Origin of the sequence: Paenibacillus sp. F4, from assembly GCF_002894905.1 — a bacterium.
GTDB lineage: Bacteria > Bacillota > Bacilli > Paenibacillales > Paenibacillaceae > Paenibacillus > Paenibacillus polymyxa_B.
In genome coordinates this window covers 1-57,671 of sequence record NZ_POVS01000018.1, presented here as the reverse complement: position 1 = coordinate 57,671, position 57,671 = coordinate 1, and the positions used below count along the sequence as shown (strand labels likewise).

Here is a 57,671-nt window from a genome sequence, read left to right as displayed (position 1 = left end):
TCTCAATCTTTTTCTCCTGTCCCATGCTTTCGGTTTTGACATAGTTCGTTTCTGAAGTGAGTACAGAATCACTGCCTGGAAGGCGGTAAATCAAAAAATAAGTCTGTACCAGGCTGGAAGCAACCAGCAAAATAAGCGTCCAGGACTTCAAACGTTCCTTCACTGTGCTTCCCTCCCTTCACTCGACATGGGTAGCGTAAAGGTCGTACAGGTTCCCTGACCGTATTCCGACTCCAGAAAAATCTGGCCCCCATGCGCCTTTACAATTTCCCGGGCAATCGAAAGTCCCAGTCCCGTGCCGCCCATATTGCGTGATCTCGCCTTGTCTACACGATAAAACCGTTCAAAAATCCGGTCCAGATCTTTTTTGGGAATACCAATTCCGGTGTCTTGTACCGAAATGGACAGCATTCCCTCACTGTTGCGGCGAGCTTCAATCCGAATACTCCCGCCCTCCGGCGTATATTTCAACGCATTGGACATCAGGTTGTCCAACACCTGCTCAATTTGGTCCCGGTCGATCACGACTTTACCGATTCCCTGCTCTACGAACATCCCTGAGCGAATGTGCTTTTGCTTCATTTGAAAAGAAAACCGATCTGCGACTTCGTCCAGCATCTCCATCACATCCGCAGGCTGCATCCGCAAAGGCGCCTCATTGGAATCAAGCCGTGACAGATGCAGCAAATCCGTAACCAACCGGATCATACGCTCTGTCTCGTTGCGGATCACGCCCACGAAACGCTCTGCGAGTTGCGGTTCAGCCATCGCGCCGTCATCCAGCGCTTCAGCATAGCTGCGGATGGTCGTCAACGGAGTACGCAGCTCATGTGATACATTCGCTACGAATTCCCGGCGTGTCGTCTCCATCTCCTCCTGCTCCGTCACGTCCTGGAGCACGGCAATCGTTCCCGTAATGCCAAATTCCCGCCGATGAATCGGCGTGAATGTCACACGGATAACGATGGGTTCATCCTGACCGGCTGGCTCCAGCTGCAAGAGCGTGGAGGCCGAAGATCCGCTATACAGGGCCTCGGTTTCCTCCGGGTCGATCCCTAGTAGTACCGCGATATGCCTGCCGGTCATTTCGTTTTCGTTCACGCCCAGCATGGCGCTGGCCCGGCGGTTGACCAGAATGACCCGGCCATTGTCATCAGTAGCGACCACACCGTCGCTCATATTGGTCAAGATGGAGGAGAGCTTCTCCTTCTCCTCTTCATTTTGGGACAGCGCCTCACGCAGACGGCCTGTCATATAGTTAAAGGCCACGCTAAGCCTGCCGATCTCATCATCACCAAATACAGGCATCTGCTGATCGAATTTGCCTTCGGCAACCTCTGTTGCATGACGTGTCATCACCTTGATCGGGTGCGTAATCGTGTGGGCCAATACCACGCCCAGCACAGCCGTCAACGCGAGCGCAATGAGCATACTTGAGAGAAACACATTGTTAATGCGTTTCATCGTATCGTAGAGCTCGGTCATCGAAGCGGCGATGTACACCGCGCCGACAATCTTGCCTTGGCTGATGACGGGCTTGGCGACGACCTTCTTGCGGACGTTATCCTCGTCCACCATGTATTCCTCGTTATCACGGATACCTTGAAGTGCGCGGCTGACCACTGTCTGCGTATTTTTGCGTCCGACATAATCGGCGTGTGAACCTTGGGAAGTAATTAACACTTTGCCACTGGCATCCAGCACCTGAATTTCCGCGCCGCTGAAATCAAACAAATTATTCACGCGTGCACGCAGGCTTTCCACGCTGTCTTCTTCCATTTTGCCGTCACTGCCACTCAGATCCTGCTCCGCCAGCACGGACAGCATCTCCGCCCGTGCTTGCAAATCCTGCGTAAAATTACTCGTGAGAGAGTTCTTCATCGAGCTGACAAAATAGACCCCAATCAGCTGCATAGCCACCAAGATAAGCAGCACATAGATAATAATCAGCTTTGCATGAATGGTACGAAAGAAAGACAGCCATCTCATGCCCGCAGGCCACCTTTGCCCCCGCTCACGATATATCCAAGGCCACGGCGCGTCAGGATGGTCTCCGGCTTGCTCGGGTTCTCCTCAATCTTCTCGCGCAACCTCCGAATGGTCACATCTACTGTCCGCACATCCCCGTAGTATTCGAAGCCCCATACCGCCTGAAGCAAATGCTCCCGCGTCATGACTTTTCCGGCATTCTTCGCCATATAGTGCAATAGCTCATATTCGCGGTGCGTCAGGTCAAGCGGTGTTCCGTTTTTGTAAGCTGTATACATATCCGTATCAAAAAAGAGGTCGCCCACGCGCAGCCCCTGCTTATCCTCCTGCGGTCGGCTTTCCGACGTGCCTGCCCCGCCGCGTTGCTGTCTGCGCATCTGTGCCTTCACCCGTGCCAGCAACTCCCGTGTGCTGAACGGCTTTGTCACATAATCGTCCGCGCCCAGCTCCAGCCCCAGCACTTTGTCGATTTCGCCGTCCTTGGCGGTCAGCATAATAATCGGCGTCTGGAGCTGATGCCCACGTACCTCGCGGCATACATCCATGCCGTCCATGCCCGGCAGCATCAGGTCCAGCAGGATCAGGTCTGGCTGCTGCTTAACCGCGATATCCACCGCGCTGATTCCATCGAAGGCGCAAATCACCTGGTAGCCCTCTTTTTCCAAGTTAAATTTTAAAATATCAGCGATTGGCTGTTCATCATCCACTACCAGAATCGTTCCCTGCATATAGCGTTCACCTCTCTTCACGGATCATAATCTATAATTAACTTTCGTTTGTCAGTACCTATAAGATGTTTATTCTATTCTATCATACCCGTGCGCCATTCCATTACTTCTCCAGACCCTTTTCTTTACGCAGAAAAAAACCATGCCTGCACCTACTGTTAAGCATGCAGAAAAACATGGCCTTTCCCCTTGATCCTCATAAATCATGTAACTCTCGATATAAACATCCAACCTATCTTAAATACGTCATTGGATTGCGTGGCGTATTATCTTTACGAATTTCAAAATGCAGATGCGTTCCAGTCGAGCGTCCCGTGTTCCCCATGACCCCGATCGATTCGCCCTGCTGAACCACCTGTCCTACATGAACGCCAATGCTGCTCAAATGCCCGTACACGGTTTGGTAGCCGTTGCGATGATCGATCATAATGACATTACCGTATCCATTCTGCTGACCTGCAAATGTTACCACGCCTTCATCTGATGCGCGAATGTCAGCACTACCGACCAAATCGACACCCTCATGCATACGTCCCCAGCGTGCGCCAAAGCTACTTGACATCGATGCACCGGACACCGGCCAAGCGAACTGTCCTGAGCCTTCTCCCACGACCTTCGTTCCTCTAAGAACCACCTCAGTAACAGACGGCTGCAGCACCTTTTGACCGAGCCATTCCTCTTGCACGACCTCACCGTTCTCCTTGGTCAAACGATAGTCCATCTCTTTAAGACCTACTTGTCCTGGTCTGACTACTTTGGTAACCCCTGCCTTCAGTTCATCGCTCTGGCGAATCTCAACCTCAGGCTCGATGGCAATCTGTTCGACGACCTTCTCTACTGTTCGCACCGTAACCGGAGCCTTCGGAGCAGTAAGCTTCAATTCATCTCCAATTTGCAAATACAGCTCACGCGAGCCGGGATTGTTCTGCTTAATCTCCCAAGCGGTCATATTAAATTTAGTTGCAATCGACGACAAAGAATCGCCTTCTTGCACTGTATACGTGATAGGAGCCTCACGCCCCTCAGTCAACACTTTGACTGCTTCTGCCTCCGTCAGCACCTTGTTCGGGTCTGCTTTCACAGGCTCGTATGCGATTTTCTCACGGATACTGGCAGACTCCAGCCATGCTTTAGGGGTTTTAGTACTAGCACTCGCATGGCTGCTGCCCACGGATGTTTTGCGAACCAGCCCCTTGATGCCTATAGATGTACCCTCACCCACAGGTGTGTACTTCTTCTGTACTTGCTTTAAAGCTGCCTGTGCAGTCGCTTTATCCTTTACAATGCCAACCGTCTGACCGTTGACCTTCACTTCTACCCCTTTGGCATACGCTGTCAACATACCATCCAGCTTCTTCAGCGTGGCTGCGCTGTCGATATCCGCTTTATATGCCTTCTCAATGTCTGTCGTTACCGCGCTCGTATTGAGCACCATATCCACGCCGGGATACTTATCCTTATACTGTTTGCTCTTCGTTGCGTACAGCTGTTTAAGTTGTTGCTCATTCAAGATATTTCCGACCTCAACGCCTTTTACATACACTTTATAATAAGGAACTGTATTAGCCCCGACATACTGATTACTCGCAAAAATAAGACTGCCTGCAATCACCACACCGCCTGCCGTCCAGCTCAACCATTTTCTCCGACCGCTCCACCACTTTGCTATTTTCCCCGCTTCCACAGCAGGCTTGTCTGCAACGTTGGAGTCTGCATTCCTACTGTCTGGTAAATCCTGCTCCTTCAAAACCTTCATGACTCTCTCCTTTTCAGCATATCTTATCTCTATATAAATGCGTTCATTATTGGTCTTTCACACTATGAATCTAGCCTGTATTCACAAGTATCTATGATATTAGTCGCTATCTACCATTGCATAGTTGCGTAAAAGGTTTCAAAAATTTAACCTTTTCACAACACTGTTTACTTTAACATAGCCTTTACAAAGAATTCAACTACACCCCAATTACTTCCTGACACGCAAAAAAATCCGCGCATGGCGCGGATTCTACAGTCCTATTTTGAGCATACACATTGCCCCTGAATTCATCGTTATTTATTCAGGATTTTGCAAAATACTCATTTAAGCAAATCCATCAGCTTGTTATATTCCTCTTTGGTCAAATACTTCGCTAGCACCTGCTGAATATCCTGAAGCTCCTGCTCGGTGAGACCGCCTTCCATCGCAGCTGATATCTTCTGCATCTCCTCCGGCGGCAGCTTATTCATCAGAATCGCAAAAATCTCCTGCTTCTGTGCCGCCGGTAAATTGTTCTTCTTTTCCGTCAAATGGTCGGGCGTAATAACCAAATCATGGCCTTCAATACTTGTTTCAGGTGTAGCTGTACCTTCTGCCTGCTTCCGTGAATCGTTGCCTGATGTTCCGGCCGACGTGGCCCCCTCCTGAGATACCTTGCCATTGGCTGCGCCACCAGCCTCACTTCCGCTTTCTTCTAAGCCCTGTCCCATGACAGGCAACGCATCATCAGGCGGTGTTACACTTCCCGAGCCACTTCCTGTCGTCTTGTTCTTCCCCGTGTCTGTGCCTTGGTCCGTACCCGCACTGCCTTTTAGCCAACCTAATCCCCATATGGGCTGATGATCAAGCTGAATGTTAAACTGCCGCAGCAGCGATTGAACATAAGCATTAACGACTACACCTGTCACTGCCAGCGTTAGTGCGCTAACCAACACGACCGTCATTCCTTTTTTGAGCAGCCATCCAAGCCACCTCATATCCCGTTACCTCCTTATACGCATCCTGCCATGTGTGTATCATCATGAAGTGCATATAGATCAGTATTGACGAGATATGACGATTTTTAACCCATGGAATATGTAAAACTAGCACGATTCAATAGGAGATGCCACATTCTGATTGAATCAGCGCGTACGACGCACCCAGAAACGGAAAATGTCACTGCGGACATAATCCAGAGAATACAGCACTTGCCTGTTCATTTCATCATAGTGAAGCTGCTTCAATAGTAATACCGTAGCCTGCGGATGCTTCAGCAGACGTGTCATATGTGCGTCGTCATAGTTTGGAACAATAAGCTCGGAATACGCTCCGACGATTCGCACCCCGGCCTTGAACTCAAGACTCTGAAAAAGCGAGCCTGAAAAAGAGTCATCTTCCAAAATGGGACCAGCTAATTTCTCTGGCATCCAGTTTATAGAGTGGGCTACAGCCTCTCCGTTGGCTGTGCGTGTACGCTCTAGAGCAATCATGGGCTCATTCTCGGAAAATCTCATCTGTTCGGCGATATCAGGAGGACAAACCGATATTCTCTGAATGGATTCCAGCTGCTCGTCTTCCCGTAATCCTGCCGAACGAATCATGTCCCCGATGCTGTACAGGCGGTCCAGCGAGCTTGGAATACTCGGCAGCGGGCAAGTCGCAAATGTGCCGCTCCCGTGTTTTACTAGTAGCTTGCCTTCCGATTCCAGTTGACGAATAGCTCCCCGTAGCGTCGTACGCGAGACACGAAACGATTGGGAAAGTGCAGTTTCCGACGGCAGCCGATCTCCCGGACCTATTTGATTAACCTTCATATATTCTTCTATACGCTGCTTTATGTTCTCTTGTTTTGTTGACACCGTCCGAAGCCCAGCCTTTCTATTGTGTTAAGCCATATAAATCGGATTCGTAAAAGCAATCATCATCACGCAGTCTTCCATGCAGCCGTAAAGCTCTGCTCGTATCCAGCCCTTACCTAGCGGATCTTGCAATGACAGCGTATATTCTCCTGTGTGAGCAGGGATCTGAATCTCGGAGCATATTCCGTGACTACTTGTCAGCAGAAGACGAAGATTCTGAGGCTTTAGGTTATAATGGGATGCTCTTGCTTCCACATCCAATTGAACCGTCACCGATAGTGAATCCTTTACAGTCAGCTCCATACATTCGCCGATGTGATAACGATGTTCTCTGTCCTTAATCTGTGCCCACATCGTCAGTAACGGTCCCATCGTAACTGACACTGAACCGTGGCGAATCGCCTCAACTGCCCGGTCTGCTAAACCTTCTCGCTCTTCTGCTTCATCATGAACCCCCAGATACGTAACAGCCGGAAGTGCATCATCCGGTTTAGACACATGCCAGTCCCGACCGCTTACCGCAGTGATGCGATACCCTTGATTCAACAAATCGGTCCACATGGCAAACGCCCGCTGGCTATCCCGCTTAATAGATGGCATAAGCGTTGACCAGACCTCTATATAATCCACCTCATGCCAATCCTGAATCGTGTATTCCCAAAAGCACCCCGTACAGATCGGACTTCCGATCCTGAACGGATGGGCAATCCCTGCAATGCCTCCCTGCTCATGCACCTGCCGAATCCCCTCATGGATGTCATCTGGTCCCAGCACACGCCAGTCGATAAAGCGGTCAACCCCAAGCGTCAGCATATGCCCGTAAAAGGTCGTCCACTCCATCCCTGGAATGATCGGGAGACCGAACTGCCGCTGAACCCGTTCCTGATCCGCAAGTGCCGATTGCGTGTTGTGATCTGTCATAGCGATGCATTCAAGCCCCAGATTCACTGCGCTTTGAACAAGCTCCTCCAACGTTTGCTTTCCGTCGCTGTGAAGCGTATGGGTGTGAAGCTCAGCTGGAATCCATTTAAGCATATGTCGCTTCCTCCCCCAATACATGAATTTGGTAGGCAAGCGTCTCGGTCACAACGGCATGCAGACTGACCGTAATCCGCCACATGCCCGCCGGATTATCTTCTGCGAGGAATCCCGGCGAGGCCGCAGACGAACCGAGCCAATGCTCCTGCTGCATCTCGGGACGGTGTGCATTTCCCCGGTGACGGAGAGGATCATCGACAGACAGCGTTAATAAATTTTGCAGCGGTACATACTTCTTCCATAGATCGGATGAATGCCCCGGCTCGTCGTATCCGTACTTGCTCATGCTTTCCTCAATGATTTCTCGTGCTTGCTCTTGATCTTTCAATAACTTGGGCGTGTAAGAGAAGTGAATACGGATCGTTTCAGTCGGCTGTGGAATATGGAAAGAGTACGTAATATGGCTCTGGGTGCAGGTTCTGTCGACCGTTCCCTCCACATACAGCAGCCTGCTCATGACTGCTCATCCTGGCTGGACGGTTCATCCACAACTTGCTTCACCATATCATTCAAAGGATGTTCTTCATCACCCGACACGTCCTTGTCGGCTGTCCATAAAACACCCACGGGTTGAAGCCGCGTCAGCTCAATTACCCGGTCTGTACGAATACCCGGAAACTGCGGCAGATTATCCTCGTTTAACGTAAAAGCACACAGTCCGGCCACTTCCATGCTGTCCGCACCGCCTTCCAGCAATACGGCTCTGATTTCAGCTATATCCTCAAGCACTGCCTCTCCAGATAGCTTGATCGTGGTAGAAAAATGTGACTCTGCCCCCTCATAAGCGGCTCTAAAATCCCCCAGTCTCAGATCATGATGGCATGATGAATACCACTGCTCCGAGCCATGAAGACGAAGCTGGACATCGACACAGGCATCTTCCTCACGCCGATTGAAGCCCGGCTTGGACGCTGGAGCCGATTCTCTGCCCGAATCCCGCAAGGGGCGTTTGGAAGTCTGGATAAACACATAGCTACGCTGGTGTGCAAGTGCAATGGAAGACGCTTGTGACGGCATTTCCAGCTCCTGCTGACGTTCCATCTCCCACCCAGTGACCTGATAGGCAAAAGGAAAACGGCTCATGACCGCCTCACGTGGCTCTTCCTCTGGTTTCCAATGGAAAGCAGGCGGTAGCATAAAACGATAGTCCGATGAAATGTCATCCTTAAAGTTTCCGTTGGTTGTTGCGGCTTGGAGAACAGGATGCCCGCCCAGATCATAATTGCCATTAAACGCAGTCGTAATATGATGTGCCCCCTGGAAAACAGCTTCCAGAACATTACCCCTTGCATCCAGCTCGACGCGGTACATCCATTCGATATCGGTGGTTCTTCCCCATTTGCTCATAAGCAGCGGCGCAGGCGTTCCTTCATCTTCATGGCTGAACATCATCTGGTATTCAATGACTGTCTTCTCCTCATTCCCTTCCACGGAATAGAACAAAACAAGTGGTGTATCCGTAAAGCGATTCTCATAAGGATGTGACAGATTACGGCCATATAAAAGCGGGGTATGGCGATAAATCAGCGATCTTGGAGAGGAATCAGCCACGCAGCGTAGTTCAACACCGTCGATCCATGCTCGAGATACAAGCGGAGCCGATTCCAGTTCGCGAAATTCGGCATAGACCTCATAATCGCCTTCTTTTAAATATCCTAACAAACGGGTATACACTCCCTGACTGCTGCCATAGTACAAAATGACATCTTGATTATAGGCTTCATTCAGGTAGAGGCGTACGAAAGCAGATTCTCGATCTGTCGCAGCCCAGTCACTGTCTGATCTGGCGAACAGATCAAGCTCCGCGTATCCGTCTTCTGGCATGGAGAACCTAAACCGGAACCCGTTTCCCGGGCTGAGCTCAACCTCCGCCTTGTGTAAGGCAATCCGATAACCGCAATCCAGCAGATCCTTTTCCCATACTCGCCCACTAAACCCGGTAATTTGCACCTCTGCTTGGCTGTTCATCCCTGTAACCTCCTTAGTGTATAACGGCGGTCTAGCTGGCATCCGCATCCTTCACCATTGTCCGAATATAAAAGTAGCCCATAAAAGAACACAGTAAAAACATAAACACTGCCATTGCACTGGCCGTATGCGTCTCCTGATAGCTGGAAAACACCTGCTGCATCGCAACACCCAGCACCTGCGGCGAGTTGGCACCGATCAGGAAAGGAGCCGTAAAGCTGCCCATGATTCCCATGAAAATGAAGGTCACCGCAACCCACATCGTTTTGTAGGAAAGGGGTAAAATAAAGCGCCCAAACAGCTGCATCGTGCTGGCTCCGGCATCTCTGGCGCTTTCGACGACAGCGTTTGGAATGCTGGCAAGTGCCGAGCTGAGCAACATGGTTGCGAACGGAATGTTGAACCACAAATTAGCCAGCACCAGCCCTTTGTAGTCATAAATAATCCTCGGAATCGTCTCAATGCCGAGCGGCAGCAAAAGACGTGCAGCCCAACCGTGATTGCCATACATCGTAATGATCGCATACGTTGCAATTACACCGGGAACAAACATCGGAATAAAATACAACCGACCTATCCACTTCACGATAACCCCTTTGCCGAATCTCAGATAAATCGCCAAAGCATAGCTGATGACCAGAGTAAGGGCCGTTGAGACTAACGTGACATTAATCGTATACATGATATTTCTACGCATGGCAGGTTCCGTGAACAGCCGAATATAGTTGGCCAGTCCGTAGCCCGTTCCATATTGATCAATCAAGCTTTCCTTCACGGCATAGAGAATCGGAATAATAACGACGACCAGCAAAATGAGAAAAGACGGGATGACCAGGGCAAGCCCCAGCATCCCCCTTTTAGACAATGAACTCATGCTCAACCGCCCGCTACTTCACTTTGCCAGCGTTTGTAGATTTCCTGCTGAAGCTCTCCGCTGTTAAAGCTGCGATATCCAGAAGATACACTGTTGAATTTCTCTTGCAGCTCCGTTGGCATCAGATTCCACTTAATCCCTGGATAGCCATACATTTTATTAATAACCACCGTTTGCGCTTCGGGCGTCAGTATATAATTCAAGAATTCCTGGGTTGCTTCTTTTTTGGAGGAAAGTGAAGGAACCATCAGATAAGAAGGTCCTCCTGTAAAGGCAGGGTCAATTTGTGTCAGCTTCACCGTGTCTGGAAGCAGCCCTTTAGCCAGTTGTTCGAGCGCCATATCAGACCAGGCTGGGACCATGTCTACCTCTCCACTTGCTAAAATATCAAGCGTACCTTGATTCTTCTTAGGGTAGACTCCTTTTTGGTACATTGAAGGGCCCAGTTCCTTGAGCAGCGAGAAGCCTTGATCCCATTTTTTCATATTTGCCGGATCATCACTGTTCATCGCCTCTGGAGGAAGGAAATTATAGATAACCGTATTCACAAACGAGCTACCTGATCCACCTGTAGACGGATCATTATAGGCAAACTTGCCCGGATGCTGGCGAATCCATGTATACAGCTCGTCGGCTGTTTTCGGAGGTGTCGCTACTTTTGCACTGTTATAGGCAAGAACAACCGAAGAGGCACGGTATGGAATGGCCTGATTGTTCACCTGCTTGAGATACGTTTCATCCACATTCTTCAAATTTGGAACCTTGGTAGCGTCCACCGTTTCCCACAGTTTCTCGCCTACCCCCTTGGTGATGTCATCCAGACTGCCTTCGTACAGGTCGATATCTGTATCGGTTTGTCCGCTTTTCTTGGCTGCGATCAGACGATCCAGTGTAGATGCGCCTCCGGTCCCTGCTGGCAAATACACCAGTTTGACCTTAACGTGATCATTTTTAGCTTCAAAGTCCTTGATTAACGTTTCCCACAGCTCTTTGACGTTCAGAGACCCTCCAGTGTACAAGGAAATTTCCGTCGTTCCCGTAGCGGCTCCCACTTTTGTAGACTTGGCTTCCCCTGTAGCCGTGGCGGCATTACCACCGTTTCCACAGCCAGCCAACAACGATAAACTAAGTACCCCTGCCAAAACCAGACCCATATTCTTTTTCCCAAACACGTTGTTGCCTCCTTTAGATAGTTGCACAAGTTCGCAGCATCACCAGATGATGCGTTCGTGATGGACATTGATGCGATATAGAGGTTGATCGTGAATCTTCATTGTGCTGCTGGAAAAGTAACAATTTTACTGAAGCTGAATCTGATGTGCTCTCCACTGCGCAGCTCGGCCGCTCGTTCACGCGGCACAAACATTTTCAGATGATGGGTACCGCTATCCAGCGAAACTTCCGCATAATGCCCAAGAATCATCACTTGTCTGATCGTTCCGGCTAGAGAGCCATTTTCTTCCGACGTCAGAACAATATCCTCTGGTCTTACACCAACCATGGATTCACCTGTGTATTCATGCTCTTGTGCAAACGGTATTCCGCTCACAGAGACACTGCGACCTGTGCTCACCCCCTTTAATAAATTGATACGGCCAATAAAACCCGCTACAAAAAGTGACTGTGGCTTGTCATAAATCTCCTGCGGTGAAGAGAGCTGCTCAATCCGGCCCGCATTCATAACGACGATTCGGTCGGAAATGGACAGCGCCTCCTCCTGATCATGGGTGACGAACACCATCGTCATTCCTGTCTGGGTCTGGATATCGCGCAGCTCCTCTCTCATCTCCATGCGCAATTTGGCATCAAGCGCGGAAAAAGGCTCGTCCAGCAGCAATACATCAGGCTTTAGCAGCAAAGCCCGAGCGAGTGCTACCCGCTGCTGCTGACCGCCCGAGAGCTGTCCCGGCGTTTTACGATCTGCGCTCTCTAGCCGAACCAGCGCTAGCGCTTCCTTCACCTGACGGTCAATTTCTGTCTTCTTCACCTTTCGAATCTTCAACCCGAAAGCCAGGTTGTCATACACGGTCATATGCGGCCACAAATTATAACTTTGGAACACCATAGCCGTCGGACGCTTTTCGGGCGGCAGCTTGAGTACGCTTTTACCCTGAATCTGAATGTCGCCACTGTCCGGGTCCAAAAAGCCGCCAATGGAGCGAAGCACAGTTGTTTTACCACAGCCTGAAGGTCCCAGCAGTGTCACCAGTTCTCCCTTCATCACGTCAAGTGAAATGCCTTTGACTCCGTCTCCTGTCTTGAAGCGCTTGGTTAACTCTTGAATGGATAATTGAATGGGCATTAGCTAAGACTCCTTTTTCAGGATTTTGCAAACTCCTCTTTTGACCAGTTACGTTATTTCACCTGAAATCCGCCTGCCAGTACATCCGCACTTACAAAACGCTTGGCTGCCAATAGCAGAATGATCGTTGGCAGAGTAAGAATGACTGAGAAAACAGCACCCGTTGTGCTCGGATAATCAGCAATGATGGAATACATGATGACTGGCATTGTTTTATAGTCCGGCGTTCCGACAAGAAGTGTTCCCTGTGCTTCATCCAGTGAAGCAAGAAAGGTAAAGATGGAGGCAACCACAATGCCGGGCAGCGCCATAGGAAAGGTGATTTTCCAAAACACCCGAAATGGTCCGGCTCCGGCATCCCGCGCTGACTCCTCCTGTGCACGATGTACGCTGCGGAAGGCAGAGGAAGGAATCCAGGTCATATACATGAGCGTGTTTACCATATGGATAAGCACAATGCCTGCAAAGGTGTTCATCAACCCGAATTGGTAGAATAGTACGGCAATGGACACATACAAACCCATTTTCGGAAAAGCATGCGTAAGCAGGAATGAGAAAAGAAACCACTTACTGAGCGGGAAAGAAATTCGTGCAAAGGCATAAGCAGCAGGAATACATACGATGATTGAGCAGACCGTAACGGTAATCGCAATCAGGAAGGATAGAGAAATCGAGCTGAGTACATCATCCTGGGTAAGTACAAACTTCCACCATTCCAGTGACAAGCTCTGCGGGAGCGGTGCAGGATACTGCCATTTTCCCGAAACCGCCAAAAGGAGAAGATTGGTTAGAGGCCCCAGAAAAAAAATGACGAAAATGACAAGCACGATGAATTCCACAATTTTGCGTGTGCCGAGTGAGCGAAGATACCAGTTCATAATTCATCCCTCTCAAGACGTCTAGACGTCCGAATCTCTTTTCTATTTGGATTATAGAGAGGGTTTGTTATCACAAATCGACAAGGAAGATAAGATTATGTAAAGGGGGAGGAACCATTTAACACTTCACAGAACAAAAAAAGAGAGAGGCTGCTAACAGCCTCTCTCCTTGAACATGTATCAATAGCTATATCATTCTTGTCCTACAAATAAATCGGAAGCACCTGATTTGTTTGATCGCGATTACGCCCAACCGAGAAAATAGCGATTGGGATACCTGTCAGATCAGACACGCGTTGTACGTAATTGCGTGTAGTCTCAGGCAGTTCCTCCAGCGTTTTCACACCAGTGATGTCTTCGCTCCAACCCGGCATTTCTTCATATACCGCTTCGCATTCCGCCAGCATTTTCAGGCTAGCCGGATAATGCGTAATCACCTCGCCGCGGTACTTGTAACCTGTGCAAATTTTCACCGTTTTCAGGCCAGTCAATACGTCCAGCGAGTTCAAGGAAAGACCCGTTAACCCACTGACACGACGGGCATGACGCACAACGACGCTGTCAAACCAGCCAACACGACGAGCACGACCTGTAACCGTACCGTACTCATGACCTGTTTCACGAATGTAATCGCCGACTTCATCGTTCAGCTCAGTTGGGAAGGGTCCATCACCTACACGAGTTGTGTACGATTTAGCTACACCGATGACTTGTTGAATCTTGGATGGTCCCACACCGGAACCAATACATACGCCGCCAGCCGACGGGTTGGAGGACGTAACGTATGGATACGTACCTTGGTCGATATCGAGCATAACGCCTTGCGCACCTTCAAACAGTACCTTTTGATTTGCGTCAATCGCATCATTCAACACGACAGACGTATCTCCTACATAAGGACGGATAAATTCAGCATATTCCAGATACTGTTTCAGTATTGCTTCTACATCCAATGGCTCGCCGCCATATACTTGTTCAATCACTTGATTTTTTTCTTTCGTTTGATGGCGCAGCTTCTTTTCGAATTCCTCTGCATCCAGCAAATCAGCAATACGAATACCGTTACGTGCAGCTTTATCCATATAAGCAGGGCCGATCCCTTTACGGGTAGTACCAATTTTGTTAGGACCTTTGCGGTCTTCTTCCAGCACATCCAGCGTCATATGGTACGGCATAATCACATGTGCACGGTCACTAATGACCAGATTTTTTGTGGAAAAGCCATTATCATGAATGTAAGTAATTTCTTCAATAAGAGCGGCTGGATTTACTACCATACCGTTGCCAATAACACACTTTTTATCTTCATAAAAAACGCCGGATGGAATCAGGCTCAGCTTGTACTTTTTACCGTCAATGAGAATCGTATGACCGGCATTGTTTCCGCCTTGGTAACGGGCCACCACTTCAGCGCTTTCCGCCAGATAGTCCGTGATTTTACCTTTGCCTTCGTCTCCCCATTGTGTTCCCACAACGACTACAGTTGACATGTTTCATTCCTCCGTGGAGTGCCCACAGACACTCTGATTTTGAGCTGACACACTACGCATATCCGACTTCAACCGCCTGAGCGAGCAGATATGGAGCGTTCTCGGACAGCAGGAAAAAACGTCCGTCGCAGACATTCCGTAGGTTCGGAAAGCCCCGGGCGTAATGATCTCCCCACTGCGTTGAAGCAGCACTATAAGTGTAACAGCACCATTTTTTAAAGTCAAATAAAAAGCGAACATTATATTACATGAAAATAGTATTGTTCGTAATTGAGAGTTTCATTCCTTATATGAAAATACGTGAATCCTATAAAAAAGACCCTTTCGAGATCGCGAAATCCGCGTCGAAAGGGCCTTTTCTAATGATACTAATATGTTATCCAGCGAACGCATCCGAATGGGCACGCTCGTAATTAGCGAATTTATTATAATTTTTGAGAAAGACCAACTCTACCGTACCGACCGGGCCGTTACGCTGCTTGGCAATGATAATCTCAATAATATTCTTCTTTTCTGTTTCCTGATTATAGTAATCATCCCGGTACAGAAACGCCACGATATCAGCATCCTGCTCGATAGAACCCGATTCCCGCAAGTCACTCATCATCGGCCGCTTGTCTTGACGCTGCTCCACACCCCGACTCAGCTGGGAGAGGGCAATTACAGGCACTTCAAGCTCACGAGCAATTTGTTTCAATGTCCGTGAAATTTCGGATACCTCCTGCTGGCGGTTCTCGCCTGCTTTGCCTCGTCCGTGGATCAGCTGCAAGTAGTCAATTACGATCATACCCAGTCCCTTTTCCGCTTTAAGACGGCGGCATTTGGCACGGATATCAGCCACAGTGATGCCGGGCGTATCATCGATATAGATTTCCGCCTCTGACAAGGCTGCAATGCCCATCGTCAGCTTCGCCCAATCGTCGTCGCCTTTAAATTCACCTGTCCGCATGACGTTCGCGTCCAGATTGGCCTCGGCGCAAATCATCCGCTGCACGAGCTGAGCGGCCGACATCTCCAGACTGAAGATGGCTACTGTCTCTTTTGCCCGAACTGCAACGTTTTGCGCAATATTCAGAGCGAACGCTGTTTTACCTACGGATGGACGGGCGGCCACAATGATCAAGTCATTGCGCTGGAAACCCGCCGTCATCTTGTCCAAATCAACAAATCCAGATGGAATTCCGGTCGTATTGCCCTTATTCTGATGCAGCAATTCAACGCGGTCAAACACTTCCATCACGACATCGCGGATGGCAATAAAGCCACTACCTGAGCGCCCGTTGGATATCTCCATAATCTTGCGCTCAGCATCGCTCAGCATACCAGCGACATCCTCGCCACTGCTATAGCCTTCGCTCACAATCTGTGTAGCTGCACGAATCAAGCGACGAAGCATCGCTTTTTCTTCAATGATCTGGGCATAGTAATCCACGTTAGCCGCTGTTGGCACCCCGTGAGCCAGCTTCGCCAGATAACTGACACCGCCGATATCCTCTAGCTGTCCCTTGTCCTGAATTTTCGAGGTCAGCGTAACCAAGTCAATCGGCTGTCCGGATTCACCCAGCTCAATCATTGCTTCGTAAATCATCTGATGAGCCTTATCATAAAAGTCCTCGGTCTGCACCCGCTCCATTGCGGTAATCAGTGCTTCAGACTGGAGCAAAATAGACCCGATAACCGCCTGTTCAGCCTCCAGATTTTGCGGAGGAATCCGATCAAAAAATTCGCCGCCCATAATTATTCTTCAGTCACCTGTACTTTCAGCGTAGCTTTGACCTCAGGATGAAGCTTAACGGTCATTTGAGTCACGCCCAACGTACGAATCGGTTCTTCCAACTCAATTTTGCGTTTGTCCAGCTTGATGCCAGTTTTAGCTACTGCCTCCGCGATTTGCTTGCTTGTAATCGCGCCGAACAGCCGTCCACCTTCACCAGCCTTCGCCTTGAGCTGAACCGTTGTCTCTTCCAGCTTTTTGCCGAGCGCTTGCGCCTCTTCCTTTTCCTCTTGCTTACGCTTTTCCTCCGCAGCATTCTGATTTTCCAGCGTCTTCATGTTTCCTTCTGTCGCTGGACGGGCAACACCACGCGGCAACAGGAAATTCGCTGCATAACCGTCCGACACTTCCTTAATTTGCCCCTTCTTCCCTTGGCCCTTCATATCTTTAATGAATATCACTTTCATTCAAATAACCCCTCTTCCCCATCAATTTCGGCCAGCACGTCGACCACTCTGCGCTTAGCTTCCTCCAGCGGGCAATCCAGCTGAACCGCCGCATTCGTCAGATGTCCTCCGCCGCCTAGCCGTTCCATGACGACCTGTACGTTCATGCGTCCGAGTGAACGGGCGCTGATCCCCACCAGGCCGTCAGGACGTTCACTGACCACAAAGGAGGCCAGTACATCCGTCATATTGAGTAATGAATCCGCCACCTGAGCAATCAGGAGCTGCGGTATTTTCTGTCCGGGCTCTGTCACCGCAATTGCGATATGCCCATATATCATTTTAGCATGCTTAATAATTTCCGCCTTAGCAATATATTCATCCAGGTCCTCTTTTAACATGCGCTGGATCATAACTGTATCTGCCCCGCTACGTCGTAAAAAGCCGGCTGCCTCGAATGTACGCGAGCCTGTATGCAGGGAAAAATGCTTGGTATCCACCGTAATCCCTGCCAACAGTGATGTTGCCTCCAGCGGTGTCAGTTGGACCTTCTCATGGATATATTGCAGTAGCTCGGTCACAAGCTCACAGGCCGATGACGCATAGGGCTCCAAGTAGATCAGAACCGAATCGTTAATAAATTCCTCGCCCCGACGATGATGGTCGACAACCACCACCCGGCTGGCCGTTTGCACCAGACGCGGCTCAATCGTCATTGAGGCCTTGTGCGTGTCCACCACGACCAGCAGACTGTGCTCAGTCATTAGCTGGAGCGACTGCTCTGGCGTCATGAGCGCTTGCGATAACTTCTCATCCTTGTTTACCTGCTCCATCATTCGGTCTATAGACGGATTGGATTTATCCAGCACGATATGTGCCTCTACATTGTAAAGCGCCGCAGCCTTCCACACACCGATGGCCGCTCCCACTGCATCCATGTCCGGTATTTTATGTCCCATGATCAGCACGCGGTCGCTCTCCTGCATCAGATCACGCAATGCATGTGCAATGACTCGGGCACGTACCCTGGTCCGCTTCTCGACAGCATTGGACTTGCCTCCGTAGAAGGACAGGCGTTGTCCCGCCTTCACTGCTGCCTGATCGCCCCCACGTCCAAGCGCCATATCCAGACTGGACTGGGCCAGCTCGCCTAGCTCCTTGATGCTCTCTGCACCGAAGGACAAGCCAATACTCAGTGTCATCGGTACTTTCAAATCCGCCGTCATTTCCCTTACGGTATCCAGAATGACGAATCGACTTTGCTCCAGCTCCTGAAGCGCTTTATGATTTAGCATAATGAGATAACGCTCAGAAGATAATCGACGCAAATAAATATTGTACTGATTAGCCCAGGATGTAATCTCGCTTGACACCTTCGCAATAAGCGCGGTGCGTTGCTGATCGTCCATCCCCTGAGCAGCCTCGTCCATATTATCGAGCATGACGATACCGAGCGCCAACCGCTCGTTTTCATACTGCTTGCGTAGCACCGCCAACTCCGTGACTTCATACAAATATATCAGACGCTCATCGGGCACGATCAGAAACTGATAATGACGCTCATCATGCTGTAGCTCCACCTTCAGCTCACGAGCAGGCTCCTTTGGTTCCTTCTTGGTGCTTAGAGCACCTGCGAGTTGAGGGAACAAATCTTGAAGAGACTCACCAATCAGTGATTGCTCCTCGAACATCTCCCCGGCAAACCGATTGTGCCATTCTACCGTTCGATTTTCACTGTATAAAATGATGCCGAACGGCAATGCACTAATCGCTTCCCCTTCCACCCGCTTGATCCGGAAGGAAAGACCGCTGATATATTGATTCAGCTCCCGACGAAAATCCAATTCCGTCTTCAGCATCAGCCCGCCGAGCAAGAATGACAGCAGCAGTCCTATCACACCCAGTTCCCAGTTGTACATGGAAATACATATGACAAGCACCAGCAGCAGTAAAAACGCCCAGACCGTCTGATAACCGTGCCAGCGTTTTTGTAGAAATTTAGGCATGACTGTTCACCCTATTTCTTTGATCTTGTAATTGCTTCACGCAGCGGAAAGGCCAAATCAATAATACCTATAATGCGGAGCGGCTGGAACACCAGAACGACGAGCGACAGCAGCAACGCAATCACCGGGCTCATTTTACGGCTATGCGTCCAGAAGTATACAAAACCAATTGTCTGGATAATAAAACATGCATGAATCAGCGGTAGCATACTAATGGAAACCATTTGAATCCAGCTGCTATCGGAAGACCCTGCTATCCATTCAATTACAATTGCCAGCAGATAATACCAGATCAGCGCGCGCGGTAGCCTCCACTCGCGAGCAGGCTTCATTTTGCGTACCGGTACATCGAGACTGCTCAATGCCGGACGTGCCAAAGCATGCGTAATCACCGCCAATATGAACGAGGTCATGATCAGCACATACGGAATTTTTCCAATCAGCATTGTACCGAGTTTCTGCGTATCCTCCGCTGTCCAATTCATGTTCGAAAACATCGGATTAGCACTCAAAACCTGCTGTACTATACTTGCCGATATCGCGGCCTGATCACGAAGGTACTGCGAAAGATCAAACCCAAAAGAATACGTAGCGATAAACAGAACAACCAACAACTCGGCTAAAATAATGCCCATTCCGGTCATCAACGCCTGAAAAGCAGGTCCTCCCTTTTTATAAATCCGTCCCATCATTATTGAAGGAATCAGAAAATAAATCGCAGGGAGCAGCGAATACACATCGAGTAGCGCTATAATTAACAGCACCGGTATGACGTGGACCAGAAATCCTTTGAAAGGCAGCGATGAAAACAATACAGCGCCAGGCACAATCAGCAAAAATACGGTAATGATTCTTAATGGTGTCAATAGAGTCAGCAGCAGAAGCAAATAAATGACGCTCCATGCTACAGTTGCCAAGCGGAATTTCAACGTTTTCACCTCTTACGCATATGTTCTTCCAGTGCGGAAATGTCCTGATACCAATCCTCCAGCTGGTGTCCTTCTTTTCTGTGCTTTCTTAGCTTGTCGATGAGTAGATCATCCAATTCACGGTAAGACACTCCAAGGCGCCTCCCCAAAATATAGCTGCTCATCACCAAACTCGCCAAACAATCACCAATGCGGGCTGTACTGCCTTCCCACATCGCCTTAAACAGACGGGAAACTTGGTCAAGCACCTCTGTTTTAAGCCATTCAATAACCTTGGCTCGTTTAACTACATCCATTTCTTTAGGCATATGATGAAGAGTCACACCCCTCTGAAAAAGCTTTATTCTCCATTATAGCATATCCTATTCTGAAAATAACTGTTACCCCATAGGATAAATCGTTATTTTCGGAGCAGCTTTGCTGCTTATTTTAGCTTGAAGTATTAAGCGATTCCCTGGATACAAATTTTTCACAATACTCAATAATCTGGCTGCGACGTACAATGCCAATAAACCGTTCCATATCATCTACAACGGGCACAAAGTTCTGTACCTTAGCCAAATTAATTAAATCCTCCATGTTGGCGTCAATGGATACGGGCTTCATCGTAACCCGCAACGGAACGTCCTTAAGCATAAACTTAGAAGCGTTTTCAAAGGTGATTTTCCCCTCGGACTCTTTCATATGCCACAACAGATCACCTTCTGTAACTGTACCTGTATATCTACCTTCCTTATCCAAAATAGGAACTGCTGTAAAACGGTGATATTCCATCCGTTCCAACGTTTGCCGTAAAGTAGCATCCGCCGTTACACAAGCAACTTCTTGTTTGGGAAGCAAGAAAAAAGCGATGTTCATGAGAAACGAATCCCCCTCAAAATCAAATATAAATCAATTGATTATTCACTGAATGTCCTGCTTGTCGGGAAGCCTCAGCGTCTGCGGGGTTGTATCGGAATCTAGCCAGTTGGCAATCATGAGTCTGGCATATTCAAGTTCCTGTTCATTAGCCCGGTCATAATACAGGCCCTTCTTCTTGAACCCTTCCCCCGTAATCGTAAAACTTGAAATTTGTGGATTCCCCTGCGAAATAGCTTGCTTGCCAAGCCCAGTAATAAAAGTAGGTTCCATATCGGTTTTAAAATTGGCTCCCATAATATCGAGCAGCTCCGGGATCTTGGTAATTCCGTCGATATTCAGCAGCTTATCCGCCATAGCGTTCAAAAATATTTGCTGCCGTTTTGTACGGTTGAAGTCGCTATCTTCCCGATATCTAACATAATACATGGCTTCCTCACCATTATAAAGCGGCTTGCCCGCCTCAATACGGAACTTGATATGTAGCGGGTTCTTATTCTCAATGGGCTTGTCGATTGGAAGCACAACTCCACCCACTGCATTCACCGCCTCCTGAATACCCTGGAAATTAATCGTAGCATAATAATCGGCCTTATGCTTCATCAACTTCTCTACTGTAGCCACGGACATATCTTCGCCTCCGAACGCATAAGCATGCCCCAACTTATCAAAATCATCCTCGCCATCGCGATTCGGATCATGTCCGGCAATCTGTACGTACGTATCCCTTGGAATGGAAACCAAAAGCACACGCGATTCCGCGGGCCGTACTACTGCATACATAACCGTATCCGAACGACCACGCGCCTTTTCATTTGGCCTTTGATCTGTACCCAGTAACAGCACCGAAAAGGGTTCCTTACGGTAAGCTACTGTCTCTTGCTGCTGCTGTTCCCCGGATTGTCGCGGCTGATAAGATTTCTCCAGCTTGCTTTCCAACGTCGGTGATACAAACCAATCAAAAGCCACCAGTGTCAGCTGTTTGCGGAACAGGTAGCCTCCCACTGCAATCAAAAATAAAACAATACATGAAATATATAGAGCGGTAAACCTCTTTTTCTTTTTGGGCTTTCCACTGGTCCTTCTCTTATGTCTTCTCTCCATAACAGGTACCTTCCTTCTTTCCGTCACAAATCCCATCTCTTCATTAAACCAAATTGGTCCCACATGAAGCTGAAACTTCCCCTCAAAGCATAAAAGGTCTACTACCTTGTTGTCAAAAGTGTCATGGCGTGGTCAGCTCCTCGAATTCATACCAAAAAAGGCTTCGACCTCACGGTCAAAGCCCCAATTCATGTTTATATCCGTATCCTATGTAGCTTTCAAAGTCATTTTTTGCCCTAATGTGGAGCCAGCTTCACCAAATTTTGCAGTCTCACCGGGAAAGAAGTCGACAGGGAAAAACCATAATCGAACAACTTCCGTGTCTGCTCAAAACGCTCTTCCTTGCTCGGTGCACCCAGCACCACAGCAACTAGCCGTCTTCCATGCTGCTCAGCTGTGCCCGTGAAGCAGTATCCAGCATCGCTTGTGTACCCTGCTTTCAGTCCGTCCGTTCCCGCGTAAGAGTACGGTCCAGCCAAGGAAGGCAGCATCCAGTTCGTATTACTAATGTAGATGCCTTTATCCTTCAACTCCATTTGTGTACGACTGGACGTTCTCAAAATCTCCGGGTGTGACGTAATCAAATAGGAGGCCAACTTTGCCGTGTCGCTTGCTGTCATTTTCGTTTCTCCCTGAATATCCTCAGGGTGATTCGGCCCCAGCTCACTCTGACCTGCCCCAGACGCATTGCTAAAGCGACTATCGGATGACAACCCAATTTGGGCAGCTTTTCCATTCATACGCTTCACAAAAGCTGATTCATTCCCTGCTGAACGCTCCGCTAACGCGACAGCGGCATCATTCGCTGAATACACAACCATACTCTGGAACAATTCGGATACGGTCATCCTTTCACCATACCGGAGGGAGAGATTTACACCGCCCACCGTACTCGCGTAACGGCTAATTCGCACTTCATCATTCCAGCCTAACCGTCCGGTCCGAATATCCTCTAGCACCAATAGCTCGGTCATGAGCTTGGACATATTTGCGGAAGGCATAGGCGTATCGCCGTTCACATCCATCAGTAATTCCCCAGTATGCATGTCCATCAGCACCGCAGCCTCTGCATCCACATTCGGCTTTCCGATCAACAGGCGGGGTCCAAGCGTAATAAAAATCAATATAATAAGTACCGGGACGACAATAGCCCAACGTAACCAATGTTTTTTCATCATCGTAATAACCTCCATACTTTATTAGACGATGAAAAATCCATTTTGTCTGCAATTTTTCGAAAAAAAGATACAATTTTTTTACCTTTTTTATTCCACGCCAAAATATCCGTCAATTCTGCTTTCAGGATGACGGATATTTTGCTTCCTAATTATTATATTTTAGGCAAAGTGACAGGCTACAAAATGCTGATCGCCCGCATCCCGATATACCGGAGTCTCTGTTTTACAACGTGCTTCTGCCATAGGACAACGTGTATGAAACTTGCATCCTGAAGGCGGATTGGCCGGAGATGGGATGTCCCCTTTCAACACAATCCGTTGTCTCTTGATCGTGGGATCGGGAATCGGTACTGCCGATAGCAGCGCCTTCGTGTACGGATGAAGCGGATTACTGAACAGTTCCTCCTTAGAGGAAAGCTCTACCATTGAACCCAGATACATCACGCCAATCCGGCTACACAGATGCTCGACTACACTTAGATCATGCGAGATGAACAGATAGGTCAATTGGCGTTCCTGCTGCAAATCACTTAATAAGTTAATAATCTGGGCCTGAATAGACACATCTAGAGCAGATACCGGCTCATCAGCCACAATAAAATCAGGATTCAAAATCAAAGCCCGTGCAATCCCGATCCGCTGACGCTGGCCGCCAGAGAACTCATGCGGATACCGATCATAATGATACGAGGACAGCCCGCAAATGTTCAGCGTTTCATTGACCTTCTTCCGCAGCTCACTACGATCAATCAACCCATGATCCAGCAATGCCTCTCCAATGGCTTCACCGACCTTAATTCTCGGATTCAGTGAGCTAAAAGGGTCCTGAAAGACGATTTGCAACTTCGGACGAAGCGCACGGATCTGCTCTTTGTTTAACGCGTGCAAATCCTCGCCTTTATATCGTACCGATCCCTCTGTCTTATCCATCAATCTGAGAATCGTACGTCCAATCGTACTTTTGCCGCAACCCGATTCTCCTACCAGACCGAAGGATTCACCCTTATGAATGTTAAAGGATACATCATCGACTGCTTTCACATGTCCGACAGTACGCTGAAAAATCCCGCCTGTGATCGGGAAATACTTTTTCAGCCCTTCCACTTGAATCAAAGGCTCGCTCATATCCGTTGCCCTCCTTCTTTCTCATATAGCCAGCAGGCAACCTTATGACCATTCTCCTTTTCATTCAAAGGAGGAGCCTGATCCTTGCAAATTTGCATACAATGGGAGCACCGATCATGAAAATGGCAATTTTCTCCCAGCTCAATCGGGTTTGGAACCTGTCCTGGGATGGAATAGAGTCGATCCATTTTCTGATTAATGACGGGCTTCGCCTTTAATAAGCCTTGAGTATATGGATGCTGCGGATTTTTAAACAGCTCAATGACAGGTGCCTCTTCAATGACGTTTCCAGCATACATAACGACCACATAATCAGCCATTTCTGCCACGACGCCCAAGTCGTGCGTAATGAGCATAATGGACGTTTTAAGCTTATCCTTCAAATCCCGCATTAAATCCAGAATCTGTGCCTGAATCGTAACATCCAGTGCCGTTGTCGGTTCATCTGCAATCAATAGCTTCGGATTACAGCTTAATGCGATGGCAATCATGATCCGCTGGCGCATACCGCCACTCAATTCATGAGGATAGGAATGGAATATTTCTTCCGACCGCGAAATCCCCACCAAATTAATTAGCTCAATTGCCCGAGCATGTGCTTCTTTTTTACTCATTAATGTGTGCATCAGCAACGGCTCCGTGATCTGTTCCCCAATCGTAAGCACGGGATTCAGAGAAGACATCGGCTCCTGAAAAATAATCGAGATGTCATTGCCGCGAATCTGCTGCATTTGACCTTTATTGAGTTTTAGGAGGTCCTTGCCCTCAAACCAGATTTGTCCGTCTGAGGTGTGGGGAGAATCAATCAACCGCATCATCGTCATCGCTGTTACACTCTTACCGCAGCCTGATTCTCCTACCACACAGAGCGTTTCACCCTCACGAATTTTAAAACTGACGTCATTGACCGCTTTGACAGTTCCGTTAGAGGTATGAAAGTGGGTTTTCAGGTTACGAAATTCAATCAAAGCATTTTCCATAAACGTTCGTCTCCTACTTCTTCATTTTAGGGTCCAGCGCGTCACGCAAACCGTCGCCAATCAGGTTAATCGCTACAACTGTAATGAGAATACACATTCCCGGTGGGACCCATATCCAAGGCCGTTTGCGGAAGTCAATTAGGTTATTCGCAGCCGATATCATGTTCCCCCACGAAGGTGTGGGCGGCACAACGCCGATTCCCAAGTAACTGAGCGCAGATTCTGTAATAATCGCACCCGCTACTCCAAGCGTAGCCGTGACAATAATGGTAGGAATCGTGTTCGGCAGCAAATGTCGGAATATTTTGCGGCGGTCTCTCAAGCCTAGCGCTTCCGTCGCTTGCATGAACTCCTGTTCACGCAGCGTAAGAATCTGCCCCCTGACCAGACGGGACAAGCTAGTCCAGCTCAGGACCCCGATAATGAGCATCAGAAAATAAATGCGATTCGACGGATCGACCTTCAAATCCGACAGAACAGCACCTAAAATAATAAGCAGTGGTAATGTAGGGAGTGCCATGAAAATATCGGCAATCCGCATAATAACCGTATCCACGCCTTTACGATAAAATCCTGCCAGCGCACCCAACGTCGCTCCGATCATGACCGAAATAAACGTAGCGACCAGTCCCACCGTCAAGGAAATACGGCCGGCCAGCATCGTACGCAGCAAAATATCTCTACCAAACTTATCCGTACCAAGCCAGTACTTAGCATTAGGCGATAAATTTTTGTCAGCTAGCTTGTAATCATCTAAATGATAAGGTGAAATCATCGGTCCAAATATACAAATGGTAACCATCAGAATTAATATAACGAGACCAGCCAAAGCCAGACGGTTTTGGTTAAAACGGCGAACGGCGATTCTCCATGGAGACGCTTCAGGACGGATCGCCGCCTTTTGATTCGTTTCAATCGTGACTGTTTCTGCGGACAATAGTATCCCTCCTACTTCAAGCGAATTCTTGGATCTGCCATGCCATACAATACATCAGAGAGCAAATTACCGATAAGCGTAAGTACCGCTAAGAAAATCGTAAAGCCCAACATAAACGGATAATCACGCATACTGATCGACTCCAGATAGACCTGGCCCACACCAGGCCACACAAATACCTTCTCCAGAATCATCGCCCCACCAAATAAGGCCGGAAGCTCGAAGCCGAGTAGTGTGATGGCTGGAATCAGTGCATTGCGCAGTGCGTGCTTGAAAATAACCGTACGCTCCTTCAGGCCTTTGGCGCGTGCGGTACGAATATAATCCTGACGGATGACCTCAAGCATGCCTGTACGGAAATACCGGGTCAGGCTTCCTGTGCTCAGCATCGTAAGTACGAGTGTCGGCAGGAACATATGCTTGAGAACATCCACCATATAAGCCCACGAGCCTGGCTCCATCCCTGCTGTGGTCATGCCCCCAACCGGGAGAATTCCCCACTCCAGGGCAAATATTTTGATGACCAATAGACCAATAAAAAATGAAGGCAGCGACATACATAAGAAAATGAATAATGTGACAAACTTATCGAATAACGAATATTGGAACTTGGCTGAAAATACCCCTGCAATAACCGCAATCAACCAGCTAAAAATAAGACTAAAAAAAGCGATAATAAATGAGTTCCATACATAATTGCCAATGACCTTCGTTACCGGCTGCTTATGCTGTAATGAATCCCCCATATTCCCCTTTAACATATTACCGGCCCATATAAAATAGCGTTGGTATTCCGGTTTATCCAGCCCGTAGATATGTCGTAGCTGCTGCGCCTTTTCGGCCGTCATATTCGGGTTCTGCTTGGCTGTAATATAATCACCCGGCACCATGGCTGAAATCGCAAATACGATAATGGATATGCCAATAAGTGTGGGGATGAGTTGCAGCAGTCTTCGAATAATGTACTGCTTCATATTCATTCCTCCAGACGAATAAAGTGATATGCCCAGCTCGTGAGAGCTGAGCATACGATTGGCAACCCTTATTGAGCGATCTGAGCGTTATGCAGAGTGAACTCAAAATCTTTGTATGGTGTAATTTCCAAGCCGGTTACACGTCCATTAACTGGCCACATATCTCTGCGTTGGTACATAAAAATAGTTGGCAGATCTTTGTTTAGCTCTTGATAGAGCTGTTTGTAAATCTGTTTGCGTTTTTCTTGATCCAGCTCATGCTTACCAGCAAGCGTTAGTTCATCGACCTTCTTATTAGAATAGCCGATATCATTTTGTGCACCATTCGTAATAAAAGTCGTTGTATCCGGGTCTGGAGTTAAGCCCCAAGCCGCGAAGAACATATCAAACTTGCCCGTATCCTTTTTATCCATAATGGCGTTAAAATCTAAAGTTTCGGAAGTCAGCTTGATGCCTAGCTCCTTATAGTTATTGGACATGATCGGCAGTAAGGCCTCTACTACTGGATTATCAGCAGTTGCAGAGAAGTTAATGGTCAGCTTTTCGCCGTCCTTCTCACGGATTCCGTCAGCACCAACCTTCCAGCCTGCCTCATCCAGCAAAGCCTTCGCCTTAGCTGTATCAAATTCATATTTGTTGATACCTTCATCCGTATAAGACCAAGATTCTGTAGATTGTGGAATGTTAATAACATTCGCATATGGACCATACACGCCCTGCACAATCTCCTTACGGTTTAAGCCAATTGTTAGAGCCTGACGTACTTTAGGGTCCTGAAATTTCTTTTCCTTGTGATTAAACGCAATATATCCATAGCCGTTTGTCGGCATAATATTCACGTCCAAGAAGCCCAACGCCTTTAATTCCTCTACATTGTCTTCCGTAACTGTGATGTTATCCATGTCCGTTTCACCTGTTTGCAGCATAGACAGGTTCGTTTCTTCTGTTGTTGTTTTAAAAATAACTGATTTCACCTTTGGTGCGCCCTTAAAGTAGTTTGGATTCGCTTCAAGAACGACTTGTTGACCTGGGGAGAAGCTCTTCAGTACATACTGACCAGAGCCGATCGGCTTATTATTAAGCGCCTTGATGCTGTCAAGGTTACCCTTTTTGAACCCTTTTCCATAATAAGCTTCTGGCATGAAGTATTGCTCACCCAGAAAATCCTTTGTATACGCTGTTGCTTCTGTAACGGTGACCTCTACTGTATTATCATCAATGACCTTGATCCCCGAGATATCATTTGCTTTGCCATCGTGATACTCTTTACCGCCTTTAATCTTAAAAGACAATACATCCGTTTCTCCATCATAATTCGGATCATGCAGCACCTTAAGAACAAAGGCATAATCCTTCACTGTTACTGGGGTACCGTCACTATACTTCACGCCTGGTTTCAGATGGAATGTATATTTTAGACCATCTGGCGATACATCAACCTTGTCAGCCAAGCTATTTTCATATGTACCATCCGCCTTCACCTGTAAGAAGGAATCAAATACTGTTCTGACTACATATAAATCGTAAGTCGTTTGCCAGAATAGCGGGTTAAATACCCCTTTAGGTGATGTCATACCTACTACAATGTTATCTTTCCGATTAGTCGCTCCCGGAGGATTTTGCGACAGATCAGTTGCTTTAATAACGCCCTCCGTAACAGGTGCACTTCCTTCATTTCCCTCTGTTTTTTTGTCCGCATTGCCTTGCTGTGGCTGTGCCTCATTGGCACCTCCGCTACATCCTGCAAACAGAACACCAACGATCGTAAGCATCATAAGCAAAGAAACCCATTTCTTCGTCTGCATCATCCTGTTAATCCCCCTTAGTCGGTTCTTTATTTAACAGCCTGTCTCATTCCTGCGGTGATTCGTTAAAGCTTGAGGTTTGAAAATGAAGTTTGCACATCCTCCTTACTGTCTTAATAGCGTAAACACGTGTTTTAGACCTCTGGTCAATTTTGTGCGTTAACAACCATTACATTTTTATTAAGGTTTATCTTAAGTGTAAAATAATATCACGTCAATATCTTTTTTTATGTAATATAAAAATGCAAAACATCTATTTATGTAAAGTTTATGAATTTCACTTGTGGGAAATGATAAAAAACAGAATTCCATGTAATATAAAATAACATTTCGGAAGGCTAAATTGTTTACTCTGGCGAGTTGAGGAGCTTGCAATTTCACAAGCCATTAAAAGGTATACTATGGTTTATGGGTAAACATGGATTGTATTATTAGTAAGTTACAATAGATGGCACTTGTTGTCAATATAAAAGATCACAAAAAAAGACATTCCCGGGATCGGGAACGTCTTTTTTTTTCCACCCACTACTATTCAGTAGTGTAAGGAAGCAATGCGATTTGACGGGAACGTTTAACAGCGATTGTCAACATACGTTGATATTTCGCGCTTGTTCCAGTCACACGACGAGGAAGAATTTTTCCACGTTCGCTGATGAATTTTTTAAGCAGGTCTGTATCTTTATAGTCAATGTGAGTAATTTTGTTCACAGTGAAGAAACATACTTTACGACGTTTGTTGCGACCACCACGACGAGCTGGTCTTTTGTTATCGTCTCCGCCTTCTCTTTGTCTGAAGCCCATTCTTTGTCAGTCCTTTCCCAATTAAAATGGTAAATCATCATCCGAAATATCGATCGGTTTTCCGTCATCGGAAAAAGGATCCTGATTGTTTCGCGAGTTATTATTCCCGCGTCCACTATTGCTGTTACCGCCTCCGAAAGGAGACTCCTCACGCGCAGCTCCACCGCTATTGCCGCCACCGTTACCGCCATCGCGGTTAGATTCCAAGAAACGCACATTATCAGCTACAATTTCAGTCACGTATACACGTTTTCCTTCATTGTTCTCATAATTACGCACCTGAACACGGCCTTCAACAGCCGTTAAACGACCTTTGCGAAGATAGTTAGCGCATGTTTCAGCAAGCTGACGCCAGGTTACGATCGGCAAGAAATCCGCTTCCCGTTCACCGCCTTGACTCGTAAACGGACGGTCTACAGCCAGGGTGAACTGGGTTACTGCTACACCAGACGGTGTATAGCGCAGCTCTGGATCTTTGGTCAAACGACCGATCAGAATGACACGGTTCAACAATCCAATCCCCTCCTTTGAGCGTTGTTCATTACATAATCACGTACAATAATTAAGCTACGTCGTTCGTAATGAGATAACGAATTACTTCGTCAGAAATTTTCATGATACGCTCAAGCTCAGTAACAACAGCAGGTTCTGCTGTGAAGTTTACCAGAACGAAAGAACCATCACGGAATTTCTTGATCTCATACGCAAGACGGCGTTTAGTTACATCGTGACTCGTAATTTCGCCACCGCCGTTAGAGATGATACCTTGGAATTTATCGACTGTCGCTTGAACAGCTTCTTGTTCAATGTCAGGACGAATAATATACATCGCTTCATATTTGCGCATTCTTTACACCTCCTTATGGACATAAGGCCCTCAATCTCAGTTGAGAGCAAGGAACGAGCCTAAGCTCGCACTAAAACAGTTTACCAAATCGAGCAACTGAATGCAACCTACAAATTCAATACACAAGCCTAATACGGCTAAATACACTGCATATCATTAGCTGTATACAATTTTATAAAACATCAAAAATTTCGCATATATAAAGGAAATCATTTGATTCACTCAGTATCTGTATACCCGGTTTCGCATGTTTCTGTTCAAGACAGCGCACAATAACCGTTGCAGTTCAAATTCATTTATCTAAGGAGGCACCACCGTATGGGTGAAAAGACGGAGTTCGAACCAGGGGATAAGGTCCCAAACGACGGCGTATACATGGAGGTCGGAGAAAAGAGCTTCCATACTGAAATCCAAAATCCGCAGCAAGTAACGCTGGAAAGAGGCGATTCTTTTCCGGAGACCGCCAACCATAATCGCAAATGGAAGAAAAAAACGAAAGCTCGTGTCCACTAATGTATATTTCCTCGGAATCCTGGCCATATTATGATTAGGCGATACAACAGAGAGGTGTGGTTCCGTTGGACGACGTAGCCGGACAAACTGTTAGGAGATCCATTCCGGGCATTAGAAGCGTTAGGTTTGTGTAAAAGGACACTGTCTTTTCAACACGGTATTGCTTGTCAGTACACCGAGTTTCATGATGTGATTGGACAGATCGTATCCTGTTAAAAATGTATCGCCTACGATGGAGGACCTTTGTGGTCCTCCTTTGTTGCATTATCGGACTTTTTGCATATCCTGGTAAAATGCAGATTAATTCAGCTCCTTCTGCTAGAATATATCCAAGTACAAAGACCTACTATCTACGGAGGTTTAAAGATGAGTTATTCTCGAATATTAAAGTGGATATCAGGTATATTCGAATTGGTGCTTGCCGTACCGATTGTGGGGGGAGCTATTGTCATGGGGACCGGCTACTCGGCTCTGGGATTTATGCTTGTCCTGCACGCAGTAACACTTATTCTGTCGTTACGCAATCAGGAGGCGATCTACGGATCCGTATGGGGAGTACTCACTTCTTTGCTGGCCTGGATACCCTTTGTAGGCTGGGCTCTCCATTTGATTGCAGCGATCCTTCTGATGATCTCTGGCTCAAAAAAAACAAAACGCTATCATTACCCGCCTAACCAGCTATAACAAAAGAGTGCTCCTAACGGCAATAATTTCCCCGCTGTCAGGAGCATTTTTCTGCTATAACGCCTTATTCATCCCCCAATAGATTTGTAATCGTTTCTTCAATATCGTTAAATAAAGGGGTTACCTCTTCTCTCTCATGGTTGTCCCATATCCACAAGAGGTTCACTTTATCATAGTCTTATGATCGTTTATTTCCATATACCAAAAAATCCCTTACGTCACAGACGTAAGAGATTGGTTTATTTAATGAAGTTAGTGGCGGAAAGAGTGGGAGTCGAACCCACGCACGCCTTGCGACGCCTAACTGATTTCGAGTCAGCCCCCTTAGACCTCTTGGGTACCTTTCCGCAGCAAGGATAATTATATCATCATTGCAACTCCGACGCAAGCTGATTCTTGTTCATCACCATTCATTTTTCTTGGCTTAATTCGTCTCCATATTCTGCTCGTCGGCGTTAGCCTTTGAGCGCAACACCTTCTTCATATTCTTTTCGAACTTGGCACGTGGAATTAGCACACTATGCTGGCAACCGACACATTTGATTCGAATATCCATCCCCATGCGGATAATTTCCATTTCATTCGTTCCACACGGATGAGGCTTCTTCATCTGTACAATGTCCCCTAGTTCAAATGACTTACGCTCCACCCTTCTCTCCCCCTTTTCTTCCTTGTTCATCTTCTTTTTCTAGGGTTATCGCCGTCTCCAAGGCGGCCTGACGATGTTCCTCATCCTCTAGGGCCTTCTTGATGTTATTCTGAATATCACGCTCTACCACGGCCCCTGTGTTTGGCATACATTCTGCCACAACACGCACAATATACTCTGAGGTAGTCATGGACTGAACCCCTAACACATCTGGTATATTAAGTATCTGTACATTGGACTCCTCAATGCCTTCGATTGCCTGTTTTACCAGACCAACTGCTTCCTCCAGGCTCCGCTCGGCCTTCATTGGCACATCCACTACTGCCAGTGCGTTGGACATGGAGAAGTTCGTTACCGTTGTAATTGAGCCGTTTGGTAAAATGTACACCTCACCTTTCCAGCTCACCAGTCTGGTTGTACGCAGCCCGATCATTTCCACTGTACCCTTGAAAGTACCTGTCTGAATGACGTCTCCTACGGCAAATTGATCCTCAAAAATAATAAAGAATCCGGTAATTACATCCTTAACCAAGCTCTGTGCCCCAAAACCAACGGCCAATCCAAGCACTCCAGCTCCAGCAATCAGAGGGCCAAGATTAATACCCATTTGAGATAGCACCAGCATAATTAAGATAAAATTAAATACAATATTGGTTACATTTTTCAGTAGTTCCCCAACAGTCGTTAACCGCCTTGTATTCAATCGGAACCTGCCGTTATCTCCTTTTTGTTGCATCGACTTATCTATAATTTTATTAATAACTCGAATAAAGATACGTGTGATGATAAAAATAATCGCTATTTTCAAAATCACAAACAAAAGGGTTGACCACATCGCACTATCAGTAAGCCATTTCCATACAGCATCCTTCCAGTGAATCGCATCTTTCACTACGTCATCCGTACCTACATTACCGGTTAACCAATGTATAAAGGTCATGCTGTACTCCTCCTTAAACAAGGGAACTACTCTTCCTGCTTCCCGAATTCTATTTCCTACTATATAAGCTTATCTACTGACTTCAAACATATGGCTATGAATAATCTACTTCCTTCGAGTATAAAAGCATAAGTTTATCCATATACTAGCTACTATCTTGAGCATAAATGTTACCCGCAGGCTAATTGTTATTCTCCAAGGTACAGCGAGCATAACCCGCACACTCCATTACAGAACGAAAGGAAGATTCCATGACTCATCCATCTGACTTCATTCCGGGGCAAGAACCCCTAAGCTTAAAAATATCACACACAGACCCCGGGATCCAATCAGCCATCATCCATCGTCTGCTGTTCCATCTGCACCAGGCGCCGAGTCTGCAAAATATCGTCATTATTTGCATCGGCACCGACCGTTCCACTGGAGATTGCCTGGGCCCGCTCGTAGGTACGCATTTATCACGTTACAAAAGCCCTCTGTTTAACCTATACGGTACATTAGAGGAGCCTGTACATGCCATGAACCTGCAAACGACGCTGAACGGCATACAAGACCGATATGAACAGCCTTATATCATTGGCATAGATGCATGTCTTGGACAAACCTCCAGTGTTGGATGCATTCAGGTTTCAGAAGGCCCTCTCAAGCCGGGAGCAGGTGTAAATAAAGAATTACCGCCGGTCGGCGATATCCATTTGACTGGTATCGTTAACGTCGGCGGCTTCATGGAATACTTCGTGCTGCAAAATACGAGACTAAATTTGGTAATGAAATTATCAGATATTATTGCTGGCAGCCTATACTCCGCGATTAAGGAGTGGCATTACCGTTCTGTCCTGCTTGCTGCGCAAGAGTAACGGCTTCTTTTTCTTCAGGTGATAAGGAATAGGTGGATTTTCCCGCCTCCAGAGGCTTGGCATACACATATGAACCATCTCGGTTATAAATGCCGGTTAATACCATCCCATCCTGATTGTCGTCTACAATAGCCAGAGAAAAGCTTAAATCGCTTCCTCTCTCACCAAAGGCATTATAGCGTTTAATGCCTATATGTCCCTTCAAGCCAGTCAGTTTGCTGCGTAGTGATTTCATACTTGCACGATGGGTTTCCTGCTCATCCTCAATCGTATCCATCTGTACCTTCAAATCAATCAGCAGCGTTTCCAAATTCTCGACACCGCTGCCTGCCATCATGGTTTCATACTTTCGCCGCATCTTCTTCAGCTTTGCACCCTGCACGATAATAACAATCAACAGGATGAGCAAAATAAGCACGATCCCTGCAACGATTCCGGCAAGCTGTTCCATGATTAGTCCATTCAATTCAGCCATATGCTTGCTTCTACTCCTCTACCTCAAAAATCATGTTACTGCATACTTATATTTTATATGTTTGAGAACAGCGAAACAAATAACACAAGGCTATTAGTTTATCCATCAAAACCATTCTAATTCCTGCAATTCCAGACAAAGCAAAGACATATCTCACTTTCCATTTTGCTCAAGGAGACATGTCCATATTTCAACAAACTACTGTAATAGCTCCAGTAATCTTTCCAAATCCTGCTGGCTGTAATAATTCAATTCAATTTTGCCTTTATCCTTATTGTGCTTGATCTTTACAGTTGTTTTAAAGCGTTCACGCAGGGACTCTTCCATATGGTCAATATAGGGGTCCTTTTTTCGTACCTTTGTTTTGGCTTTCGCCTCACCAGGCTTATGATCCAACTGCTGTACAGCTTCCTCCAGTTCGCGAACACTCCACTGCTGTTCAATACATTGCTGTGCTAACTGTTTCACCATGTCTGGATCTTTGAGCCCAACAATAGCTCTAGCGTGTCCCATAGACAATGTTCCACGTGAAACATGATCTTTAACTTCTTCAGGCAATGCGAGCAAACGAAGGAAATTAGCAATATGAGAACGTGATTTTCCCACTTTCATGGACAACTCTTCCTGAGTTAAAGAAAATTGATCCATTAATCCCTGATAAGCTACTGCCACTTCCATTGCATTCAAATTCTCACGCTGCAAATTCTCAATCAGGGCAATCTCCATCACCTGCTGATCCGTAAAATTGCGAACAACCACAGGTATAGTCGGATTCCCACAAAATTGAGACGCCCGAAACCGCCTTTCCCCGGCTATGATTTCATATCCTCGCAATACACTACGTGCAATAATAGGTTGGATAACACCGTGCTGACGAATGGATTCGGCTAATTCCTTAATGGACTCTTCATCAAACGTTTTTCGAGGCTGGTACGGATTCGCACGCAACTGGCTGAGCGGAATGTCAACAACCTTATCCTCTTCATTGACTGTAAGGGAGGGAATGAGTGCATCAAGTCCTTTTCCCAACCGTTTACTCATAAGATACCACTTCCTTTGCCAACTCAATATATACCTCTGCCCCACGAGAACGGGGATCATACGTAATAATGGACTGGCCATGTGATGGTGCTTCGCTGAGTCTCACATTGCGTGGAATAATCGTCTGATAAACCTTGCTTTGAAAATACTTTTTCACTTCTTCAATCACCTGAATACCCAAGTTCGTGCGGGCATCAAACATGGTTAACAACACACCTTCAATTTGCAATGAGGTGTTCAGATGTTTTTGCACTAATCGCACGGTATTCAACAATTGACTTAATCCTTCCAATGCGTAATATTCACACTGGATTGGAATAATAACTGAATCGGAAGCCGTCAATGAATTAAGCGTCAAAATACCCAGCGATGGCGGGCAATCAATTAATATATAATCATAATTATGCTTAACGAGTTGAAGCGATCTTTTTAATCTCAATTCGCGAGAAATGGTCGGCACCAGTTCAATTTCCGCGCCTGCTAACTGAATGGTTGCCGGAATAATATCCAATCCCTCAACCTGTGTACTCATAATAGCTTCGCTAGGATCAACCTCGTTAATGAGTACATCATAAATGCAATTTGCCACGTCCGCCTTATTGATACCCACACCGCTGGTTGTATTACCTTGCGGGTCGATATCCACGAGCAATACCCTTTTGCCGAGGGAAGCAAGTCCGGCGCCCAAATTAACGGAAGTAGTTGTTTTGCCTACTCCGCCCTTTTGATTGGCTACGGCTATTATTTTTGACACTTCATTCACCTCATAATTTAATCGGAATCCTGCTACACTCCATAACTACAAAACGCTCTATGGAGACGTTACTTAGTCCTTAACTTACGGATAACGGCAATTTCAGAATAGAATTGAGTATGCTGCGGTTTTATTCGGCGTTAGACAGAAAAAGCGGCAATTGCTGCCGCCTGTACGCTTCATCCCTTACTTACGTTTGGGAATTTGAATGACAATCTCATAGTGATCCTCATGATCAGATTCCTTGGTTTTGATATCCAAGCCTGAGCCAGACACCATATCAATGGATTGACGAATCGTATTCAGCGCAAGCCGGACATCCTTGGTAAAGGAAATCCGCTTCGATTTCTTATTGGTGGATACTTGTTTATAAAAGGCAACTCTTGCCTCTGTCTGCTTCACATTGAGTTCCTTGGCAATCACTTCATCTAAAACCTTGTACTGTAGTTCTTCGGTCTCTAATGACAATAATGCACGAGCATGACGCTCGGACACCTTCCGTTCCATTAGAGCCTCTTTCACTCTCTCCGGCAGATGAAGCAGCCGTATCTTGTTAGCAATAGTGGATTGGCTTTTGCCAAGTCGTTGAGCGAGGCTTTCCTGGGTGAGCTGGTGTAGATCAATCAGCTTTTGGTAAGCTACAGCCTCTTCAATCGCAGTTAACCCTTCCCGTTGAAGATTCTCAATCAACGCGATGGATGCAGCTTGTGAATCATTAAACTCACGAACAATGGCTGGAATAGTTTCCATACCCAGCTTGGTGACAGCTCTCCAACGACGTTCCCCTGCTATAATCTCATATTGTCCATTACGGAAACGAACGACAATCGGTTGAATTACACCATGCGTCTTAATGGTCTGGCATAGCTCATCAATCTTCTCGTCGTCAAATATGGTGCGGGGCTGATAAGGACTGCTGACAATATCCCGAACTGGAATTTGTTTTATTTCGTCCCCAGTAGATCGCTCCGTCAAACCAAATAGCTTGGAAAATTGTTCTTTCATTCCGTATAATACCACCTAATTTCATAATAGCACCATACTAACAGCGCTTCGTGAAAAACAGTTCCTTACGCGGATCGTAGACCCTTTTATATGAAACAGCGCCGTAAGCGGGTACACTCCACGTACTCCCCTGACAATTGTTGTCCCACTCCCCTATATGTATATCTGAATTCATGGGTACAGGAGCAGTCAACTTACATTAAAACGATTATCTCTATTCTATCACTTTTCCAGCCATAATCCTATCGTCTCTACCAGCTTTTCGGAAGGATCAGAGAATAAATTATGCATCCTCTTTGATAACTAAATATCCATCTTCCTCCCCAAATGTAAACAAGAACGCAGGTTAGCAAAGAGCCTTTTATGTAAAGGGTCTATCAGCCATAAAAAAAGTGAATGTTTCACGTGAAACATTCACTTTCTTTCAAACATTTACACTAACGGCGACTTCAAAGGAGTACCCGGCTTACGTGGATATTTTCGTGGTGTCGCCGCTCTTTTCTCAATAATAATCATATGTCTGGCTGCATCTTCAACAGGTAGCTGGAAGGCCTGAACATGTTTGATTTTTCCCTTTAGCTCTTTCAAGCTGTAGGAAGCTTCCTTGATTTCCTCTGTAGGATCACTGCCCTTCATCGCGGCAAAGTGTCCTCCTTCACGGACAAACGGCAAACAAAATTCATTCAATACTGCGAGACGAGCAACAGCTCTGGCTGTCACTAGATCATAGCTATCGCGGTATCCTGGTTTACGCCCCAATTCCTCTGCCCTGCTATGAATCAGTTCAACATCTTCCAAACCCAACTGTTCTACCACATGTGCCAAGAATTGTATACGTTTGTTCAACGAGTCTACAATAGTCAACTGAATCTGTGGGAAGCATATTTTCAAAGGAATGCCCGGGAAACCTGCACCTGACCCAATATCAGCCAGGCTTCCCACATCATTTAACGGAACATAAAAGGCCAGGGAAAGAGAATCATAAAAATGCTTGGTGTACACTGCATCGCGCTCAGTAATACCCGTCAGGTTCATTTTTTCATTCCACTCAACCAGCACACGGTAATATGTTTCAAACTGCTCTAACTGACTGTCATTAATCACAATACTATGCTCTGCCAGCCGCTGCTTAAATTGCTGTTGTATCGCGTCCATTATGATCCCCTTGCTGCCGTTACGCGGTTATAATGCTCCAGATAAACCAGCAAAATGGAAATATCCGCAGGAGTTACACCCGAAATACGGGATGCTTGGCCAATCGACATCGGACGGATCTTTTCAAGTTTCTGCTTGGCTTCAATGGCCAGTCCTTGAACTTCATTGTATACAATATCCTCTGGGAGCTTCTTCTTCTCCATCTTTTGCAGACGCTCAACATGCATCAATTGCTTTTCAATGTAGCCCGCATACTTAATTTGGATTTCCACCTGCTCCTGTTCTTCCTCAGTAAGAGCTATAGGTGAAGGTGAGATTTGTGCTACTTGCGCATAACTGATCTCTGGTCGACGCAGCACCGTTAACAAATTACTGCCATCCTGTATTGGTGCAGATCCGCCTTGCTCCAGCATCTCATTTATATCAACCGGACGAACCTTCGCCAAGCGCAAACGTTCAATCTCTTGCTCTACCTTTTGCTTTTTATCCAAAAAGCGCTCGTATCGTTCATCCGTAATTAGGCCAATATCATGCCCAATCGGAGTCAATCGCAGGTCCGCGTTATCATGACGCAATAACAGACGGTATTCTGCACGCGACGTCAGCAGACGATAAGGCTCATTCGTCCCCTTCGTCACCAGATCATCAATCAGAACCCCAATGTAGCCTTGCGAACGGTCCAGCACGACGGGCTCTTTGCCCTGCACCTTGCGAGCTGCATTAATCCCTGCCATAATCCCTTGACCCGCAGCTTCTTCGTAACCGGAGGTACCGTTAATCTGACCTGCTGTGAACAAGCCTGGGACTTTCTTCGTTTCCAAAGTAGGCCATAACTGTGTAGGCACCATTGCATCATATTCAATAGCATAGCCATTGCGCATCATCTCTACCTTTTCCATCCCCGGAATCGAACGCAGCACAGCTAATTGCACATCCTCTGGCAAGCTGGTCGACAAGCCCTGGACATAGTATTCAGATGTGTTTTTACCTTCAGGCTCCAAAAAGATTTGGTGCTTAGGCTTATCACTGAAACGTACCACTTTATCTTCAATAGATGGGCAATAACGTGGTCCCGTTCCTTCAATCAGACCAGAGAACATGGGCGCACGGTGCAAGTTATCATTAATAATCTGATGTGTTTCTACTGAAGTATATGTCAGCCAGCAAGGAAGCTGTTCATTATCCGAAGACTTCGTTTCATAAGAAAAGAACTTCGGTTGGTCATCACCCGGTTGTATTTCCGTTTTACTAAAATCAATCGTGTCCTTGTGCACGCGTGGCGGCGTTCCTGTCTTAAATCGAACCAGATCAAAACCCAGCTCTCTCAAATGCTCAGACAATCTCAACGAGGGCTGTTGATTGTTCGGACCACTCTCATACATCAGCTCGCCCATAATGATTTTTCCGCGCAGATAAGTACCTGTGGTCAGGACAACTGCTTTACTTCGATACTCTGTGCCCGTCTTCGTAATTACACCTACGCAATGGCCGTCTTCCATAATCAACTCTTCAACCATACCTTGGCGTAAGGTCAGATTCGGTTCCTTTTCCATCGTTTCCTTCATCGCATGCTGATAAGAAAACTTGTCTGCTTGTGCACGCAATGCATGAACCGCCGGGCCTTTACCAGTATTCAACATTCTCATTTGGATAAACGTCTTATCGATATTTCGACCCATTTCGCCGCCCAGTGCATCAATTTCTCGCACCACATGCCCTTTTGCAGGACCGCCAATAGACGGGTTGCAGGGCATGAACGCGACCATATCTAGGTTAATTGTGATCATCAACGTGCGACAGCCCATCCGTGCTGCTGCCAAGGCTGATTCTACGCCCGCATGGCCCGCACCTACGACAATTACGTCATAGTCGCCTCCTTGGTAACCCATACCTTTCTTACCTCCTTATACATTCCGGACTTCACGCCGAATATGCTCTTGTATATTTATAACGATAGCAGGCTTATATCAGCCATGCTTGAAAGCTCTATTTGCCTAGACAAAATTGTGAAAATATTTGATCTATTAGCGCATCATGCGCAGTATCGCCTACAATCTCACCCAAATGCTCCCATGCCAGCCTTACATCAATCTGGATCATGTCGATCGGAACAAATTGATCAGCGGCTTCATAGGCATCTACCAGCGATTGGCGCGCCTTCTTCAACAAAGCAATATGCCGTACGTTGCTGACATATGTCATATCCGCTGATTCCAGCTTACCGCTAAAGAATAAATTTGATATAGCCTGCTCCAGTCGGTCCGCTCCCTCATTTTCCTTCACAGACATCGGTACGATAAGCTCTTCGGGAACATAACGCAGCAACAAATCCCGGTCTACTTGAGCCGGTAAGTCCATTTTATTCATAATGACAATCGCTTGTCTACCGCGGATTTGTTCCATTAATGCCATTTCATCCTCATGCAGTGGTTCGTTGGCGTTAATGACGATGAGCAACAGATCCGCTTCACTAACCGCCGTTCTCGAACGTTCTACTCCGATCCGTTCCACTACGTCCATCGTTTCACGAATCCCAGCTGTATCCAGCAGCTTGAGCGGAATACTATTAATCGTCACATATTCCTCAATAACATCACGGGTTGTGCCCGGAATATCGGTCACAATTGCCCGCTCACCCTGAGCCAATGTGTTCAGCAGTGACGATTTGCCCACATTTGGCCTTCCAACAATCGCTGTAGTCAGCCCTTCACGCAAAATCTTTCCCTGCTCCGCCGTATGCAACAGCCGATCAATTTCCGTCATGACCTGACTGCTTTTATCCTTGATTAAGTCAGATGTAAAAGATTCAACATCATGCTCAGGATAATCAATGTTCACTTCAATATGAGCAAGTGTCTCCACCAAAACATGACGCAAGCGACGAATATTCTGGGATAGTTGTCCATCCACCTGCTTCAAAGCCACCGAAAAGGCTTTATCTGATTTGGAGCGAATTAAGTCAATAACACCCTCCGCCTGACTCAGGTCAATACGACCATTCAGAAAAGCACGTTTCGTAAATTCACCTGGCTCAGCCAGACGTATATTTTGCTGCAATAGTAAATCCATCACCCGTTTGACGGCTACGACCCCACCATGAGTGCTGATTTCCACGACATCTTCTGTCGTAAAAGAGCGTGGCGCCCGCATCACTGTAACTAAAACTTCCTCCACCTTTTCCTGGCTTTGAGGATCTATAATATGTCCATAATGTACTGTGTGAGTTGGAGCCTTGCTTAGAGGCGTTTTACTACGGAACAAAGCCTCCACTTCCGTGACCGCTTCTGGACCGCTGACCCGTACAACCGCAATGCCGCCCTCGCCGACAGCCGTTGCAATGGCAGCTATAGTATCGCTCAGCATAAAGTTTCTACCTCCTATCAAGTAGAAACGACATTGCCGTCCTTCATCAAGGACGGCAGCCGTTTCAGCGAGAAATATAAGAAAAAAAGCAATGGCTTCTGCATCTTGCAGAGAGCCATTGCGTCGGATTATTTTTTAGCAATGACGACGCGCCGATTGGGCTCGTCCCCCTTGCTGTATGTTCTAACCAGCGCATGCTGTTGGAGCTTGGCATGAATCAGCTTCCGCTCCTGTGACGGCATTGGCTCCAGTACCACTTCCTTGCCATAACGAATAGCCTGGTTCGCTAACCGATCTGCCAAATCCTCCAGCGTTTTTTGCCGACGTGCACGAAATTGCTCGGCATCCAGCACAATTCGGATGAATTTGTCAGAATGACGGTTGGCAACGATATTCGTCAGGTACTGTAATGCATCCAATGTCTGTCCTCTGCGGCCGATCAACATACCGAGTGACGGACCGGAGATATCCAGTGTACTTTCATCCTTGCGGTGGCGGACATCAACTTTAACGTCCAGTCCCATTCCTACTGCTGTTTCACGGATGAAACGCACCGCCTCTTCATAAGGACCTATATGTCCCGAGGGTGCTTCCATGTTCATCTGTGTTTCCTGTGCAACAGGCCCAGTTTCTTCTGATAAAGCCTGTCCCACGCTAGAAGGTGCTTGAGCCGATACATGAGGTTCAACCGCGTGTGTGGTTTCAGGAGACGGCTCAGAGAGCAGCGTAAGCTCCACCTTCGCCTTCTTGACCCCGAGCCACCCCAGGAATCCTTTTGACGGCTGTTCCAACACGCTTACGGTTACCCGTTCACGGCTTACTCCCAGCTGGGAGAGTCCTTGTCTTACAGCATCTTCAACGGTTTTTCCTGATGTCACGACTTTGGTCATCTCGACTTTTTAGCCCCCTTCGTGTTTTTACCACCTTTTTTCTTACTATTGGAGGAACCAGTTTTCGCGAGACTGGCTGTTTTCACATTCGCCAGTGCTGCTTCTTTATCCTTATTCCGATAAAGGAAATAGTTTTGAATGATCGTGTAAATATTACTGTAGAACCAGTACAACGGCAAAGCGGATGGGAAGTTGTACGACATGAACAGAATCAGCACCGGGTAGACGTACAGCAAAAATTGCATTGGTCCCTGCTGCGGCGTCGGATTCATTTTCATCATCATCCAGGTTTGGACAAATGTCGTAATCGCTGCCAAAATCGGCAGGATAAACAAGTGATCCGGTTTACCTAACTGGAGCCACAAGAAGTCATGATCCCGCAATGCCGAGTTATAATAAATGGCATTATAAAGCGCGATGAAAATTGGCATCTGTACTACCAAAGGAAGACAGCCAGCCATCGGGTTGACCTTATTTTCCTGGAACAACTTCATCGTCTCTTGCTGGACTTTTTCAGGCGTATCCTTGTACTTCGCTTGGATTTCTTTTAATTGCGGCTGAATGGCCTGCATAGCTTTGGAACTACGTACTTGCTTGAGTGTAAGCGGCAAAATAATGGTTCGCACGATAATCACCAGAATCAGTACGGCCAGGCCATACTCTCCAGAGAACCATTGGGCAAATGTATCTAACGCATACGAAAACCAGTAAACGACATATCTTTGCCAAAACGATCCATTGGCCAAGTCTGCCGTCGTGTAAGAATTGTGGGCCGTCTGGGCACATCCGGACAGCACAGCAACAAGTGCCAATAAGGCAATCAGGAGGAACCATTTTCCCCGTTGAGTCTTCAAACGCGACACTTCATAACCCCTTTCTTAACCAATCCATTCCAACGTAAATCATACCATATCCTGTAGGACAAAGATACTGACTATCGGCGTGAAGACTTGAGCAGCGAGGCTTTGCGTAGAACGTGCAGCACGCTTTTCTCCAGCTCTTGATACGACATTGTAACCGCACCCTTACGAACGATAAAAATCAGGTCAATCTGCTCCACCAATTCATGCTCATGATGGCGCACAATTTCCTTAACGATTCTACGCATCCGGTTGCGAACTACTGCATTGCCGATCTTCTTGCTGGCCGAAATTCCGACGCGGAACTGCTCTACCTCTCTGCGGCGGAACCAGTACACCACAAACTGATGGTTGGCAAAAGATTTGCCATGGCGGTATACGCGCCCAAAGTCCGCCCGGTTTCGTAGACGCAATTTTTTTTGCACGGCGCTTCTCCTTGCTCATCTCTTTTACACATGTCGGTAAGCTAACCTATACCTTTTATATAGTACGAAGTATGGACAACATTCCAACATGGTAATCTCGCTTATTTTATATCCGTTTTCAAAAGCTTCATCTTATATAGGACAGGATGCTGGACTTCTCCCACTTCTTTCACTACATTTTTACAACAATAGAAGAAGGGATCCGATCCCTGAATACCTCAATTATGAAAAAAAAGACCACCGTAGTGGTCTTTATGCACGCATTACGCACTCAATACTTTTCTACCTTTTTGGCGACGAGCTGCCAAAACTTTACGGCCATTCTTCGTGCTCATTCTTTTACGGAAGCCGTGAACTTTTTTACGTTTGCTGACATTCGGTCTGAAAGTCGGTCTCATTGTGCTGCACCTCCTTACAAGGAATACGTTTTATATGGAATATACCTAACGTAGCAATCTCCACAAAAAACACCTTTGTACATTTAACCACAAATAGCGGCTAAAGTCAATGTACTTGTGAATCCTCTCCCTCTTTTTCACATTCAGGAATCCTCCTCTCCTTCACCCCGCTCACTCACTTCACTCTTTTATTCCCTTATTTCATAAAAATTCTTACGCCTCTCCTCCATCATCAGCATTCTATTTGTAGTTATCACTCCTCCAAAAACTGCTCTTTTTACATTTATTCATTCTTCAACTTGAGTCCATCCTATTTATCAGATCGACGTTATCAGGTTCGTTCAAAAATAATGTCGGAAACGTTACCGGAAATTTTCAACAGAAAAATAAGTCTCTGTGACCAAAAGGCAACAGCTGTTATACACAGATCCACAAAAAGAACTGAATTGTGATTTAAATGGTCATAACCTGTGCATAACATTTTAGAGTAAAAAAGAGTTATTGTCGAAAACTGAACAAATTATAAACAATATCTTGTGTTGTGAATAAAAATTGTACACAACAGATTGAATTTGTGGATAAATAACCACCAGTCATTGAAATACAAGGCTTCTTTTGCTATGATGATATTACTTTTGAATGTGAATATGTTGTTTTACCCTCCATATTATCAACACCCTGTGGATAAAGTTGTGAACAAGTTCAATTTATCCATCTTTTTATTTTTGTGCGGATTTGGGATTCTGGGGATATATTCTACATTTTTCATTTGATTTCGACATATTGCAGTCCCGTTTTGGCCTGCGGGATCAAGAGAACGGATCGTGCCGCACATTCCCTCCTGAGAAATATCGCCTCTCTTCTGCTGATCAGCAGCGGAATTTCCATTAGCTATTTTTCAGGGTCATTTTGTGCTGCGTTCTCTCACCACACTGCCGCATGATTTAGGCGGCGGTATGTCTTTTTATGGCCTTCAACAACATTTTTGGGATTTTAGGCGTTTTGCCGAAGCGCCGAGAGCAGCTCTCTGCAGCTTAATTCGGTAAAATGTCAGGATTTAAAAGGAGTGACGTCTGTGGACAGCCATACCTCTGAACTATGGCAGCAAATTCTATCCATTATACAAACCAAGCTGAGTAAGCCGAGTTACGACACTTGGTTTAAGGCTACCAAGGCAGCGAAACTAAATGACCACTCCATTGTGATTTCTGCACCGACAACTTTTGCCGTGGAATGGCTTGAAAGCCGCTATACCAAGCTAGTCGGAGCAACGGTTTATGAAATTTTGGGCAAACAGCTAGAGGTCAAGTTCGTTATTGAAGAGAACAAGCCCGCCGAGGTCGACCTTCAGCAACAACCTCAGCAGCAGCCGGTCGTTCATGAAGAAGCTGTGTCCCATATGCTGAATCCCAAATATACATTCGATACATTCGTCATCGGATCGGGGAACCGTTTTGCCCATGCGGCATCGCTGGCCGTCGCCGAGGCGCCGGCCAAAGCTTACAATCCGCTGTTTTTATACGGTGGTGTGGGGCTGGGAAAAACGCATCTGATGCACGCTATCGGGCACTATATTTTGGAGCACAATCCGACCAGCAAGGTCGTTTATTTATCGTCGGAGAAGTTTACGAATGAATTCATTAATGCCATCCGGGACAACCGCGGGGAAAGTTTCCGGAATAAATATCGCAACATTGATATTTTGCTCATTGATGATATTCAATTCATTGCGGGCAAGGAATCGACGCAGGAGGAATTTTTCCACACGTTCAACGCGCTTCATGAGGAACGCAAGCAGATTATAATCTCAAGCGATCGGCCGCCTAAAGAAATTCCAACGCTGGAAGAACGGCTGCGCTCTCGCTTCGAGTGGGGACTTATTACGGATATTCAGCCGCCGGATCTGGAGACAAGAATTGCTATTCTTCGGAAAAAGGCACGTGCGGAAAACCTGGATATTCCCAATGAGGCCATGATGTATATCGCTAATCAAATTGATACGAACATCCGTGAGCTGGAAGGGGCGCTAATACGCGTTGTCGCCTATTCTTCCTTAACAAATCAGGATGTAACAAGTCATCTTGCGGCTGAAGCGTTGAAGGACATTATCCCGTCCAGCCGTCCAAAAATGATCACGATTCAGGATATACAGCATCAAGTCGGGGAATTTTACAATCTACGGCTGGAGGATTTTAAAGCGCGTAAGCGGACGAAGGCTGTAGCTTTTCCACGACAAATTGCCATGTACCTGTCTCGTGAGCTAACCGACTATTCTTTGCCGAAAATCGGCGAAGCTTTCGGTGGGCGTGATCATACGACTGTCATTCATGCGCACGAAAAAATCTCCAAATCCATTCAAGTGGATCAGGATCTGTTTAAAGTTATCAACAACCTAATAGAAAAAATCAAAAATCCAACCTGAACAAGTTCAGAGCCTATACACAATTTATACACATGTGGATAGGCTTGATTTTATTAGGTTTACAGTGACTTATCCACATATTCAGTGCGCCTATTACTATTACTAATATATTTTAAAGATATACATCACCTAAATAAGGCCCGCGTCAACGCGTGCTTGAAGGATTAAAACCCGTAGGAGGAACTTATGAAGATCAGCATTCTGAAAAACGTTTTGAACGAGGCTATACAACATGTATCCAAAGCGATATCAAGTCGGACTACGATTCCAATTCTGAGTGGTATTAAGCTGGATGTGAATCACCAGGGAGTAACGCTGACCGCCAGCGATACAGACATCTCCATTCAATCCTTTATTCCGATGGAGGATGGTGACCAAACTGTCGTTCAGGTCGAACAACCCGGTAGTGTTGTGCTGCCTGCCAAATTCTTTGTCGAAATTATCAAAAAGTTGCCGTCGCAGGAGATCCGTATGGAGGTAAAAGACCAATTCCAAACCTTTATCTCGTCCGGTGCAACTGAAATTCAGATTGTTGGCTTGGACCCTGAAGAATTCCCGGTGCTTCCCAACATTGAAGAAAATCAAGTCATCTCTGTGCCAGGAGATTTACTTAAAAATATGATTAAACAGACGGTGTTCTCCATTTCCACCCACGAAACGACACCGATTTTAACCGGCGTGTTGTGGAATCTGGCTGAGGGAGAACTAAAGTTTGTGGCAACGGACCGCCACCGCCTTGCCACCCGCAGCGCTCATTTGGAGACGTCTGAAGGCTTGCGCTTTAGCAATGTTGTCATTGCGGGCAAAACGCTGAATGAGCTGAGCAGAATTATTCCGGATCAAAATATGCTTGTGGATATCGTAGTAGCGGACAATCAGGTATTATTCAAAGTAGATCGTGTGCTATTTTATTCCCGCATCTTGGACGGCACCTATCCGGATACTTCTAGAATTATTCCGACCTCCTACAAAACAGAACTGATTGTGGATACAAAAAGTTTAAGTGAGTCTATTGACCGTGCTTATTTGCTGTCCCGTGAGGAAAAAACGAATATTGTAAAAATGCAGTCGCTGGAAAATGGAGGTTTGGAAATTTCCTCTAGTTCCTCTGAGCTTGGCAAAGTGCGTGAGGAAGTAACGGTGTCCAAATTTGAGGGAGAGCCGCTCAAAATCTCGTTCAACTCCAAATACATGCTCGACGTGCTCAAGGTGATTGACAGCGAGCAGCTGACAATTGCTTTTACCGGCATTATGAGTCCCATTATTTTAAAACCGGCAGATTCCAGCAATGCGCTGTATATCATCCTGCCATATCGCACAACCAACTGACGTTTAGCGTTAACCACCCGAGGACAAGCGAAAGGATGAACAAGCCTTGAAACAGATATCTATACAGACCGAATACATCAAGCTCGATCAATTTTTAAAATTAGCCGATTGTGTATCCACAGGAGGCATGGCTAAAGCCCTGCTGCAAGAGGGACAAGTCCGTGTGAATGGTGAACCGGAAGAACGTCGTGGAAGAAAACTGTACCCGGGTGATACCGTAGAAGTAGAGGACAACGGAAGTTTCGAAGTTACAGCAGGAGCATGATCGCCTGGGTGGCAAGGACTCCTTTTAGGTACGGAGTAACAAGGGGGACCCTATGTGTTTGTGAACAACATTGTTTTGCAGCAGTACCGGAACTATGAACAGCTGGAGCTGAATGAATTTGGGCCCGTTAATTTGCTGATCGGACAAAATGCGCAGGGCAAAACGAATCTGGTAGAGGCGATTTTTGTACTGGCTTTAACCAAAAGTCATCGAACGTCCCGCGACAAGGAGTTAATCTCTTTCGGGGCTACTTCCACTCACCTAGCTGCGGATGTGGATAAAAAATACGGGAAAATCAGACTGGATCTCGCGTTATCCACACAAGGCAAAAAAGCAAAGATCAACGGACTGGAGCAGCGAAAACTGAGCGATTTTATCGGTTCGTTAAATGTGGTCATGTTTGCACCTGAGGATCTCGAAATCGTCAAAGGAACACCGGGGGTTCGCCGCCGGTTTCTTGACATGGAAATTGGACAGGTTGCGCCAGGATATCTGTATCATTTGCAGCAATACCAGAAAGTATTGGTGCAGCGAAATAACCTGCTCAAGCAAGCTTGGGGTAAGGATATGGCGTCAGTGCAGCTGATGCTGGAGGTATGGAATGAGCAACTTGTTGAGCATGGTGTTAAAATTGTTAAAAAGCGGAAACAATTTATAACAAAGCTACAAAAGTGGGCTCAGGCCATTCATGAAGGGATTGCAGGTGGGACAGAAGAGTTAAAATTAACCTATGTTCCCTCCTTCAGTGAGCCAGAGGAAGAAGATGAAGCTGTCTTATTGGAGCGATTTATGATAAAGTTATCCCAAATGAGGGAACAGGAAATCCGCCGTGGCATGACTTTGGCGGGACCCCATCGTGATGATTTGGCCTTTGCCATTAACGGCAGAGAAGTGCATACGTATGGCTCGCAGGGGCAGCAGCGGACGACGGCCCTGTCCTTGAAGCTGGCCGAAATAGAGTTAATTCATGAAGAAATTGGTGAATATCCTGTCCTGCTGCTGGATGATGTTTTGTCCGAGCTGGACCCCTATCGTCAGACTCAGCTGATCGAGACTTTCCAAAGCAAGGTACAGACCTTTATCACGGCAACCGGGGTTGAGACTTTGAACGCAGAACGACTCAAGAATGCCAATATTTATCACGTCCACGACGGGCATGTGGAACACTAAGGAGTGAGTGACCGCTATGTATATTCATCTGGGTGGAGAAAAAATCATCCGCTCTTCAGAGCTTGTGGCTATTTTCGATATCTCGATTGAAAAATCCTCTAAAATCTCCAAGCAATACGTGAACCACGCCCAACAGCAGAAGCATGTCGAGATGATTGGCGAAGAGGAAGCCAAGTCCATCGTAGTGACTCAGAATACGGTGTATTATTCCCCCATCTCCTCAACAACACTCAAAAAGCGGGCAAACCAGTTTGTTGCCAATGCTTAACCATAGAATCTTATAGAAGTAGGTGAAAGGCATGTCTATGAATCAACCGTCTTATGATGCGGGCGAGATTCAGGTCCTTGAGGGCCTGGAAGCGGTTCGGAAACGTCCCGGGATGTATATTGGCTCCACGAGCGCCAAAGGTCTCCATCATTTGGTCTGGGAAGTTGTGGACAACAGCATTGACGAAGCGCTGGCGGGTTACTGTGACAGCATTCAAGTTGTCGTTCACGAAGACAATAGCATTACCGTTACAGATAACGGTCGCGGTATTCCAGTAAGTGAACACGCCAAAATGAAAAAATCTGCGCTGGAAGTCGTTATGACCGTGCTTCACGCAGGTGGTAAATTTGGAGGCGGAGGGTACAAGGTATCCGGTGGTCTGCACGGGGTTGGTGTATCCGTAGTAAATGCCCTCTCCAGCAAAATGATCGTTCATGTTAAACGGGACGGACATCTGTATGAGCAGGAATATCATCGTGGTGCTCCGCAGTATGATGTCAGAGTCATCGGTGACACAGACGAGACGGGTACCCAAACGACTTTTTATCCTGACGATCAAATCTTTACAGAAACGACCGTATATGACTATGATACGCTCCAGACGCGGATTCGTGAGTTGGCTTTCCTGAACAAAGGTATTGCAATCAGCTTGACTGATGAACGGACGGGCGCCAGCGATACATTTCACTACGAGGGCGGAATCAGTGAATATGTGCAATTTTTGAATCAAAAAAGAGAAGCGCTGCATGAACAGCCGATTTATGTCGAAGGCTCGCGTGATATGATTCAAGTCGAAGTGGCATTGCAATATAACGACAGCTATACCGAGAATATTTATTCTTTTGCCAACAACATCAACACCCATGAGGGCGGAACTCACGAATCAGGTTTCAAGAGTGCATTAACCCGTATTATTAACGATTATGCACGTAAAAATGGCTTGATTAAGGACAACAACGCCAACTTGACCGGTGACGATGTGCGTGAAGGATTGACGGCGATTATCTCCGTCAAAATTCCAGAACCACAGTTTGAGGGTCAGACCAAGACAAAGCTTGGTAACAGTGAGGTGCGAGGGATTGTCGAATCCCTATTCGCAGAGAAACTCCAGGAATTCCTAGAGGAAAATCCGTCTGTTTCCCGCCGGGTGGTTGATAAATCCTTACAAGCAGCACGTGCCCGGGAAGCAGCGCGTAAAGCGCGTGAGCTTACACGTCGTAAAAGTGCGCTGGAAATCAGTTCGCTCCCAGGCAAGCTGGCGGATTGCTCCTCTAAGGATGCTTCGATTAGTGAGCTGTACATCGTCGAAGGTGACTCAGCAGGAGGATCTGCCAAGCAGGGTCGTGATCGTCACTTTCAAGCTATTTTGCCGATTCGCGGTAAAATCCTGAATGTTGAAAAGGCACGCTTGGACCGTATTTTGTCCAGTGATGAAATCCGGTCGATGGTAACAGCAATGGGTACAGGGATCGGAGACGACTTTGACATCGCCAAAGCCCGTTATCACAAGGTCATTATCATGACAGATGCGGATGTCGATGGTGCCCATATTCGTACGTTGTTGCTGACGTTCTTCTATCGGTACATGCGTAAAATCATTGATGCAGGCTATATTTATATTGCTCAGCCACCACTATTCAAAGTGGAGCGTAACAAAGTTGTACGTTATGCGAACTCCGAGGCGGAACGTGATGAGATCATCAGGGAATTTGGAGAAAACGCGAAATACAATGTACAGCGCTATAAAGGCTTGGGTGAGATGAATGCGACCCAACTTTGGGAAACTACGATGGACCCTGAGAGTCGTACTATGCTTCAGGTAACTGTCAGTGACGCGATGTTGGCTGATACACTGTTCAATACCTTGATGGGTGATAATGTAGAACCTCGTCGTGACTTTATCCAAGAACATGCGAAGTACGTGAAAAATCTTGATTTTTAATGTGTGATGTTCCTTCCTAGTGGCTGTATTACGTGCTCATTAGGTAGTGTTTTGTAAGAGTTCACAAGGGGCGCCCAAATGGGCGTCCCTTTTCTTCTCATTAACCAGCCCGGGTGTATTTGAATATTTGAACTCATTGTTTTAGGCTTTTTTCTTAGAGCGTATGGTTTTACCCGTGGATGAAGAGTACCGGCCGTAGCCTACTGCATATCTGAATATTTTATGATAGAGGCTTTTGTTTGGAAGGGAAGAGAACACCTTAATTGCTGGTCTCGTATTAACCTCCAGAATCCACGGATAATTTTGCTGATCCAGTCCCACATCTAATCCAATTTCCCTTAAACGTGGGTATCTTTTTTGCAACTGCCAGGCTACCCGTTCGCCCATTTTTGATAATTTTTGCTCCAGTCGTACAGCTTCCTTTACATCCATGTATGGAGCGACCAGCTCATTGAAAAAGCGCGTTGTTCCACCGCTGTGATGATTGGTGACGACTTTGTCAGGAGCAGCTACGCGTCCTACAATAAGCGTTGTTTCCCATTGGTGTCTCAAATTCATCTGGGTTAATACCCTCAGATCGAAAGGGCGTGCTTCATGCTGAAGAAGTGGAATTCCACGCTGGATCAGATATGGACGTTTTCGTATGCGGGAAGAAACCACTTTATGCAGATCTTCTAGACTTTCGAAGGTGAAGGTATCTACTTCATAGCGAAGCACATACCAAGTTCTCTCTTCGATAATTCCTTCTTCTGTCGGCGGAAGCGGCTCTGTCAGCCTCTCTGCCCGCATAACCCCTTTTCCATAAGTACCGTTATCCGGCTTAATATAGACAGTACCATACACGGCCAACATTTCGTTCAAGTGATCAAATGTGTACAACCGTGTTTCTGGTACATAAGCCGCCAATGTCGGATTGGGGAGAATGGCATTTGTTTTGGTCCACTTACTGGATACTCGCTGAATAGACAAGTAATCTCATCCCTTTCTTTTCGAAATATGAGTCATGTACTTGGAATCCGCAACAGTTTGACAAAACAAGGGAAACTAAAGGACAAGCGCGTAAAACAATGATATAATAGAGAAATACGGCGTTTTTCGGAATTTTGCTAAGTGAACCCTGACCGTATACGTATTGTATGTGGAAAAGGCCCTTAGGGTGGGGGCTAATCCCCAGCTCTGGGGAATTTGTTATAATCAGGGCTTGTGAGTTGTACAAGAGATAGCAATCTGCTACACGCAGAAAGAGAATGACGAGGGATTTACGCTGTAAAGAGGACAGATGCGTTTAATTGTGCTCTTTTTGTGAAAGTAATATAATTACACAGATGAGGATTTCAGCCAAAATCCTGCGCAGAGAGCGGAGTGTATAGGCAGTATCTTGTTAGGCTTTTCACATAGAGAGCATTGTATTGAAGGATAAGAAGGAGGACCAGCATGGCGGATCAAAATAACTCGCAAATCATCAATAGGGATATCGGAGTGGAAATGCGCGAATCCTTTATGGATTATGCCATGAGTATTATTGTTAGCCGTGCCTTGCCTGATGTGCGGGACGGACTGAAGCCGGTACACCGTCGTATTTTGTACGCGATGTCCGAGCTAGGCATGTCGCCAGATAAGCCTTACAAAAAATCGGCAAGAATCGTCGGCGAAGTTATCGGTAAATATCACCCTCATGGTGATACGGCTGTATATGATACGATGGTGCGGATGGCGCAGGATTTTTCCTTGCGTTATATGTTGGTGGATGGACACGGTAACTTTGGCTCCGTGGATGGAGATATGGCGGCTGCGATGCGTTACACCGAAGCACGGTTGTCCAAGATTGCCATGGAAATGCTACGTGATTTGAACAAAGAGACCGTTGATTTTATGCCGAACTACGATGGTGAAGAGAGCGAGCCCGTCGTATTACCTGCACGTTATCCTAACTTGCTGGTGAATGGCGTCGGCGGAATTGCAGTCGGGATGGCCACTAATATTCCTCCGCATAACTTGGGAGAGGTTATCGATGGTGTACAAGCACTGATCGAAAACCCTGACATTACGCCGATGGAACTTATGGATTATATTCAAGGGCCCGATTTCCCGACAGCAGGTTATATTTTAGGACGCTCTGGTATTCGTCAGGCGTACCAGACTGGTCGCGGATCTGTGACCATGCGTGCGAAGACCACCATAGAAGAGATTGGCAATAAAGCACGGATTATCGTGCATGAGCTGCCTTACCAAGTGAATAAGGCTCGTCTAGTCGAGAAAATTGCCGAATTAGTACGTGACAAACGTATTGAAGGCATTACGGATCTTCGGGATGAATCGGACCGTACGGGTATGCGTGTCGTTATCGAGTTGCGTAGAGACGTGAACCCGAATGTCGTTCTGAATAATTTGTTTAAACATACGGCCATGCAGTCGAATTTCGGTATTAATATGCTTGCCATTGTAAACAACGAACCGAAGATTTTGAACCTGAAGGATGTCTTGTATCATTATCTCAAACATCAGGTCGAAGTTATTCGTCGCCGGACAGAATTTGACCTAAAAAAAGCCGAAGCTAGAGCACACATTCTGGAAGGCTTGCGCATTGCTCTTGACCATCTGGACGAAGTTATTGCCTTGATTCGTTCTTCCCAAACTGCAGAAGCAGCTCGTGAAGGACTGATTGAGCGTTTCTCGCTCACTCTTGAGCAGTCTCAGGCTATTCTCGATATGCGTCTGCAGCGCTTAACCGGTTTGGAACGTGAGAAGATCGAGAACGAATATAACGAGCTAATACAAAAGATTGCGGAATACCGTGAGATTTTGGCGAATGAGCATCTGGTACTCAACATCATTAGCGAAGAGCTGAATGAACTTAAGGAACGTTTCGCTGATGACCGTCGCACTGAAATTACAGTGGGTGAAGAGAGTATTCTGGATGAGGACCTCATTCCGCGTGAAGATGTTATTATTACTGTAACCCATACGGGATATATCAAACGCCTTCCTGTTACTACCTATCGCAGTCAAAAACGCGGTGGTCGTGGTGTAGTAGGTATGGATACCAAAGATGAGGATTTCGTAGAGCATCTGTTCATTACGAATTCACATCATCATTTGTTATTCTTTACCGACAAGGGCAAGGTATATCGGATTAAGGCCTATGAGATTCCTGACCTTAGCCGGACAGCCCGGGGGACACCGATTATTAACCTGATTCAGATTGAACAGGGTGAGTCGATTAATGCGGTAATTCCAATCGAGGAATTTGTGGAGGATAGCTATCTATTCTTTGCGACCCAGCATGGAATCATTAAAAAGACACCACTTGACGACTATGCAAATATCCGCAAAGGTGGCTTGATTGCCATTAACTTGCGTGAAGATGACGCCCTGATCGAAGTGAAGCTGACGGACGGACAGCAGGAAATGATTATTGGTACAGCACAAGGCATGTCTATCCGTTTCCCTGAAAGTGATGTACGGTCTATGGGCCGTAGCGCTACAGGGGTTAAAGGGATCAACCTTGATGAGAGTGATGCTGTAATTGGTATGGACATCGTAGATACCAGCCTGGATATCCTGATTGTAACGGCCAAAGGTTATGGCAAGCGTACCCCTGTTGTGGATTATCGTATCCAAAGCCGTGGAGGTAAGGGGATCAAGACGATTAATGTTACGGATAAAAATGGTCCGGTTGTCGGTCTCAAGGTTGTAAAAACCGAAGAGGATCTGATGATCATTACAGCTAGTGGCACCTTGATTCGGACTAGCATGGGGGAAATCTCCACGATGGGTCGGAATACACAAGGGGTAAGGCTGATTAATATTCGCGATGATGATTCGGTTGCAACTGTTTGTCGAGCGAACAAGAATGAGGAGCAGGATGAACTGCTTGAAGAATTATTAGAGGATGGGGAAGCTCGAGAAGGCTCATCTCTATCATCTGTTGAACCAACTCTCGAAACGAATACAGAAGGTGCGGAAGGTAACGACCCAGAATCTTCTGAGGGCGAATAAGAGCCTGAATATGGAAACAACAGTAGTTATTAAATTTTAGATGGAAGAGACTCTCTGACTATTTGGTCGGGGAGTCTTTTTCTTTTTCTGGCTAACCAATTCAGACAAGTATGCTTTAAATGGCATAAAATGAATGTACAGGATCATTCCCAAGTAATATAATGACATCATAACTGGCAGCTGGAGCAGCTGTTGTGAGAACAGAGAGGTTGACCATGACAACTGTACCCGTATCCGAATTAAAAGCAGGACTTAGATTGCAAAGCGATGTATTTACAGAAATGGGCAGCTTGCTGCTACCGAAAGGGCGCATTCTACTACCGCGTGACTTGGAGATTTTACAGGCGTTCCTGATCCAGCAAGTTGAGGTAGGGACGGATGATCTTGCAAAATCCAGTAGCGAGTCTACGACTGTTCGATCTGGAATATCTGAATCGCAAGGACCTTCGTTAGATGGGCGAGATGAATCTGAACAATTTCAGGATGAGTATGACAAAATGGTGATGCTCGTTAAGAACGCATTTCAATCGGTACTCGTCTCTAATTTATCTATATATGAACTGCGAGGACAATTGGAGTCCTTACTGGTGCACATTCAGCACTATAATGTAATGACCTATACTCCGCCCGCCATGATCGAAGTGGACTATATTTTTCACAACGCCGTGCTAACCTCCCTTACTTCCTACTCCATTGCACAATGGATCGGATTACCTCAAAAGGATTGGATGCAGGTGGCTTTTGCTGGATTGCTTCATGACATAGGGAACGCTAAAATGGACCCGGTCATTCTGTACAAGCCCTCCAAACTAACGTGGGAAGAGCAAGAAGAAATACGTAGTCATACATCACTAGGATACCAGTTGCTTAAAAATGTGAAAGCCATTAACGAAGGTGTGCGTTTGGCAGCTCTTCAGCATCATGAGAAAGTGGACGGTACTGGATATCCACTGCGTCTTAAAGGAGAACAAATCCACATTTATGCTAAAATCGTTGGAGTGGCTGATGTATTCCATGCTATGACTCTAGGGAAAACATACCGGCCTGCCCAATCACCGTATCTAGTTCTAGAGCAAATCAAGTCAGAATCATTTGGAAAGCTGGACCCAAGTGTCGTACAAGTTTTTATTCATAAGTTAACCCAATTCAATAATGGAACCAAGGTGCGCCTCAATGATAACCGTACAGGGGAAATTATATTTGCTGATCGAGATCATCCGACTCGTCCGTTGATTCAAGTAGATGGGGAAATCATTAACTTAATGCTGCAAAGAGAGCTTTATATCGAGTGTATTGTTACTTAACTAAGTATTTTTAAAAAAACAGTTGCACAATATAAAGAAAGTATGATATATTATTTCTTGTCGCTTCAAGTGTTATCAGAAAGAGCGAAAAACACTTTTGAAAAAAAAAGTGTTGACATAACTCTAGAAAATATGATACTCTATAAGAGTTGCTGAGGGGTTGAAAGAAACGCCGAGGCGGACATTGGATGTTTGATCTTTGAAAACTGAACAACGAGTGAGTAAAACGATTTTGCTTGCAAAATCAAACAAGAGATATTTTTATCTCGTCAGTTTCAACATGAGCTTATCGCTCTTTCTATAAACCAACTTCGGTTGGTCTTTAATGGAGAGTTTGATCCTGGCTCAGGACGAACGCTGGCGGCGTGCCTAATACATGCAAGTCGAGCGGG

The 57,671-nt window shown here is 46.4% G+C and carries 55 protein-coding genes, 1 tRNA gene and 1 rRNA gene (1 of these 57 running past the window's edge); 12 read left to right on the top strand and 45 right to left on the bottom strand.

The window, feature by feature from the left end; all coding sequences use genetic code 11:
- The 30 genes from C1T21_RS21890 to rpsF form a co-directional block, all read right to left on the bottom strand.
- Positions 1-163, bottom strand: the 5' end (the start) of a protein-coding gene (locus C1T21_RS21890) for a YycH family regulatory protein (protein WP_103049727.1). 1,178 nt of this gene lie to the left of the window's left edge; the window shows 163 of its 1,341 coding nt (coding positions 1-163); its start codon is at positions 161-163; its stop codon lies beyond the left edge, outside the window.
- The gene (walK, locus tag C1T21_RS21885; protein WP_374703731.1) at positions 160-1,914 is read right to left on the bottom strand and encodes a cell wall metabolism sensor histidine kinase WalK; all 1,755 of its coding nucleotides are present in this window, start codon (positions 1,912-1,914) and stop codon (positions 160-162) included. The genes C1T21_RS21890 and walK overlap by 4 nt, the downstream gene beginning before the upstream one ends.
- 71 nt (positions 1,915-1,985) lie before the next feature.
- Complete coding sequence (yycF, locus tag C1T21_RS21880) at positions 1,986-2,717, bottom strand: response regulator YycF (protein ID WP_023991124.1); 732 nt, start codon at positions 2,715-2,717, stop codon at positions 1,986-1,988.
- A 232-nt stretch (positions 2,718-2,949) separates the two neighbouring features.
- Positions 2,950-4,473 (bottom strand): M23 family metallopeptidase, encoded by a 1,524-nt coding sequence (locus C1T21_RS21875; protein ID WP_103049725.1) that lies wholly within the window; start codon positions 4,471-4,473, stop codon positions 2,950-2,952.
- Positions 4,474-4,796: 323 nt separating this feature from the next.
- Complete coding sequence (locus C1T21_RS21870; protein ID WP_103049724.1) at positions 4,797-5,453, bottom strand: hypothetical protein; 657 nt, start codon at positions 5,451-5,453, stop codon at positions 4,797-4,799.
- 147 nt (positions 5,454-5,600) lie between these two features.
- Complete coding sequence (locus tag C1T21_RS21865) at positions 5,601-6,317, bottom strand: GntR family transcriptional regulator (RefSeq protein ID WP_103049723.1); 717 nt, start codon at positions 6,315-6,317, stop codon at positions 5,601-5,603.
- Between the two features lie 27 nt (positions 6,318-6,344).
- A complete protein-coding gene (locus C1T21_RS21860) occupies positions 6,345-7,352 on the bottom strand; it encodes a CehA/McbA family metallohydrolase (RefSeq protein WP_103049722.1) in 1,008 nt (335 codons plus the stop codon).
- Positions 7,345-7,812 carry a hypothetical protein gene (locus tag C1T21_RS21855; protein WP_103049721.1) on the bottom strand — a complete coding sequence of 156 codons (468 nt, stop codon included), beginning with the start codon at positions 7,810-7,812 and terminating at the stop codon, positions 7,345-7,347. Before C1T21_RS21855 ends, C1T21_RS21860 begins: the two co-directional genes overlap by 8 nt.
- Positions 7,809-9,323 carry a hypothetical protein gene (locus C1T21_RS21850; protein WP_103049720.1) on the bottom strand — a complete coding sequence of 505 codons (1,515 nt, stop codon included), beginning with the start codon at positions 9,321-9,323 and terminating at the stop codon, positions 7,809-7,811. The genes C1T21_RS21855 and C1T21_RS21850 overlap by 4 nt, the downstream gene beginning before the upstream one ends.
- Positions 9,324-9,354: 31 nt before the next feature.
- On the bottom strand, positions 9,355-10,197 hold the full coding sequence (locus C1T21_RS21845; RefSeq protein WP_103049719.1) for an ABC transporter permease: 843 nt from the start codon (positions 10,195-10,197) through the stop codon (positions 9,355-9,357).
- A gap of 2 nt (positions 10,198-10,199) precedes the next feature.
- Positions 10,200-11,369: an extracellular solute-binding protein gene (locus tag C1T21_RS21840; RefSeq protein ID WP_103049718.1), complete on the bottom strand. Its 1,170-nt coding sequence runs from the start codon at positions 11,367-11,369 to the stop codon at positions 10,200-10,202.
- A gap of 98 nt (positions 11,370-11,467) precedes the next feature.
- Complete coding sequence (locus tag C1T21_RS21835; protein ID WP_103049717.1) at positions 11,468-12,499, bottom strand: ABC transporter ATP-binding protein; 1,032 nt, start codon at positions 12,497-12,499, stop codon at positions 11,468-11,470.
- A gap of 53 nt (positions 12,500-12,552) precedes the next feature.
- Positions 12,553-13,377 (bottom strand): ABC transporter permease, encoded by an 825-nt coding sequence (locus C1T21_RS21830; protein WP_023991134.1) that lies wholly within the window; start codon positions 13,375-13,377, stop codon positions 12,553-12,555.
- Between the two features lie 203 nt (positions 13,378-13,580).
- Positions 13,581-14,867 (bottom strand): adenylosuccinate synthase, encoded by a 1,287-nt coding sequence (locus C1T21_RS21825; RefSeq protein WP_029518946.1) that lies wholly within the window; start codon positions 14,865-14,867, stop codon positions 13,581-13,583.
- 376 nt (positions 14,868-15,243) lie between these two features.
- Positions 15,244-16,602 (bottom strand): replicative DNA helicase, encoded by a 1,359-nt coding sequence (gene dnaB / locus C1T21_RS21820; RefSeq protein ID WP_013373892.1) that lies wholly within the window; start codon positions 16,600-16,602, stop codon positions 15,244-15,246.
- Between the two features lie 2 nt (positions 16,603-16,604).
- Complete coding sequence (gene rplI / locus C1T21_RS21815) at positions 16,605-17,048, bottom strand: 50S ribosomal protein L9 (RefSeq protein WP_013312788.1); 444 nt, start codon at positions 17,046-17,048, stop codon at positions 16,605-16,607.
- Positions 17,045-19,033 carry a DHH family phosphoesterase gene (locus C1T21_RS21810; protein WP_103049716.1) on the bottom strand — a complete coding sequence of 663 codons (1,989 nt, stop codon included), beginning with the start codon at positions 19,031-19,033 and terminating at the stop codon, positions 17,045-17,047. The genes rplI and C1T21_RS21810 overlap by 4 nt, the downstream gene beginning before the upstream one ends.
- Positions 19,034-19,044: 11 nt before the next feature.
- A complete protein-coding gene (locus C1T21_RS21805; protein WP_023991139.1) occupies positions 19,045-19,962 on the bottom strand; it encodes a DUF2232 domain-containing protein in 918 nt (305 codons plus the stop codon).
- Between the two features lie 5 nt (positions 19,963-19,967).
- On the bottom strand, positions 19,968-20,270 hold the full coding sequence (locus tag C1T21_RS21800; protein WP_013312791.1) for a MazG-like family protein: 303 nt from the start codon (positions 20,268-20,270) through the stop codon (positions 19,968-19,970).
- 121 nt (positions 20,271-20,391) lie between these two features.
- A complete protein-coding gene (locus tag C1T21_RS21795; protein WP_013312792.1) occupies positions 20,392-20,820 on the bottom strand; it encodes a CBS domain-containing protein in 429 nt (142 codons plus the stop codon).
- A gap of 45 nt (positions 20,821-20,865) precedes the next feature.
- Positions 20,866-21,924: an LCP family protein gene (locus tag C1T21_RS21790; RefSeq protein ID WP_103049715.1), complete on the bottom strand. Its 1,059-nt coding sequence runs from the start codon at positions 21,922-21,924 to the stop codon at positions 20,866-20,868.
- Between the two features lie 236 nt (positions 21,925-22,160).
- Positions 22,161-23,102, bottom strand: a complete 942-nt coding sequence (locus tag C1T21_RS21785) for a D-alanyl-D-alanine carboxypeptidase family protein (protein WP_103049714.1) — start codon at positions 23,100-23,102, stop codon at positions 22,161-22,163.
- A gap of 159 nt (positions 23,103-23,261) precedes the next feature.
- Complete coding sequence (locus C1T21_RS21780; RefSeq protein ID WP_039272116.1) at positions 23,262-24,227, bottom strand: ABC transporter ATP-binding protein; 966 nt, start codon at positions 24,225-24,227, stop codon at positions 23,262-23,264.
- A complete protein-coding gene (locus C1T21_RS21775; protein ID WP_023991142.1) occupies positions 24,224-25,207 on the bottom strand; it encodes an ABC transporter ATP-binding protein in 984 nt (327 codons plus the stop codon). Before C1T21_RS21775 ends, C1T21_RS21780 begins: the two co-directional genes overlap by 4 nt.
- 13 nt (positions 25,208-25,220) lie before the next feature.
- Positions 25,221-26,144 (bottom strand): oligopeptide ABC transporter permease, encoded by a 924-nt coding sequence (opp4C, locus tag C1T21_RS21770; protein WP_103049713.1) that lies wholly within the window; start codon positions 26,142-26,144, stop codon positions 25,221-25,223.
- Between the two features lie 11 nt (positions 26,145-26,155).
- Positions 26,156-27,118 carry an ABC transporter permease gene (locus C1T21_RS21765; RefSeq protein ID WP_061830440.1) on the bottom strand — a complete coding sequence of 321 codons (963 nt, stop codon included), beginning with the start codon at positions 27,116-27,118 and terminating at the stop codon, positions 26,156-26,158.
- A gap of 68 nt (positions 27,119-27,186) precedes the next feature.
- The gene (locus C1T21_RS21760) at positions 27,187-28,926 is read right to left on the bottom strand and encodes an ABC transporter substrate-binding protein (RefSeq protein ID WP_103049712.1); all 1,740 of its coding nucleotides are present in this window, start codon (positions 28,924-28,926) and stop codon (positions 27,187-27,189) included.
- A gap of 525 nt (positions 28,927-29,451) precedes the next feature.
- Entirely contained in the window at positions 29,452-29,724 is a 273-nt protein-coding gene (rpsR, locus tag C1T21_RS21755) for a 30S ribosomal protein S18 (protein ID WP_013312800.1), read from the bottom strand.
- Positions 29,725-29,745: 21 nt separating this feature from the next.
- Entirely contained in the window at positions 29,746-30,237 is a 492-nt protein-coding gene (gene ssb / locus C1T21_RS21750) for a single-stranded DNA-binding protein (protein WP_013312801.1), read from the bottom strand.
- A gap of 49 nt (positions 30,238-30,286) precedes the next feature.
- Positions 30,287-30,571, bottom strand: a complete 285-nt coding sequence (rpsF, locus tag C1T21_RS21745; RefSeq protein ID WP_013312802.1) for a 30S ribosomal protein S6 — start codon at positions 30,569-30,571, stop codon at positions 30,287-30,289.
- A gap of 318 nt (positions 30,572-30,889) precedes the next feature.
- Here rpsF and C1T21_RS21740 point away from each other — a divergent pair, with 318 nt between their 5' ends.
- Together C1T21_RS21740 and C1T21_RS21735 are read left to right on the top strand one after the other, a co-directional pair.
- Positions 30,890-31,084, top strand: coding sequence for a YjzC family protein (locus C1T21_RS21740; protein WP_013312803.1), 195 nt, complete (start codon positions 30,890-30,892; stop codon positions 31,082-31,084).
- 366 nt (positions 31,085-31,450) lie between these two features.
- On the top strand, positions 31,451-31,768 hold the full coding sequence (locus C1T21_RS21735; RefSeq protein WP_013312804.1) for a hypothetical protein: 318 nt from the start codon (positions 31,451-31,453) through the stop codon (positions 31,766-31,768).
- A 256-nt stretch (positions 31,769-32,024) separates the two neighbouring features.
- Here the strand turns inward: C1T21_RS21735 and C1T21_RS21730 are convergent.
- The 3 genes from C1T21_RS21730 to C1T21_RS21720 all read right to left on the bottom strand — a co-directional run bounded on the left by C1T21_RS21730 (position 32,025) and on the right by C1T21_RS21720 (position 33,357).
- Positions 32,025-32,115 (bottom strand) — tRNA-Ser (locus C1T21_RS21730).
- Between the two features lie 77 nt (positions 32,116-32,192).
- Positions 32,193-32,417 carry a DUF951 domain-containing protein gene (locus C1T21_RS21725; RefSeq protein ID WP_103049711.1) on the bottom strand — a complete coding sequence of 75 codons (225 nt, stop codon included), beginning with the start codon at positions 32,415-32,417 and terminating at the stop codon, positions 32,193-32,195.
- Positions 32,407-33,357 (bottom strand): mechanosensitive ion channel family protein, encoded by a 951-nt coding sequence (locus C1T21_RS21720; protein WP_103049710.1) that lies wholly within the window; start codon positions 33,355-33,357, stop codon positions 32,407-32,409. Before C1T21_RS21720 ends, C1T21_RS21725 begins: the two co-directional genes overlap by 11 nt.
- 251 nt (positions 33,358-33,608) lie before the next feature.
- On the opposite strand from C1T21_RS21720, the gene yyaC reads away from it, so the two are divergent.
- Positions 33,609-34,214 (top strand): spore protease YyaC, encoded by a 606-nt coding sequence (gene yyaC / locus C1T21_RS21715; protein ID WP_103049709.1) that lies wholly within the window; start codon positions 33,609-33,611, stop codon positions 34,212-34,214.
- Here yyaC and C1T21_RS21710 read toward each other — a convergent pair.
- The 11 genes from C1T21_RS21710 to rpmH form a co-directional block, all read right to left on the bottom strand.
- Positions 34,168-34,689 carry a DUF4446 family protein gene (locus tag C1T21_RS21710; RefSeq protein WP_103049708.1) on the bottom strand — a complete coding sequence of 174 codons (522 nt, stop codon included), beginning with the start codon at positions 34,687-34,689 and terminating at the stop codon, positions 34,168-34,170. The genes yyaC and C1T21_RS21710 overlap by 47 nt on opposite strands.
- Positions 34,690-34,887: 198 nt before the next feature.
- A complete protein-coding gene (locus C1T21_RS21705; RefSeq protein ID WP_013312809.1) occupies positions 34,888-35,730 on the bottom strand; it encodes a ParB/RepB/Spo0J family partition protein in 843 nt (280 codons plus the stop codon).
- The gene (locus C1T21_RS21700) at positions 35,723-36,484 is read right to left on the bottom strand and encodes a ParA family protein (protein WP_013312810.1); all 762 of its coding nucleotides are present in this window, start codon (positions 36,482-36,484) and stop codon (positions 35,723-35,725) included. Before C1T21_RS21700 ends, C1T21_RS21705 begins: the two co-directional genes overlap by 8 nt.
- A gap of 186 nt (positions 36,485-36,670) precedes the next feature.
- Positions 36,671-37,489: a nucleoid occlusion protein gene (noc, locus tag C1T21_RS21695; RefSeq protein WP_013312811.1), complete on the bottom strand. Its 819-nt coding sequence runs from the start codon at positions 37,487-37,489 to the stop codon at positions 36,671-36,673.
- A gap of 432 nt (positions 37,490-37,921) precedes the next feature.
- The gene (gene rsmG, locus C1T21_RS21690; RefSeq protein ID WP_103049707.1) at positions 37,922-38,644 is read right to left on the bottom strand and encodes a 16S rRNA (guanine(527)-N(7))-methyltransferase RsmG; all 723 of its coding nucleotides are present in this window, start codon (positions 38,642-38,644) and stop codon (positions 37,922-37,924) included.
- Positions 38,644-40,533: a tRNA uridine-5-carboxymethylaminomethyl(34) synthesis enzyme MnmG gene (gene mnmG / locus C1T21_RS21685; protein ID WP_103049706.1), complete on the bottom strand. Its 1,890-nt coding sequence runs from the start codon at positions 40,531-40,533 to the stop codon at positions 38,644-38,646. Before mnmG ends, rsmG begins: the two co-directional genes overlap by 1 nt.
- A gap of 97 nt (positions 40,534-40,630) precedes the next feature.
- Positions 40,631-42,007: a tRNA uridine-5-carboxymethylaminomethyl(34) synthesis GTPase MnmE gene (gene mnmE / locus C1T21_RS21680; RefSeq protein WP_103049705.1), complete on the bottom strand. Its 1,377-nt coding sequence runs from the start codon at positions 42,005-42,007 to the stop codon at positions 40,631-40,633.
- 128 nt (positions 42,008-42,135) lie between these two features.
- Entirely contained in the window at positions 42,136-42,897 is a 762-nt protein-coding gene (gene jag / locus C1T21_RS21675) for an RNA-binding cell elongation regulator Jag/EloR (protein ID WP_103049704.1), read from the bottom strand.
- Positions 42,894-43,760 (bottom strand): YidC/Oxa1 family membrane protein insertase, encoded by an 867-nt coding sequence (locus C1T21_RS21670; protein ID WP_013312816.1) that lies wholly within the window; start codon positions 43,758-43,760, stop codon positions 42,894-42,896. The genes jag and C1T21_RS21670 overlap by 4 nt, the downstream gene beginning before the upstream one ends.
- A 71-nt stretch (positions 43,761-43,831) precedes the next feature.
- Positions 43,832-44,182, bottom strand: a complete 351-nt coding sequence (gene rnpA, locus C1T21_RS21665; RefSeq protein ID WP_013312817.1) for a ribonuclease P protein component — start codon at positions 44,180-44,182, stop codon at positions 43,832-43,834.
- A 263-nt stretch (positions 44,183-44,445) separates the two neighbouring features.
- Positions 44,446-44,580: a 50S ribosomal protein L34 gene (gene rpmH / locus C1T21_RS21660; protein WP_007433250.1), complete on the bottom strand. Its 135-nt coding sequence runs from the start codon at positions 44,578-44,580 to the stop codon at positions 44,446-44,448.
- Between the two features lie 1,075 nt (positions 44,581-45,655).
- Between rpmH and dnaA the strand changes: the two genes are divergently transcribed.
- The 6 genes from dnaA to gyrB all read left to right on the top strand — a co-directional run bounded on the left by dnaA (position 45,656) and on the right by gyrB (position 51,976).
- Positions 45,656-47,002, top strand: a complete 1,347-nt coding sequence (gene dnaA / locus C1T21_RS21655; protein ID WP_103049703.1) for a chromosomal replication initiator protein DnaA — start codon at positions 45,656-45,658, stop codon at positions 47,000-47,002.
- Positions 47,003-47,188: 186 nt separating this feature from the next.
- On the top strand, positions 47,189-48,331 hold the full coding sequence (gene dnaN, locus C1T21_RS21650) for a DNA polymerase III subunit beta (protein WP_029518977.1): 1,143 nt from the start codon (positions 47,189-47,191) through the stop codon (positions 48,329-48,331).
- A 46-nt stretch (positions 48,332-48,377) separates the two neighbouring features.
- Entirely contained in the window at positions 48,378-48,596 is a 219-nt protein-coding gene (gene yaaA, locus C1T21_RS21645; protein WP_023986416.1) for a S4 domain-containing protein YaaA, read from the top strand.
- 54 nt (positions 48,597-48,650) lie between these two features.
- Positions 48,651-49,766, top strand: a complete 1,116-nt coding sequence (gene recF, locus C1T21_RS21640; protein WP_103049702.1) for a DNA replication/repair protein RecF — start codon at positions 48,651-48,653, stop codon at positions 49,764-49,766.
- 16 nt (positions 49,767-49,782) lie between these two features.
- Positions 49,783-50,034, top strand: coding sequence for an extracellular matrix regulator RemB (remB, locus tag C1T21_RS21635; RefSeq protein ID WP_007433255.1), 252 nt, complete (start codon positions 49,783-49,785; stop codon positions 50,032-50,034).
- Positions 50,035-50,065: 31 nt separating this feature from the next.
- Positions 50,066-51,976 (top strand): DNA topoisomerase (ATP-hydrolyzing) subunit B, encoded by a 1,911-nt coding sequence (gene gyrB, locus C1T21_RS21630; RefSeq protein WP_061830445.1) that lies wholly within the window; start codon positions 50,066-50,068, stop codon positions 51,974-51,976.
- Between the two features lie 141 nt (positions 51,977-52,117).
- Here the strand turns inward: gyrB and C1T21_RS21625 are convergent, their stop codons facing one another.
- Entirely contained in the window at positions 52,118-52,945 is an 828-nt protein-coding gene (locus C1T21_RS21625) for a YheC/YheD family protein (protein WP_103049701.1), read from the bottom strand.
- Positions 52,946-53,410: 465 nt separating this feature from the next.
- Between C1T21_RS21625 and gyrA the strand changes: the two genes are divergently transcribed.
- The 3 genes from gyrA to C1T21_RS21610 form a co-directional block, all read left to right on the top strand.
- Positions 53,411-55,975: a DNA gyrase subunit A gene (gene gyrA, locus C1T21_RS21620; RefSeq protein WP_103049700.1), complete on the top strand. Its 2,565-nt coding sequence runs from the start codon at positions 53,411-53,413 to the stop codon at positions 55,973-55,975.
- Positions 55,976-56,190: 215 nt separating this feature from the next.
- On the top strand, positions 56,191-57,279 hold the full coding sequence (locus C1T21_RS21615; protein WP_103049699.1) for an HD-GYP domain-containing protein: 1,089 nt from the start codon (positions 56,191-56,193) through the stop codon (positions 57,277-57,279).
- A 322-nt stretch (positions 57,280-57,601) separates the two neighbouring features.
- A 16S ribosomal RNA gene (locus C1T21_RS21610) occupies positions 57,602-57,671 on the top strand; the annotation flags it as partial.

What these genes read in the sequence shown, in the direction of transcription:
- C1T21_RS21800 (WP_013312791.1), bottom strand. Translation starts at nt 20,270, where the DNA reads ATGCCTAAAGAAATGGATGTAGTTAAACGAGCCAAGGTTATTGAATGG.
- rsmG (WP_103049707.1), bottom strand. Translation starts at nt 38,644, where the DNA reads ATGGACGCGATACAACAGCAATTTAAGCAGCGGCTGGCAGAGCATAGT.
- C1T21_RS21860 (WP_103049722.1), bottom strand. Translation starts at nt 7,352, where the DNA reads ATGCTTAAATGGATTCCAGCTGAGCTTCACACCCATACGCTTCACAGC.
- gyrB (WP_061830445.1), top strand. Translation starts at nt 50,066, where the DNA reads ATGTCTATGAATCAACCGTCTTATGATGCGGGCGAGATTCAGGTCCTT.
- C1T21_RS21765 (WP_061830440.1), bottom strand. Translation starts at nt 27,118, where the DNA reads ATGAAGCAGTACATTATTCGAAGACTGCTGCAACTCATCCCCACACTT.
- C1T21_RS21740 (WP_013312803.1), top strand. Translation starts at nt 30,890, where the DNA reads ATGGGTGAAAAGACGGAGTTCGAACCAGGGGATAAGGTCCCAAACGAC.
- C1T21_RS21710 (WP_103049708.1), bottom strand. Translation starts at nt 34,689, where the DNA reads ATGGCTGAATTGAATGGACTAATCATGGAACAGCTTGCCGGAATCGTT.
- rplI (WP_013312788.1), bottom strand. Translation starts at nt 17,048, where the DNA reads ATGAAAGTGATATTCATTAAAGATATGAAGGGCCAAGGGAAGAAGGGG.
- C1T21_RS21845 (WP_103049719.1), bottom strand. Translation starts at nt 10,197, where the DNA reads ATGAGTTCATTGTCTAAAAGGGGGATGCTGGGGCTTGCCCTGGTCATC.
- gyrA (WP_103049700.1), top strand. Translation starts at nt 53,411, where the DNA reads ATGGCGGATCAAAATAACTCGCAAATCATCAATAGGGATATCGGAGTG.
- remB (WP_007433255.1), top strand. Translation starts at nt 49,783, where the DNA reads ATGTATATTCATCTGGGTGGAGAAAAAATCATCCGCTCTTCAGAGCTT.
- C1T21_RS21825 (WP_029518946.1), bottom strand. Translation starts at nt 14,867, where the DNA reads ATGTCAACTGTAGTCGTTGTGGGAACACAATGGGGAGACGAAGGCAAA.
- noc (WP_013312811.1), bottom strand. Translation starts at nt 37,489, where the DNA reads ATGAAAGAACAATTTTCCAAGCTATTTGGTTTGACGGAGCGATCTACT.
- yyaC (WP_103049709.1), top strand. Translation starts at nt 33,609, where the DNA reads ATGACTCATCCATCTGACTTCATTCCGGGGCAAGAACCCCTAAGCTTA.
- C1T21_RS21735 (WP_013312804.1), top strand. Translation starts at nt 31,451, where the DNA reads ATGAGTTATTCTCGAATATTAAAGTGGATATCAGGTATATTCGAATTG.
- C1T21_RS21795 (WP_013312792.1), bottom strand. Translation starts at nt 20,820, where the DNA reads ATGAACATCGCTTTTTTCTTGCTTCCCAAACAAGAAGTTGCTTGTGTA.
- C1T21_RS21810 (WP_103049716.1), bottom strand. Translation starts at nt 19,033, where the DNA reads ATGCCTAAATTTCTACAAAAACGCTGGCACGGTTATCAGACGGTCTGG.
- rpsF (WP_013312802.1), bottom strand. Translation starts at nt 30,571, where the DNA reads ATGCGCAAATATGAAGCGATGTATATTATTCGTCCTGACATTGAACAA.
- C1T21_RS21875 (WP_103049725.1), bottom strand. Translation starts at nt 4,473, where the DNA reads ATGAAGGTTTTGAAGGAGCAGGATTTACCAGACAGTAGGAATGCAGAC.
- C1T21_RS21835 (WP_103049717.1), bottom strand. Translation starts at nt 12,499, where the DNA reads ATGCCCATTCAATTATCCATTCAAGAGTTAACCAAGCGCTTCAAGACA.
- yycF (WP_023991124.1), bottom strand. Translation starts at nt 2,717, where the DNA reads ATGCAGGGAACGATTCTGGTAGTGGATGATGAACAGCCAATCGCTGAT.
- C1T21_RS21790 (WP_103049715.1), bottom strand. Translation starts at nt 21,924, where the DNA reads ATGGAGAGAAGACATAAGAGAAGGACCAGTGGAAAGCCCAAAAAGAAA.
- C1T21_RS21830 (WP_023991134.1), bottom strand. Translation starts at nt 13,377, where the DNA reads ATGAACTGGTATCTTCGCTCACTCGGCACACGCAAAATTGTGGAATTC.
- rpsR (WP_013312800.1), bottom strand. Translation starts at nt 29,724, where the DNA reads ATGGGCTTCAGACAAAGAGAAGGCGGAGACGATAACAAAAGACCAGCT.
- C1T21_RS21720 (WP_103049710.1), bottom strand. Translation starts at nt 33,357, where the DNA reads ATGACCTTTATACATTGGTTAACCGGTAATGTAGGTACGGATGACGTA.
- rpmH (WP_007433250.1), bottom strand. Translation starts at nt 44,580, where the DNA reads ATGAGACCGACTTTCAGACCGAATGTCAGCAAACGTAAAAAAGTTCAC.
- C1T21_RS21760 (WP_103049712.1), bottom strand. Translation starts at nt 28,926, where the DNA reads ATGATGCAGACGAAGAAATGGGTTTCTTTGCTTATGATGCTTACGATC.
- C1T21_RS21780 (WP_039272116.1), bottom strand. Translation starts at nt 24,227, where the DNA reads ATGAGCGAGCCTTTGATTCAAGTGGAAGGGCTGAAAAAGTATTTCCCG.
- mnmG (WP_103049706.1), bottom strand. Translation starts at nt 40,533, where the DNA reads ATGGGTTACCAAGGAGGCGACTATGACGTAATTGTCGTAGGTGCGGGC.
- C1T21_RS21705 (WP_013312809.1), bottom strand. Translation starts at nt 35,730, where the DNA reads ATGAGTAAACGGTTGGGAAAAGGACTTGATGCACTCATTCCCTCCCTT.
- dnaB (WP_013373892.1), bottom strand. Translation starts at nt 16,602, where the DNA reads ATGGGCGGCGAATTTTTTGATCGGATTCCTCCGCAAAATCTGGAGGCT.
- dnaN (WP_029518977.1), top strand. Translation starts at nt 47,189, where the DNA reads ATGAAGATCAGCATTCTGAAAAACGTTTTGAACGAGGCTATACAACAT.
- C1T21_RS21870 (WP_103049724.1), bottom strand. Translation starts at nt 5,453, where the DNA reads ATGAGGTGGCTTGGATGGCTGCTCAAAAAAGGAATGACGGTCGTGTTG.
- C1T21_RS21855 (WP_103049721.1), bottom strand. Translation starts at nt 7,812, where the DNA reads ATGAGCAGGCTGCTGTATGTGGAGGGAACGGTCGACAGAACCTGCACC.
- jag (WP_103049704.1), bottom strand. Translation starts at nt 42,897, where the DNA reads ATGACCAAAGTCGTGACATCAGGAAAAACCGTTGAAGATGCTGTAAGA.
- mnmE (WP_103049705.1), bottom strand. Translation starts at nt 42,007, where the DNA reads ATGCTGAGCGATACTATAGCTGCCATTGCAACGGCTGTCGGCGAGGGC.
- C1T21_RS21785 (WP_103049714.1), bottom strand. Translation starts at nt 23,102, where the DNA reads ATGATGAAAAAACATTGGTTACGTTGGGCTATTGTCGTCCCGGTACTT.
- walK (WP_374703731.1), bottom strand. Translation starts at nt 1,914, where the DNA reads ATGCAGCTGATTGGGGTCTATTTTGTCAGCTCGATGAAGAACTCTCTC.
- C1T21_RS21775 (WP_023991142.1), bottom strand. Translation starts at nt 25,207, where the DNA reads ATGGAAAATGCTTTGATTGAATTTCGTAACCTGAAAACCCACTTTCAT.
- C1T21_RS21850 (WP_103049720.1), bottom strand. Translation starts at nt 9,323, where the DNA reads ATGAACAGCCAAGCAGAGGTGCAAATTACCGGGTTTAGTGGGCGAGTA.
- C1T21_RS21615 (WP_103049699.1), top strand. Translation starts at nt 56,191, where the DNA reads ATGACAACTGTACCCGTATCCGAATTAAAAGCAGGACTTAGATTGCAA.